Below are 57,671 nucleotides of genomic sequence, written 5' to 3' on the forward strand. Positions count from 1 at the left end.
ATAGGCGGGCAGATGAGACCCCGCAGGTACGAGGAGGCTCATCGCTCGCCCCGCAGAAAGCGACCACCCGCAGCGGAACGGAACGAACCCACTATACACCCAACTCAAAAAAAAATCTGGAGTTGAATGGTTCTATATCTTAAATTGCAGGTTGAATAGTAGCCTTCCCCTCCTATCCCCATCATCACCGCATAGTGCAGTGCAGCGAAGGGTGGTCGACTCCTGCGGAAAAGGCGGGCAGATGAGACCCCGCAGGCACGAGGAGGCTCATCGCTCGCCCCGCGGAAAGCGACCACCCGCAGCGGAACGGAACGAACCCATCACACACCACACCCCCTACTCATAAATGCAGTATCTGAACCAACCACAATTGGTAAGTTAAACCAACACTCCCCCAAATCCCAAACAAACCCCTGATTTCACCGTCCTCCTCAAGAAAAACATTAAAAAACAAAGAAACTTTACAAAAAATAAAGAAAAACCACGATTATCCTACAAAATCTCTTCTAAATCAGATTATATCAATAATTCTGAACATTTAATTAATTAATCGAACCTGCTATGATACATAATAACAAAAGGATAGCTACCACCTATCTTAGAAGAAAGGCGTGATTCCAATGAAGTAGGAAAGCAAAGCATATCAACATCACCATCCGCAATGAAATGGCCCGTGAAAACCAGTATCAGGATCGTGTGGATATGCGGGGACGCGCACCATTCTTATTTCAGGGGATGATACCAATGAAGAACGTCAGCGAAGCATGCTAAATCACGATACGCCAGAAGAAGGCCCGTGAAAACCTCCTTCGTATCCTGTGGGCATGTGGGAAAATCAGAAGAACGAAAAAAATAAACTAAAGCATGCAATTCCATTAATTTTTAAAAATGAAGGTTCGTATGTTGATTAGTAAGAAAGGATCGTAAAGGTAAATTGAATAAGATGTATTTACATTAAGGCGCTGTTTATGTTCAGTATACATAGACAGCGTCTTGCACTGTGTTCGGGGATAAAAAACGACCCCTCCTGTCACCAGGAGCGGCCGTCATTGCAGCTATTATCGCGGATCTTTCAGCTGTCCGCCGTGGATCGTTTTTTCGTTGAACGGTAGATTTACTTCTTTTCCGAGCTTTTCAAGGAAGCTCTGTTCACGTTTGGATACCAGGGAGATGACGGTGCCTGAAGCTCCCATCCTCCCCGTTCTGCCGGAGCGATGGATGTACTGCTTTGTATCGGTCGGGAAGTCGAAATGGACTACATGAGTGACCCCTTGGATATCGAGGCCGCGCGCTGCCACATCCGTTGTAAGGAGCATCGGGACTTTTCCAGCCCTGAAGCGGTCAAGTGATGCCTTCCTCTCCACTTTCTTTGATTCCCCTGCAAGTACCTCAAGGTCCACACCTTTGAATTTCAACTTTTCTTCTGCCTCGGAAAGTTTCTCAAGCTGATTGAAAAACACAAGGGCTTTTATGTCCTTGAAGTGGGCAAGGTTTCTAAGTGCCTCGATTTTATCACGCAACTCTGTGTACACATAAAGATGCTCGACATTCGGCTGGTCCAGTTTTTCATCGATCTTCACCAATTCCGGGTCGTTCAAGAGCTCTTCAGCCACCCTTGAGGTTTCCGGTGACAAGGTTGCAGAGAAGAAGAGGACCTGTCTCTCCTTCAGTGTCGATTTGATCACTTCGCGGACTTCCTTTACATGTTCGTGGGTGATCATCAGGTCGAACTCATCAACAACGATGGTTTTCACTTCATGCATCTTCAGTTTTTTGAGCTTCATGAGCTCAAGCAGACGTCCGGTTGTCCCGACGATGATATGAGGCTTCTTTTTCAGCTTTTCCAGCTGCTTCTTGATGTTTGCACCACCGATGAAGGCCGCACCGGTCACGCCCGTATCTTTGCCCCATTTTGTGATTTCCTGTTGAATCTGCATCACAAGTTCCCTTGAAGGAGCAATGAGCACTGCCTGCGCCTGCTTTCTGGAAGGGTCGATAGCCTGAATGATGGGGAGCAGATAAGCCAATGTTTTCCCTGTTCCTGTCGGTGACTCACAGATAAGGTCCTTTCCTTCAAGCACCTTGGGGATGGCTTTTTCCTGGATTGGGGTCATGTCTCCAAAACCAGATTCATCCCACGTCTTTTGTATGGCCGGGTGATCAATAACTTCAGTTGCTTTCATGTTACATTCCTCTCTTCTGCATCGATATTGGTGGTCCCTTTCCATAATGGAAGGCGGATTTCCACCGTTGTACCGACATCTTTTTCTGTCTTGAATGTTAAGGACCCTTTATGGCGCTGGATGATTTTTTGGCATACAGCAAGTCCAAGTCCGGTCCCTTTTTCTTTTGTCGAGTAGAATGGTTCCCCGAGTCGCTCCACACGCTCCGGGTCCATTCCCGTACCGTTATCTTCTACATATATGAAGGCGTGATCACCGGAACTTCCTAACGTGATGCCCACATGGCCGTTCCGGCTCTCCGGTATGGATTCCACACCATTCTTGATAATATTGATGAATACCTGCTTAAGCTGATTGCCCTCGCCCATCACCAGCATGTCTTCAGATCCCTTGTTGCGAAAGGTCATGGACACATTGTCCATATGCGCCTGTGCTTCCATCAGAACGAGGACATGGGATAATAATTGATCGATGCGTTGTGGACGAAACGGGATATCCTGTTGTTTACCAAGTATGAGCATTTCGCCTGAAATCAGATCGATCCTGTCGACTTCCTGGTGCATGATATCCAAGTATGATGACTGCACTTCATTTGACGTTTTCAACAGCTGAATGAAGCCCTTTAGTGAGGTCAATGGATTCCTGATTTCATGGGCGACAGCTGCAGCCAGCTGTCCGATGACCGAAAGCTTCTCCGAGGCGAGTGCCATTTCCTCGTTTTTCCTCTCACGGGTGATATCCCGGGCAATGGCGAACATACCGGTCACTTCGTCATTGATGATGATGGGGACAAAGGAACATCGCACCAATTTTGACCGATCACCAAGGTGGATCGTCGTTTCAAATGTGGATGGCACACCTTTCAATGTTTGGGAATGGTGTCCTTTCAACAGGTTCAGATCGTTCTTTTCTAAGTATTGGCTGAACGAAACCGACTTGAGGCGATCCATGGACGATTCAAGAAGTTTTTCCGCCTCACCATTCACATAGATGACCTGACCGTTCAAGGATAATTCAATGACGGCATCGGGGTTTTGCTCGATGAGGGAATGGTAGTGCTGATTCCTGCTTTCAAGCTGGACTTCCTTCTTGCGCAACCGCTCATTGGCAAGTGTGATTTCCCGTGTTGTTTTATGGACAAGGAAATAGAGCACTACGCCTGTGATGAGGATGAAAAACCACCCTTTAAAGCGTTGGGAGTATATATATAAACCCAGATTTTCCTTTGCCAGATGAATCGACACATAGTCAGATAAGAAAATCCAAAGCAATCCGACCAGAAAATACATCAACGCAATTCGTGCGGCTATCCATTTAGCTTGTCCCATCTTAAGCGTCACCTAAATTCACGTAGTCTTTCCTATATGGTTTCACCAACTATGATGAATTATCACAGTGCTGTTTCCGACTCCCCTATCATACCACGCTGTGAGGGTGCTTAGGAGATGAATTCAGACCATCTGTCTTTTTTGTCGCTCCTTCCTTTGAACCAAATTGTACCCTGGACGTTTAACGCCCTTCATTGAGGAAAAAAGGTACTAATACGTGAAAGCAGGTGACAGGATATGTGTACGCTTCACAAAACAAGGCTGTTCAGCCGGAGCGGGAGCATCACCATTCCGAGAGAGTGGCGGGAACGCTTCGGATTGTTGCCCGGCAGACAGGCAGAGTTCATCCACGAGGCGGGTTCCATCCTGATCAGGGAGGCACTGGAAGAGTCCACACACAACAAAGGCTTCATATCGGAGAAAGGAACGGTGAATATCCCCAAGGAGCTTCGTGAGGATCTGGGAATACACCCGCGTTCGATCTATCACTTATATGCAGATGATGAAGGGCAGGGGATTGTCATGACAAAATGAAGAAAAAAAGCCCGCCCTTCCGCTTCATAGCGGAAAAGGACGGACCTTCGGCTTTTCAAGGACCGAGCTGCCTTCGGATGTGATGAGAAGATGACGGACGAGCATATGGGGAAATGACTGCTTCATTACGTTTGCGAGATCCGCTCCTTCCCCCTTCCCGGTAAAGCATGCAATGGTAGGACCGGCACCGCTCAGGGCAACGCCGAACGCCCCCGCTCCGAGTGCTGTCCTTTCCACCAGATCATAATGCGGTAAGAGGCTTTTGCGGTATGGCTGGTGATAGCGGTCAGCCTTCATCATCCTGCCGGCTGTTTCAAGGTCCCCCGTCAGGAGGGCGGCAACCAACACGTTGGATACGGACCCTGCAAGGACCGATTCTCCAAATGACAGCTCGTCAGGCAAGGCTTCCCGCGCTTCCGAGGTCTTCAATTCCGTTGGGGGGATGACAGCGACCACATCAAAAGCGGGATCTTGAATCGATACGAATTCCACATCGTCTCCCGACTGAGTCGCAATCACGAGCCCTCCGTAAAGGGACGCTCCCACATTATCGGGATGCCCTTCAAATCGATTCGCTTCCTTCAGCTTATCAAGCATGGTCAGGTTCAGCCCACAAGCAGCGTTCGCCAGTTCAACCCCCGCGATGACGGCTGCTGCACTCGACCCAAGCCCCCGCGTAAGAGGTATCTTGCTCTCCACGGACAGCTTGCACGGCGGATGGACTTTTCCGTGGCGTTCTGCCACTTCCATGGCCACGCCTACGATGAAGTGATCCTCATCCCGTGGGAAATCTTCAAGTTCCGGGGAAAGGGGGATGACCTCCCAGCGCTCCGCTTCCTCGGCATCGAGGGTCAGGTAGAGGCTCAGGGAAAGGCCGATGGAATCAAAACCCGGTCCAAGATTCGCCGTACTGGCTGGTACAGTGATCTTCCAAGAGCGCCCTTCGCCTACCATACCCCCATCGTCCCCTTGATATAGTCCTTTACAGCTTCCCTGTCATTCGGGAGTTTCGCCGGGATCACAGGACTATATTCAATCGCCGTCTGGGGATCTTTCAGACCATTCCCTGTCAGGACGGCCACAACCTTCGATCCCTTCGGCAGCACACCTGACTGGAGGGATTTGCGGATGCCTGCGATGGAAGCACATGAGGCGGGTTCGGCAAAGATCCCCTCTGTCTTGGCAAGAAGCTGATACGCTTCAATGATCTCTTCATCCGTGACCTCATTGATATGTCCATTCGACTCCTTCAAGGCATCCACTGCCAGCGACCAGCTCGCCGGGTTGCCGATCCTGATCGCCGTCGCCAGCGTTTCAGGCTGCTCGATCACCCGGTCATGAACAAGCGGTGCGGCACCTGATGCTTCGAATCCAAACATTCTCGGGAGACCAGATTGCTTCTTACCGTTATATTCCTTGAATCCTTTCCAGTAAGCAGAGATATTCCCTGCGTTCCCCACAGGAATCGCCAGGATATCAGGAGCAGCTCCGAGCGTATCCACCACTTCGAAGGCTGCCGTCTTCTGTCCTTCCAGCCGATATGGATTCACTGAATTCACCAGGGTGACCGCTTCGGTCCGGCTAAGATCACGTACGATTTCCAATGCTTGATCAAAGTTCCCTTCAATGGAGACGATTTCGGCGCCGTACATGACCGCCTGCGCAAGTTTACCTTGTGCGATCTTTCCTTCAGGGATAACGACGATGCATTTGAGTCCGGCACGTGCGGCATACGCTGCAGCGGATGCTGACGTGTTACCGGTGGATGCACAGATGACTGTCGAGCTTCCTTCTTCGACCGCCTTCGCCACAGCAAGGACCATTCCGCGATCCTTGAAGGAGCCCGTCGGATTGGCTCCTTCAACCTTCACATGAAGATCGATCCCCCACTCCTTGGACAGGGTTTCAAGCTTGATGAGCGGTGTATTCCCCTCATGCAGCGTCAATCCCGGTGTCTGCCCGGAAACAGGCAGGTTCTCTCCATACTCCTTGATCAGCCCATCCCAACTCATGCCTTTCCGCCTCCTTCCACTCTATAGGTGCTCTCGATGGAATGCACCGTTTCTTCGTCCTTCAGTTCCATAAGGATATCTTCGAAATGATCCAGGGATGCCTGATGGGTTACGACGACAATTTCGGCTACCCCCTCCGTTGCCAACGGGTTTTGAAGGATTTTCTCAAATCCGACGCCGTGGGAAGCAAAAATGCTGGTCAGCTTCGACAGCACGCCCACCTCATCTCTAACATGGAGACGAAGGAAATGCTTCGATTTGATTTCAGACGACTCCTTGAGCTTCTTCGTGAACTGGGGATGGACCGCGCTTTTCCCGTTGACCCCAAGCCTCATATTCTTCATGATCCCCACCATATCCGATACGACCGCAGTAGCCGTAGGAAGGCTTCCTGCACCCGGTCCATAGAACATCGTTTCTCCAACGGCTTCTCCATACACATATACGGCATTATATTCATCATTGACCGCAGCGAGGGGATGCTCCTTCTGCAGCAGGGTCGGTTCGACGCTTACCTCCACCTTCTCCCCGTCACGATGTGCATAGCCGATGAGCTTCATCGTATAGTCGAATTGCTCAGCATATTGGATATCTTCACCCGTCACCCCCGTGATCCCCTTGACCTTGACGTCTGCAAGATCGACATTCATGGAGAAACCGAGGGTGGAGAGGATCGCCATCTTCCTTGCAGCATCGAGGCCACCGACGTCAGCCGTTGGATCGGCTTCGGCATACCCGAGGTCCTGCGCTTCCTTCAGTACCTCTTCGAAATTGCTGCCTTCTTTCGTCATCTTTGTGAGGATGAAGTTCGTCGTCCCGTTGACGATCCCCATCATCTTCGTGATCCGATCGGAGGAAAGGCCGTCTACCAAGCTTCTGAGGATCGGGATCCCACCTGCAACGCTTGCCTCGTAGAAAAGGTCGCAGCCATTTTCAGATGCCGTCTTCAATAGTTCCGGACCGTGGAGGGCCATAAGATCCTTATTGGCCGTCACGACGTGCTTTCTCTGCTTCAGCGCTGACAGAAGGTGTTCTTTTGTGGCCTCGATCCCCCCCATGACCTCTACGATAATATCAATGTCGGGATCTTGCAGGACTTCGGCTGGATCCGTTGTAAGGATCTCCCTACCGAGCTTTAGATCTCGTTCCTTCTCAAGTTCCTGGACGAGTGCTTTTTTTACTTTCACCGGGCAGCCGATCTGATGGGTCAGCTTATCCTGATGATTCTCTACTATTTTCACGACCCCTGACCCTACTGTTCCGAGTCCCAAGAGTCCGATTGATATGGATTCCATTTTCGTCAAAACCTCCACTTGTTCATTTCGAATATACATTTGTTCTTCTATAGAGGACATTATAGAGGAAACGCCCAGCCCTTACAATACATTTTTCAGAATAAATGGAAAATAAACAAAAAGCGGATCCCTCCCACGAAAAGAGAGGACCGCCCTTCACGCAAAGAGCCGTCCTTTCCTAAGATTACAAGATATGATGAAGCTGCCGGGCAGACTTCGACAGATCACGGAAAACCGAGATCTTTCCTGGATCGATATTGCCTCCGCTGATGACACAGCCTACCTTTTTCCCCTGAACGCTCACCTTTTTACAGATAACCGCCGCAAGGGAAGCGGCGCCCGCCCCTTCCACCAAGGTTTTTTCCCGTTCAAGCATGAACATGATGGCACAGGAAATTTCCTCATCGGTTACCGTCACTATATCATCTACGTATTGCTTGATGATGGGGAAGGTCAGTTCTCCGGGCTTTTTCACAAGGAGACCATCTGCAATCGTATGGACATGCTCTAGGGGACCTTTCCCTCTTCCCGTGAAGAAGTTGTAGGTGGCAGGTGCCCCCAGTGCCTGAACGCCGATGATTCGGACCTTCGGGTGAAAAGCTTTGACGGCAGAGGCCATACCAGCAAGGAGGCCACCCCCTCCGACCGGAACGAGGATGACTTCCAAGTCACTCAGTTGTTGAAGCATTTCAAGCGCTACCGTCCCCTGTCCTGCCATTACCTTCGGATCATCGAATGCATGGACGAAAGTGGAGCCCCGCTGCTGTTGATCTTCGAGGGCCGACTGGAAGGCTTCGTTGTACGTATCGCCACCAAGGACCACCCCGGCACCGTAATGTCTGGTAGCCGCGACTTTCGTGGAAGGAGTGCGTTTGGGCATGAAGATTTTCGAAGGGACGTTCCTCATGGCCGCTGCCAGGGCCACACCCTGTGCATGGTTGCCTGCTGATGCGGCAATGATGCCGTTTTCCGCTTCCACTTCCGGGAGGGACATGATTTTGTTCATGGCACCCCGGACTTTGAAAGAGCCCGTACGCTGAAGGTTCTCCATCTTCATATAAATGTCGCCGCCCGTGTAGGCATTCAAGGTGGCCGACTGCTTCAAAGGGGTCCGGTGCACTTGATGGCCGATTCGTTCCATTGCTTCTACAACGTCAGTGTGATCCATTAAATTCCCAAGCTACTCACCTCATATTTTTTTTCGTAGGCATCGATACTCTCACCGTATTCAAGGGTCAATCCGATTTCGTCCAGCCCTTTGATGAGCATATTCTTCCAATAGGGATCGATGGAGAATGACACCTGCAGGCCTTCGGAATCCTTGATCGTCTGATCCTCCAGTGAAATCTCGATTCCATACCGCGAAGCCTTCTGCTCGTTCGCCCAAAGTTGGTCAACGATTTGATCGTCAAGCCGGATCGGGAGGATCCCGTTTTTCAGGCAATTGTTATGGAAGATATCCGCAAAACTCTTCGCAATGACCACTTTGAATCCAAAATCCTGAAGCGCCCAGGGGGCATGCTCCCTCGATGAACCACATCCGAAATTCTTCCCACCGATCAATATCCCGGCATCTTTGTAGGCGGGGGTGTCAAGGAGAAACCCTTCCCTCAATGTCTTCCCATCGTCTTCAAATCGCCAATGATAGAATAGGAACTGGCCGAAGCCCTTGCGTTCGATCCGCTTCAAGAACTGTTTCGGGATGATCTGATCTGTATCGACGTGATCCCGGTGCAACGGGAATACGGTCTCTTTTACATGATTGATTGCCATGATGTCACCTCCTATGATACTGAAATTCTTTCTAATTTCCGGACGTCCGTCAGCTTACCCGTCACGGCAGCGGCCGCTGCCATGGAAGGACTGAGGAGATGGGTACGCGATCCGTTACCCTGCCTGCCTTCGAAATTACGGTTGGACGTCGAGGCACATCGCTTACCCGGTGGCACGATGTCATCATTCATGGCGAGGCACATGCTGCATCCTGCCTCTCTCCATTCAAAACCGGCTTCCTGGAAGATGGTATGGAGACCTGCTTCCTCGGCCTGTTGCTTGACGCTGAACGAGCCTGGAACGACAAGGGCCGTAACCCCTTCCTTGACCTTATGGCCCTGTACCACTTCTGCTGCTGCTCGTAAATCGCTCAAACGCGAGTTGGTACAGGAGCCGATGAAAACATAGTCGATGGTGATGTCTTCAATGGACTGTTCGGGCTCTAGACCCATATAATGAAGGGCACGCTCGATCCCCTCACGGTCCGACGCGTCTTCATACGACTGTGGATCCGGGATCCTCGCCGTGATGGGCGCACCCATCCCTGGGTTCGTCCCCCAAGTGACGTGGGGCTCGATGTCCTCTCCCTTCACCTCGATCCGTTGATCATACTCAGCATCGGCATCACTCTGCAGGGACAACCAATCCTCTTTCAGCTCCTGGAATGAGCGATTCTTCGGAAGGTTTGGACGTCCTTCAAGATAGGCGATCGTCGTCTCATCCGGACTGATGAGCCCTGCTTTTGCACCTGCTTCGATACTCATATTGCAGACGGTCATCCGCTCTTCCATGGAAAGGTTCCGGATGACGTCGCCCGTGAACTCGATGACGTGACCGGTACCGAATCCGACGCCGTGAGTGGAAATGATGTTCAGGATCACATCTTTTGCCGTAACGCCAAATCCAAGCTTTCCGGATACGTTCACCTGAAGGGTCTTCGGCTTCGATTGCCAAAGGGTCTGGGTTGCCAATACGTGCTCCACCTCACTCGTCCCGATCCCGAACGCCAGGGCACCGAATGCCCCATGCGTGGATGTATGGCTATCCCCGCAGACAATCGTCTTCCCTGGCTGTGTGAGTCCGAGCTCCGGACCGATGACGTGGACGATCCCTTGATCAGGGTGATGGATATCCGCTAATGTGACACCGAATTCCCGGCAATTCTTCTTCAGGGTGTCCATCTGGAGTCGTGCGATTTCGTCGCGGATGATATCCCGCTCCTTTGTCGGGACATTATGATCCATCGTCGCGTAGGTCAGATCCGGACGGCGTACCTGCCGCCCCTTCATGCGCAGACCTTCGAATGCCTGGGGGGAGGTGACTTCATGCACCAGATGCAGATCGATATACAGGAGGTCCGGCTTTCCTTCTTCCCTTTGTACAACATGCCTTTCCCAAATCTTTTCAATAATGTTTTTGCCCGTCATGAGCTCCCTCCTTATTCTTCTGTCGCATTTTAAAGCCTTTTATAGATAAGCGGATAGAATCGAAGATAGTGCATGATCTGCTTCCAGTCTCTCTACGACGAGATCGCTCATGGCCTCAGTCCCGACTGCAGTGCCCCTTCCACCGCTCCAAAGGTCACCTGTCCGGAAGCCTGCATTCAACACTTCCTGCACGGCCATTTCGATCATTTCCGCCTCTTCCTGCATACCGAATGAATGCCTCAGCATCATGGCCACAGACAAAATCATGGCGAGAGGATTGGCTTTTCCTTTCCCTGCGATATCCGGTGCCGATCCATGGACCGGTTCATAGAGTCCGAATGAGTCCTCCCTCAGACTGGCTGACGGCAGCATGCCCAGTGATCCGGTGATCATGGAGGCTTCATCACTGAGTATGTCGCCAAACATATTCTCCGTTACCATGACATCGAATTGACCAGGCTGATACATGAGCTTCATCGCAGCCACATCCACAAGCATGTGCTCCACTTCCACATCCGGGTACTCTTTTGCTGCCTCGTTGACGATTTCACGCCACATCCTGCTCGTTTCCAACACATTGGCCTTGTCGACGGATGTGAGGCGCTTCTTCCTCTTCTGAGCAAGACGGAAAGCTTTATGGACGATCCGTTCGATCTCTGACTTTTCATAGACCAGGGTGTCGACGGCCACTTCATCCTCCGCTCCCTGCCTTCCGGATGGCTGCCCGAAGTACAGTCCCCCCGTCAGTTCCCGAACGATGATCATATCGACATCTTCCACGATTTCCTTTTTCAGGGGGGATGCTGAGATCAAGCTATCAAATGCCTTGACCGGCCGGAGGTTCGCAAACAATTCAAATTCCTTCCGGATCCCGAGAAGACCTTTTTCCGGCCTCAGTTCTTTAGGAAGGTTCTCCCACTGCGGTCCTCCTACGGCACCAAGGAGAATGGCATCACTCTTCTTGCAAAGCTCGATCGTTTCCGCCGGGAGCGGACTGCCGAACTGATCGACGGCCGCTCCTCCGATGTATCCTTTCTCCACTTCAAACTCATGGTTGAACCAATCACCCACGGCTTTCAGAACCTTCAGGGCCCCATCCATCACTTCCGGCCCGATTCCATCTCCAGGTAATACAGCAATTTTCTTTTTCATGAGAATGTCCCTCCCTGAAGGGGCGTCGCCACCCCTGTAATGATGTTACGAACTTACTTCCACCACTTCTTTTACAGCAGATGATGCTTTCCTCTGGGCCAGTCGGTTCACGGCATTGAGGTAGGCCCGGGCCGAAGCCTCGAGTACATCCTGAGCCGTGCCCCTTCCGCTTGTCTTTGCTCCGTCATATTCCAGATGGACATAGACTTCCGCAAGTGCATCCCGTCCTCCGCCGACAGAGTTGATCCGGTAGTCAAGAAGCTTCGATGTCCCCGGAAGGATGCGTTCGATCGTGTTATAGATGGCTTCCACACTTCCAGAGCCGGTCGATGCAAGCTGGGTGACACTTCCGTCTTCAAGCTTGAGCTCGATCGTTGCAGTCGGGATATTATCCATACCATACTGGACTTGCATCCGTTCAAGACTGAATCCGACTCCTTCAACCATTTCCGTTTGCTTATTCGTCAGGATGCTGAACAGATCATCATCCACGATTTCCTTTTTCTTATCTGCGAGCTCTTTGAACGCGTGAAACGCTTCGTTCAACTTCTCATCCGTCAGCTCGAATCCGAGCTCTGACGCTTTGTTCTTGAAGGCGTGGCGTCCGGAGTGCTTTCCGAGGACGAGGCGGGTCGAGCTGTTCCCGATCAATTCCGGTGTGATGATTTCGTAGGTGGTCTTTTCTTTCAGCATGCCGTCCTGATGGATCCCGGACTCGTGGGCAAAGGCATTATCCCCGACGACGGCTTTGTTTGCCGGTACCCTCATGCCCGTAAGCTTGCTGACAAGGGCGCTCGTCTTCTTGATTTCATCAAGCTTCAGGCGCGTCCCTGCTTCGTAGAAGTCTTCACGGATCCGAAGGGCGACGGCGATTTCTTCAAGAGCTGCATTTCCTGCCCGCTCCCCGATTCCGTTGATCGTCCCTTCGATCTGATCGGCTCCGTTTTCGATCGCTGCAAGGGAGTTGGCCGTGGCCATCCCCAAGTCGTTATGGCAGTGGGCGGAAAGCTTGATGCCGTCGATATTCGGAACATTCTCCCTGACATGCTTGAAGATCTCTCCATACTTCTGAGGTGTGATATAGCCGACCGTGTCTGGAAGGTTGATGACGGAAGCCCCTGCATCAATGACTTCCTTCATGATCCTGACAAGGAAATCAAGGTCGGTGCGGCATGCATCCTCTGCCGACCATTGCACGACCGGGAAGAACTGTTTCGCATATTTCACGGCCTGGACCGCTGTCTCAACCACCTGATCCGGCGACATCTTGAGCTTATGTGTCATGTGGATCGGCGATGTGGCAAGGAATACATGGAGCCTTGGCTCTGCTGTATTCTTCAGCGCTCCCCATACAGCATCGATATCCCTCTGCTGTGCACGTGCAAGACCGGTCACCGAACTGTTCTTGATCGTCTCGCCGATCCGTTTCACTGCGTCGAAGTCACCCTTGGAGGCTGCAGGGAAGCCGGCCTCTATGACGTCGACTCCCAAGCGTTCCAGCTGCTTCGCCACCTCGATCTTTTCAAGCGTATTGAGGTTCACACCCGCCGATTGTTCACCGTCGCGAAGCGTTGTATCGAAAATATCAATGGTTCGCACTGGAGACCACTTCCTTCTCTTTTTTAGAGGATTTCTGCTGTACGAATGGCATCATGGCCCTCAATTCCTTGCCGACTACTTCGATCGGATGCTCGCTCTCACGCTTGTTGATGGCGTTGAACTCTGGGCGGTTTGCCTGGTTTTCAAGGATCCAGCCCTTTGCAAATTTACCTGTCTGGATATCGGTGAGTACATCCTTCATTCGCGCCTTCGTTTCCTCATTCACGACACGCGGGCCGGAAACGAAGTCTCCCCACTGGGCAGTATCGGAGATGGAGAAGCGCATTCCTTCGAGACCTTGCTCATACATAAGATCGACGATCAGCTTCAGCTCGTGGAGACACTCAAAGTAGGCAACTTCTTTTTGATAACCTGCTTCCACCAATGTCTCAAACCCTGCTTTCACAAGGGATGTCAGCCCACCGCACAGGACTGCCTGTTCACCGAATAGATCGGTTTCCGTTTCTTCCTGGAAGGACGTCTCGAGGATCCCTGCGCGTCCTGCTCCCACTCCCTTTGCGTACGCAAGGGCTACGTCTCGGGCATTTCCCGTCACATCCTGATACACTCCGAACAACGCTGGTACACCTGCGCCCTCTTCGAATGTGCGTCGTACAAGATGCCCTGGACCTTTAGGGGCTACAAGGAATACATCCACATCTTCCGGAGGGACGACTTGAGAGAAATGGATGTTGAATCCGTGAGCGAAAGCGAGGGCTTTACCCGCAGATAGGGCCGGTTTGATCTCAGCTTCATACACCTTCGGCTGATACTCATCCGGGAGGAGTACCATGATGACGTCCGCTTGTTCGCTCGCTTCGCGTACGGAGTATACGTCGAATCCATCTGCAACCGCCTGATCCCATGACTTCCCTTTACGAAGACCGACTACGACATCAAATCCGCTTTCTTTCAGGTTTTGTGCGTGTGCATGACCTTGGGATCCATATCCGACCACTGCTACTTTCTTGCCTTTCAGAACCTCTTCGTTTACGTCACCGTTATAATATACTTTTACCATTTCTCTCATCCTCTCGATTTTTAATAGGTTAGTTGACGATTGTATACTGCTTCATATCTGTGACGCTTTTGCTGTTGCCCCGTGCAAAAGCGGTGATTCCAGTCCTTGCGATTTCTTTGATTCCGTATGGTCTCAGGAGGTCGATGATGGCTTCGATCTTCGACGTTTCCCCAGTCACCTGGACCGTCACGCTATCCCTTGCGACGTCGATGATGGCTGCGCGGAATGGTTCGACAATTCCGTTAATTTCAGATCGTGTTTGACCTGTGCTGAGAACCTTGATGAGGGCAAGTTCCCTCGCCACCACTCCCTGGTCTGTAATGTCCGATACCTTCAGGACATCGATCTGCTTGTGGAGCTGTTTCAGGAGCTGCTCGATCTTGCGGTCATCTTCCACGTTCACGACGAAGGTCATCCTGGAGACTCCTTCCACTTCTGTATAGCCGACCGAGATGCTCTCGATATTGAACTGTCTTTTGGTGAACAGCCCTGTCACCCTGTTCAATACCCCGCTCCGATTATGGACGATGGCCGTTACGATCCGCTTCATGGTTTCACTCCTATCATTTCGTGTAATCCCTTGCCGGGAGCAACCATCGGATAGACGTTTTCCTTCGGGTTGACCCAACAGTCGATCAAGGCAGGCTCGTCACTCGTCAACGCTTCCCTGAGGACCGATTCCACTTCTTCCTGCGTCTTCACCTGATAACCTTTGATGCCGTAAGACTCAGCCAGTTTCACAAAATCAGGCTGCAGGGAGAAGACCGATTGGGAATATCGTTCTTCGTAGAACGTTTCCTGCCACTGCCTCACCATTCCGAGGGTCCCGTTATTCAGGATGACCACCTTTACAGGGAGATCGAGCTCTTTTAATAGGACCAGTTCCTGCAGGGTCATCTGGAAGCCTCCGTCCCCTACGAACGCCACGACTTTTCTATCCCTGTCTGCAAGCTGCGCACCGATTGCCGCCGGGAATCCGAATCCCATCGTGCCGAGTCCGCCCGATGTGACCCAGTTATTCGGGTTTTTGAAAGAGTAATATTGTGCCGCCCACATCTGGTGCTGGCCGACATCGGTGGTGACGACGGCTTCACCGTTGGTCAATTCATACACCTGTTCGATGAGCCGCTGTGGAGAGATGATTTCCTCTGCCCGGTTGTACCAGAATGGATATTCCTGTTTATTGGCCTTCAATCGGCTATGCCACTCCTCGAAGTAGCATTTGCTCTCATCATGCTCGAGGATCTTGACCAAGGCGTGCTTCGCATCAGAGACGATCGGGATATGCGTCTCGACATTCTTGCCGATTTCCGCCGGGTCTACGTCGATATGGACTACTTTCGCATTCGGGGCGAAGGTGGCCAGATTCCCTGTCAGCCTGTCATCGAATCGGGCACCGATGTTAATGAGTAGATCGCATTCATGAAGGGCCATATTGCTTGTATAGCACCCGTGCATCCCCGCCATTCCAAGGAACAAAGCATGATCGGCGGGAAATCCGCCAAGACCCAGCAGCGTATGAACCACAGGAAGATCATAATGTTCAGCGAATTCCTTCAGCTCCTCGGAGGCCTTTGCGTGAAGGATGCCTGCACCCGCCAGGATCACAGGTCTTTGTGAGTGCTTCACGGCTTCGATCAATTTCTTGATTTGCAGAGGGTTCGGATGAAGGTTCGGCTGATAGCCGGGAAGATCCATCTCCTGCTCCTCAGCCGGACTGGCAATTTGAACGGTAAGGTCCTTCGGAATGTCGACCAGGACCGGACCAGGTCTGCCTGTGGAAGCAATGTGGAATGCTTCTTTGACTATGCGGGGAAGATCAGCAAGGTCCCTCACCTGGTAATTGTGTTTGGTGATCGGCATGGTGATCCCGACCACATCCGCTTCTTGGAAGGCATCCGTCCCGATGACGTTGGATGCGACCTGCCCTGTGAAGATCACCAGGGGCAGGGAATCCATCATGGCGTCGGCGATTCCCGTCACAAGGTTCGTCGCCCCGGGTCCCGAGGTTGCAATGACGACACCCGGTCTTCCCGATACCCTGGCGTACCCTTCAGCAGCATGAATGGCTCCTTGCTCGTGGCGCGCCAGGACATGCTTGATGGGGGCTTTGTAAAGAGCATCGTATATCGGCAGGACCGCTCCCCCCGGGTACCCGAACAGAATCTCAACTTTTTCCTCCTTTAACGCCTTCATGAGCATATCAGCACCGTTGATGTTTTCTGCCAGTGACTGTGAAGCCAGATCCGCCTCTACTTTGGCTCTCATTGCCTATCTCCTCCCTTTCATTTCATGATTTCTATGAATCTATCACACAAAAAAACCTTTTCACCCACTACGACAGAGTTTATCTTTCGCAGGGGCGAAAAGGTTTGCTTCCTTTCCACGGTACCACCCTAGTTCAGAGACGACGTTCATCTCCCTCAGCAGGCTGAAGAATTTCAGCCTTCGTTTTTGTAACGAGTAGAGTCTACTCGATCGTTCCTAATCACTGTTCAGAACGATACTCAGAGGGGATGTCGGTATTGGTTGTATTACTGGTTCGCAGCACCACCAGCTCTCTGTGAATACAAAACCCAATCCTTTTGCCTCTTCACCGATTTTGCTTTATTCTGTTTTCAGGATTCCACCCGTGCTTGCCGATGTGACAAGCTTTGCATATCGTGCGAGATAACCTTTTCGTATTTTAGGAGCGGGCTGGACCCACTCTTGCTGCCTGAAGGTGAGCTCTTCCTCTGAAACCATGAGGGAGATGGTGCGGTTGGTGAGATCGATGAAGATCGGATCCCCATTCTCCACGACCCCGATCGGGCCGCCTTCCGCTGCTTCCGGTGAAACGTGACCGATGGAGATGCCACGGGATGCACCGGAGAAGCGTCCGTCCGTGATGAGGGCCACTTTCTTCTCAAGCCCCCTGCCGGCGATGGCCGCTGTCGGAGCGAGCATTTCCGGCATCCCTGGACCGCCTTTCGGTCCTTCGTAGCGAATGACCACTACGTGACCTTCCTTCACTTCACCACTTTCGATTCCTGCAAGGGCCTCATCCTGTGATTCATAGACGATGGCCTCACCCATGAATGTCTTGATGGAAGGATCGACTGCCCCCACCTTGATGACACCACCGTTCGGAGCGATGTTCCCGAACAGGACAGACAATCCTCCTACAGGACTGTAGGCGTTATCCTTCCTCCTGATGACTTCATCATTCACGATTTCAGCATCTTTCACATTTTCATAGAGTGACTTCCCTGTAACGGTGATCCGGTCGCTGTGGACCGCCCCCATCTCGCACAGTTCCTTGATGATGGCACTCACTCCGCCGGCATTGTGGACGTCCTGCATGGAATAATCGGACGCGGGGCTGATCTTCGACAGATACGGCACCCTTTCCGCTACGGTATTGATGCGGTTGATATCGTAATCGATTTCTGCCTCATTGGCGATGGCAAGGGTATGGAGGACCGTGTTGGTCGAACCTCCCATGGCCATATCGAGGGCAAAGGCATCATCGATGGTGTCTTTCGTGATGATATCCCTCGGCTTGATGTCCTTCTTCACCATTTCCACAAGATGCTTGGCAGCGTCCTTGATGAGCTGGTGACGTTCCTCCGATGTTGCCACGATCGTCCCGTTGCCAGGAGGGGCCATCCCGAGCATCTCCATGAGGGAGTTCATGGAATTGGCGGTGAACATCCCTGAACAGGATCCGCATGTCGGACACGCATTTTGCTCGATGTCCAGAAGCTGTTCGGCTGTCATCCTGCCCGATTGATGGGCACCGACCCCTTCGAAGACGGAGACGAGGGAAAGGGGTTTTCCTTCGCTTGATACACCGGCCTCCATCGGCCCTCCCGATACGAAGACGGAAGGAACGTTGGTGCGAACGGATGCCATCAGCATACCCGGCGTGATCTTGTCACAGTTCGGAATGTAAAACACTCCATCAAACCAGTGGGCGTTGATGACCGTTTCGGCTGAATCGGCGATGAGCTCCCGGCTCGGAAGGGAATAACGCATCCCGATATGTCCCATTGCAATCCCGTCATCCACGCCGATCGTATTGAACTCGAACGGGATGCCTCCTGCTTCCCTGATCGCTTCTTTCACGACGGCAGCGAAGTGATTGAGATGCATATGTCCCGGTATGATATCGATATAGGAGTTGCATACCCCGATGAAAGGCTTCTCCATGTCTTCCAATTTGACTCCCGTCGCATAAAGCAGGCTGCGATGGGGAGCGCGGTCGATTCCTTTTTTGATCATGTCACTACGCACATCAGCACCTCCAACTTACCCGACTTGAGCATTTTGTTTGTAAACTTTTCTTCCATCCTGCGTGACAGTGTCCCTGAACTGTTGCAATAATTTATTTGTACATTCACCCGGTTTACCGTCTCCGATCACACGTCCATCGACTTTGACGACGGCGATGACTTCTGCTGCAGTACCCGTGAGGAAGACTTCATCCGCCGTATATACATCGTGGCGTGTAAAGACTTCTTCTTTCATTTCGTAACCTGATTTCTGGGCGATTTCGATGATGGCGTTGCGGGTGATGCCTTCTAGTGCCCCTACATAACCTGGTGGAGTCAGGATCCTTCCTTTCTTCACGATGAAGATGTTATCGGCGGATCCTTCCGCTACATACCCTTGATCGTTCAGCATCAGCGCTTCACTTACACCGGCAAGGTTCGCTTCGATCTTTACGAGGATGTTGTTCAGGTAGTTCAGCGACTTGACCTTCGGCGATAAAACGTCTGCACGGTTCCGTCTGCTTGCTACTGTGACGATCTCGATCCCCGTGTCATACAGTGCTTTCGGGAAAAGCGCGAGTTGTTCAGCAATGACGATGATCTGCGGATGGCTGCAGGTGAACGGATCCAATCCGAGATTCCCTACTCCGCGGGAGATGACTACCCTGATATATGCATTTTCAAGTTTATTCATTTTCAATGTTTCAACGATGATATCGCTCATCTCTTCTTTCGACACTTCGATGTTCAGCATGATGGATTTTGCTGAATCGTAAAGGCGATCAACATGTTCTTCGAGACGGAAGACATTGCCGTCATACATTCGAATGCCTTCGAACACTCCATCTCCATAAAGAAAACCATGGTCATAAACAGATACTTTTGCATCTTCCTTTTTTACGTACTGACCGTCTAAGTAAATCCACTGCTCGCTCATGTTCATCATTCCTTTCACGATTTGATTTATTTGATTATTCGGAATATTAATTTTCTAACACATCTATTTACGTCCAGGCCCCTTGTAAAAATGGGTGCGAAGACCGCCACTGACCTTTTCTGATGCGATTAAAAATTTTATTGAGGACAATGTTACTCCCGTTTTAATGGAAGGTCAACACTATTTCGGTAAATTATTAGACAATTTAGATTTGTCAGATTATATGGTAACGCTTTCATCTTTGTCCTTATCAGGTTTATAGAACCTCAAAAAAAATAAATTTTTGTTCTTAAAAAATCTTTGATAGTTTTTTCCCGAAGACGTTGAGTTTACAGGGCTCATGACATCCTTAGACATCATTCATCACACTCCTCCCCCTCTTCCCATTCTCAACAAATCCCTTCAAATGAGAATCAACCCACTTTAGTACTCTAATAGAAGAAACGCTACTTTTTTTATTTTCCGGGAGAAACTGAATAGGAACACTCCTATTTGTGACTTGTTGCACAAGAACCACCCATTTATTTACGTTTACCTGAATCAAGGGGTGATCGATCCTCTTGAATCAGTTTAAAATCTCTATAAAATAAAAAACCGGTTCCTGTTCGGAACCGGTTTTCTTTTATACCCATGTATACATATATGCTGGATCTTCGACATCCTTTGCCTTCTTCACGATTTTGAGGGGGCGGAACGTATCGATCATGACGGCGAGTTCCAGTGTTTCTTTTTTCCCGATGCTCGCTTCAGTCGTTCCCGGATGCGGCCCGTGGGGAATCCCGCTTGGATGGAGGGTGATCGATCCCCTCTTGATGCCCTTGCGGCTCATGAAATTCCCCTCTACATAGTAAAGGAGTTCGTCGCTGTTGACATTGCTGTGGTTATAAGGAGCCGGTATGGCTTCCGGGTGGTAATCATAAAGCCTCGGAACGAAGGAGCAGACGACGAAGTTATGCCCCTCGAAGGTCTGATGCACAGGCGGGGGCTGATGGACCCTGCCCGTGATCGGCTCGAAGTCTTCAATGTTGAACTTCCAAGGATAGAGATAGCCGTCCCATCCTACGACATCAAGGGGATGATGATCCAGGACATGAACATGGATCGATCCGCGGGATTTCGTCAGGACGCGGTATTCTCCTTTTTCATCCCGGGATTCAAGTACTTCCGGTCCAGATAGATCCCGTTCACAGAATGGACTGTGTTCGAGGAGTTGGCCATATTCATTCCGATACCTGCGCGGAGTGGTGATCTGACTGAACGATTCGACCACGAGGATCTTCGTCTCTTCCTCGGGTATGATCCGGTGGATGGTGCCGATCGGGATGATGATGTAATCGCCTTTCCCGTAAGAAAGTGTACCGAACATCGTCTCCACTTTCCCTGCTCCATAATGGATGAACAGCATCTCATCTCCATCACCGTTACGGTAGAAGTCACTCATGGCATCAGTAACCGCTGCGGTCCCGATGAGAAGGTCGCTATTCCCAAGAAGGTATTCCCTTGCGTTCAGGGCATCTCCCTTCTTCTCGATTGACTCCGTGAAAAAGTGGCGGTGGCGAAGGGCCCCCTCCTCTTCGAACTCAGGCAGGTAGCTGCCTCCGTAAGATGCTTCCGAGACTGCAGTCGGGAGATGGTGGTGATAAAGGATCGATTGGGTCCCGGAGAACCCCTTCGTCCCCATCACCTGTTCCCGGTAAAGACTTCCATCATCTTTTTTGAACATCGTATGACGCTTGTGGGGGATCGTCCCCATCCGGCGATAAAACATGATCCCTCTCCTCCCTTGCACTGATTGTATTCTTTAAGATTCCGAGACCTGTGATGCCAAGTTCCACGATATCACCGGGTTCAAGCCAGGGGTGGATTTCTTCACCAAGCTCGAGCAGGCAGCCCGTGCCGACGGTCCCCGACCCGATCACTTCCCCCGGTATGAGCATGACATTTTCAGATGCCCTGGCAATCATGGCGGGAAACGGATAATGGATATCTTTATAATTCCCCTTTGACAACGGGACTCCGTTCACTGAGGCAGTCATCTCCAGGTCGAGACGGTCCCCTTCCCGGTAGGATTCCAGCTCATCCCTCGTCACAAGATACGGGCCGAACGTGGTGGCAAAGTCTTTCCCTTTCGCCGGCCCGAGGCCCACCTTCATCTCTTCACGCTGAAGGTCCCTAGCACTCCAGTCGTTCATGATCATATAGCCGTAGATATGGTCTTCTGCATGCTCAACTTGGATGTCTTTGCCTCTGCGCCCGATGACGCAGGCAATTTCAAGCTCGTAATCCAGACATTCGCTCCCATCGGGAACCGTGATCGGCGCATCTGGTCCGGTCACACTCATATGATTGGTGAAATAGAAGACCGGCATCTCATACCATTCCGGTACGACCGAAAGGCCCCTTCTCTGCCGGGCGTTCCTCACATGATCCTCAAACGCATAAAAGTCGCGGATGCTCACTGGATCAGGCAGGGGGGCCACGAGGGGAAGATCCACGAGGGCATATTCCCCGGTAAGGGAAGAGAGTTCGCGCATGAGCGATATGCCTTCATCCCCCAATTCGATCAGTCGCTTCATCTCTTTCGGTAAGCGGCCGCCGCTCGCCTGATGGAGATCAATCACCCTGTCTCCGCTTACGAGGCCTGCCCTTACCTCATCTCCCACTAGAAAACTCACTAACTTCATTTCTCTCTCACCTCTTCCGGGTCAATTCGAATGTATCGGCGAGGGGCTTCGTGTACATCTGGCCTGCCATCCTCCCGACAGGCTCAAGCGTGGATGAGTCGATTCTTCCGGCGTCATACAGCTCATCATCCATTCGCACGCACAGCACTTTTCCAATCACCAGGCTCCCTGCCCCTGGATGATCGCCGAAATGCAGGACGTCCTGCAGGATGCATTCCAACTGGACCCGGCTTTCTGAAACAGCCGGGGGAGCGATGGTAACCGATGGCTTCTTACCTAGGCCGACTGCCTCGAACTCATCCACTTCCGGGGCAAATTCCTTCGAACAGTCGTTCATTTGCTCTACAAACGTTTCACTGACTATATTAATCACAAATTCCTTCGTCGCTTCAATATTCAACAGCGTATCCTTCTTCCCACCGTCCGTACCTCTTCGCATCGGCGAAAAACATACCAGCATGGGATCGGCGCTGATGGCCGTAAAAAAGCTGAACGGGGCAAGGTTCGCATGGCCCGCCTCATCCACGGTGGAAACAAATGCAATCGGTCTCGGGAGGATGGAGCCGATGACCAGTTTATATGCTTCCTGCCAAGGGAGCTGATCAGGCTTGATATCCACTTGCATTCCTCCCCAGCACATATTCAAGGGCCTTGACGAAAGCCCGATTGTCCTGATCGGCTCCGATCGTCACGCGGATGGTCTCGGGATAGCCCAGAAGGACCCCGGACCTGACAAGGAATCCTCTCTTCGCCAATTCACCTGCAATGACATTCCCGTCCTTCCCCGTATCCACCATGATAAAATTCGCCTGGGAAGGGAAGTACGCGAGCCCAAGTCTATGAAACTCCCCTTCGAGATAGGAACGGCCCGCTTCATTCAACGAAGCACACTTCCCGATGAACTCCTGGTCATGGAGGGCCGTGACGGCTGCTCCCTGGGCCAGCGCATTCACATTGAAGACATCCTTCACTTTAAGGAGCTGTCCGGCTACTTCCTCATTCATGACCCCGAATCCGACCCTGAGTCCCGCCAAGCCGTAGATCTTTGAAAAAGTCCTCAGGATCACCAGGTTATCGAAGCGCTCCAAAAGCGGGAGCGTGTCGAGGTGATTCCTGTCTGACACGTATTCCACGTACGCTTCGTCCAAAACCAGGAGGACGTGTGGGGGGACGGCTGAAATGAAGGACAGGAGTTCCTCAGTCCCGACGATGGTACCTGTTGGGTTATTCGGATTGCAGATGAAGATGAGCTTCGTCCGATCCGTAATTTCGCTTTTCATCCCGGCCAGGTCATGGACCCCGTTCACCAGGGGGACCTTCACCGATCTCCCGCCTTCGAGGAAGACATTCGTATGATAGCGGGGGAAGGTGACATCCGCCATGATGGCTTCGTCTCCTTCACTGATGTAGGCCCTGGAGAGAAGCCTGATCACTTCATCCGACCCATTCCCGAATACAAGCTTCCCTTCGCGCACCCCAAGGAATTCAGACACTTCCCTGCGAAGTTCAGTGGCCGCCCCGTCCGGGTAAAGGAAGAGTTCCCCATTGCCTTCCTTCAACCAGCTGACGACCTCCGGGGAGCAGCCGTGGATATTTTCATTTTCCGATAGCTTGCAAATAGACCCGAGACCATGCTCTTTTTGTAACTCGACAGTCGATTTCCCAAGAACATACGGATCAATTTTTGTAAGGACTTCCCTCGTCTTGAACTTCAGCACCATCAGCCTGCCCCCTCCTTATAATAGGGCTGACCCCGAGTTTCAGAACGGGATCCCGACCGATTCCTGCACGGATGCAGGAGGTGTCCGGATCTCTTCGAAAAGCTCATGGGCCAGCCCGTTTTCTGTTTGTTGATCCCCTATTATTCTCGATCCCTCATGATTCCCTTTATATATCTATCTCTTTTTTGGATCTTATCTCTCTTTATCTGATACCGTCGATTTGAATGTCGGACTCATTATTTAAAGATTTCCGCGTCGCTCCTGCTCTCTTTCTATCGATTCGAACAACGCTTTGAAGTTCCCTTCTCCGAATCCCCTTGCCCCTTTGCGCTGGATGACCTCAATGAAGAGAGTCGGGCGATCAACAATTGGCTTTGTAAAGATCTGGAGGAGATACCCTTCATCATCTCGATCCACCAGAATGTTCAACGCCTTGATTTGAGAAATTTCCTCATCGATTTCTCCCACACGCTCAGACAGCATATCGTAATAGGAATCCGGGGTGCTCAGGAATTCCACACCGTTCTCCTTCAGGATGCCGACGGTCTTCACGATGTCCTCTGTCAGAACGGCGATATGCTGTACCCCTGGACCGCCGTAGTACTCAAGGTACTCCTGGATCTGGGATTTGCGCTTGCCTTCAGCAGGCTCGTTGATCGGGAACTTGATCCTGCCACCGTTGTGCATCACTTTGGACATGAGGGCGGAGTATTCTGTCGTGATATCCTCATCGGAGAAATGGCGCATCTCCTTGAAGCCCATCACCTTCTCGTAGTACTCCACCCACTCTTCCATGCGCTCGACATTTCCGACAACGTGGTCGACGGCGATGATGGCCGCATCACGCTCTGTTCTGGAAGAGTCCGCTTTTTCATACCCTGGCATGAAGATCCCGTTATAATCCTTCCGTTCAATCAAAGTATGGATCGTGTCGCCGTATGTACCAATCACCGCTTTTTTCAGCTTCCCATCTGCATCTTCCAATGTTTCTGGAGGCATGATTTCAATGGCCCCTCGCTCTACCGCACCTTTGAAAGCCTTTTCAACATCATCCACCATAAGGGCGATATCCTTGATCCCATCCCCATGCTTCCTGACGAATTCCGCTACACGGCTTCCTTCGTGAAGGCTCCCCGTCACAACAAGTCTAACTTTATTCTGCTGAAGGACATAGGAGACGGTATCACGGTTACCTGTTTCAAGTCCGGAATACGCGACGGTCTTGAATCCGAACGCTGTGCAAAAGAAATGGGCAGCCTGCTTGGCGTTCCCTGTGAAATATTCGAGATAATCGACATCCCTTACCGGGAAGATTTCTTCGGTCTTCATTGACTTCTTATCCATCTTTTCCATAACGATCCCTCCGATTTCGTATTTTTCTGATTATTATCGTATGCTGTTTTTCTTTTCTTCTCAAGAGCGGCATGTGAAGCATGAACGCTTTTCTGCAGTAAAGCAACTGACTTATCGGACTGCCTTCTTCTTCCTCCTCTGAAGGTGTACAGCATGCCCGGTGAGCTCCTCCAAGGCTTCCATCAGGGCTTCGTTGCTGCTCGGATGCGGATAGAGCGGGAAGGTGAAATCTTCCGCCCTTGCTGCCATTTCAAGTCCGAGCACTCCGGTGGAAATCAGTTCGACAGCTCCCGGCCCGATCATATGGATGCCAAGGATCAGAGATGTCCCTTTCTCCGATACGATTTTAATCATGCCGTCCGTTTCTTCCTTCAGCGCTGCAAAGCCATTCGCTCTGAAAGGATACTCACTGCAGACAACGTCATATCCACGGTCCTTCGCTTCTTCCTCAGTCCAGCCCGCACAGGCGACCGGCGGATCCATATGGACGATGGCAGGAAGCCACTCCAGGTCCATTTCCCCCGTCTTCCCTGCAATGGCTTCCGCTGCCACCTTTCCTTCCTTGATCGCTTTGATGGCAAGCCCCGGTCCCGGGGTCACATCCCCTATGGCCCACACGCCGGGAATGGACGTGCGTCCCTCCCCGTCGACCTTGATTTTACCTTCCTCGCACTCAAGCTGTAGCCGGTCCAGTCCTGCACAGGTCAGGTCTGCACCCGACTTCCCACATACGACTAAATGAGTCCCATTCACCTGCCTGGTCCCGGTAGGACTTTCATAATCCACTTCCACCCCTCCATCGTCCGAAACGCTCAGAATCGTCACTTCGGTGGTGACAGAGACCTTCTGTTTTTTCAGAAGCCTCTTCATCTCACGCTCAATGGCCTGATCAAATGGCAGTCTCCCTTCCATCAGGAGGGTGACTGCGCTCCCAAGGGCCGCGTATGCCGCAGCTATTTCAATGGCCACATAGTCATGACCGGATACAATCAATTCCTCCGGTATCTCGGTCATGGTCAGTGCCTCCCGCTCCGTCAGGACAAATGGGGATTTCATACTGATACGGGACGGATACTCCATCTTCCCACCAATGGCGACAATGGCCTGCTTGAATTCAAAAAGGGAGAACTGATGACCATTTTCAATCCCGATCCGGTTCTCGGATAAAAATGAAGCGGCCCCTTTCATCACCTCGACTCCTCCTGAACGAAGCAGTCCTTCCACCCCTGCCCGCAGGCCCTGGATCTTCTCTTCTCTATAGGACTTCAGCCTGGCAAGATCGATGGACGTTTCCCCCATGACCATGCCCATTTTCTGCAGATGCCCCTGCTTTCGGAACTCGCTTGCAAAATGGGTCAGGATCTTCGATGGGATGCACCCTTCATTCAGGCAGGCTCCCCCGATCTCCCCCTGCTCGATCAAGGTGACCTGTTGCCCCAGCTGGGCGGCACGAAGCGCGGCATGATAGCCCCCAGGTCCTCCACCGATGACCATCAGATCACGTTTTTCAACCATTTCCCCCACGACCATCTAAATCATCTCCATCAGCAGGATACCCGGTTTTTCAATGAAATCCCGCAGTCGATTGGTGAATCTTACGGCTGTTCCGCCATCTGCCACCCGGTGATCAAAGGACATGGATACATTCATTATGGACCGGATCACGATTTCATCCGCCTCATTGACCATTGGCCTCTTCTTCGTTTTATGGAAGGATACGAGGGCCACTTCCGGTTCATTGATGATCGGCGTCGCACCGATCGAACCTCCAAGCGGACCGACATTGCTCACCGTGAATGTCCCCCCTGTTGCCTCCTTGGCGGTAAGCGTATGATCCAGCGCTTTGTTTGTCAGTGCCTTGAGTTCTTTCTGGATGCCCTTCAGCGTCTTCTCTTCCACATGACGGATCACCGGTACGATCAACCCTTCCTCCGTATCGACCGCTACTCCTATATGGTGGGCATGCTGAAGGTGGACGCACTCCTGTTCTTCATCCAGCCGTCCGTTGAAAATCGGGAATTCTTTCAGGCAGACAGACAGCGCTTTGATGAAGAATGCACCCATGGAAACGTCCGTCACATCCCTTTTCCACGCGAGGAGTTCCGTGACATCAATCTCTTCAAAATGGGTACAGTGAGGGATGGTCCTGACTGACCGGACCATCTTTGAAGCAATCTGCTTCCGCCTTCCCCTGAAAGGGATGCTGTCTGCCTCAGTCCGCTCAGGCGTTTCCTTAGGAAGTGGTTCCACCAGGAGGTGAGACTGGATATCTTCATCCAAGATCCTTCCCGCTGGACCGGATCCCCGTACCTTTTCAAGGGGGATTCCTGCATCCCTCGCCAACTTTCTAGTGTATGGAGATGCCAAGATCCTGGTCGATTGTGCCGTGGCCGAGGATGTACGTTTGGGCGCTACCGACTCCTTGCCGGCACCCATGATCAATACCGTCTCACCGACACGTATCGTATCTCCTTCCTTCACACTGAACCCTTTGATGATCCCATTGGCAGGTGCCGGGATTTCCGCTGTCATCTTATCCGTCTGAACTTCCACCAGCGGCTGATCCGCACGCACCTGTTCACCGACCCCCACCAAAAAGGCGTTGATCGTCGCTTCGGTCATTCCTTCCCCTATATCATGCAGCTTGACCTCCATCGGCTCCCTCCTTTCAATATGCTGCCGCTCTCTCGATTGCTTCGAGGACGCGGCCTGTATCCGGAAGATAATAGTCTTCATATCCAAAATAGGGGACAGGGGTGTCGAATCCAGTCACCCTCTCGACAGGAGCCTTCTGATAGAGGAAAGAAAAGTCATTGATGATGGCAAGGATATCGTTGCCCACTCCCCCCGTGGCGTGGGCTTCATGGACAATGACGGTCCTACCGGTTCGCTGGACAGATTTGGTGATAAGATCCTTATCCAGGGGAGACAACGTCCTCATATCGAGTACCTCGCATGATATCCCCTTTTCACCTGCTTTCTCCGCCGCCTCCTCAGCCACCTTCACCATTGCTCCCCATGCAATGACCGTGACATCGTCTCCTTCAAGGACGGTCCTTCCTTTTCCGATTTCAACTGTATACTTCCCCTCAGGTACTTCCTCCCTTGTCGACCGATAGCACTGCATGGGCTCAAGGAATAAGACGGGGTCCGGGTCTTCAATGGCCGCAATCAACAACCCCTTTGCCTCACGTGGAGTAGAAGGGCACACGACCTTGATGCCCGGCATATGAGTGAACAGTGCCTCCGTACTATCGGAATGGATCTCAGGCGCCCGGACACCAGCTCCGTACGGGGCCCGTATGACCATGGGACATGTATAGTGCCCGAGCGTTCTTGAGCGCAGGCGGCTTGCGTGGGTCATGATCTGCTCATAAGCAGGATAGATGAATCCGAGGAACTGGACCTCTGCCACAGGACGGAATCCATTTACCGCCATTCCTATCGCAGCACCAATGAATCCGGCCTCACTCAGCGGCGTGTCGAGCACCCGATCTTCACCGAATTCTGCCTGGAGGCCATCCGTGGCACGGAACACCCCTCCGTTCGTCCCGATATCCTCCCCAAGGAGCAGGGTATCACTCCGTTCGTTCAGCATGACCCGAAGACCGTCGGTAATCGCCTGGACCATCGTCATCGTTTTGGTTGTTGTCATGATGCTCATCTTGATCCCCCCTTCAGATGTGAAAGCAGTCTTTCTTTCTGCTGAAGGACGTTCCAAGTCGGTGTTTCGAATACATGATCAAAGATCAAGGACGGGTCCGGGTCCGGATACTGCTCCAGATCGGCGACAGCCGCATCGACCTCCTTGGCACACTCCAGCCTGATGGACTCTAACCACTCTTCGTCACACCAGCCTTTTTGCTCCATATAGCGCTGCAACCTGTCTATCGGATCTTCCCTTCTTTTCACATCGCTCTCTCCCTGATCCCTGTATTTCGTTGGATCATCGGCCGTCGTATGTGCACCGTATCTCCACGTCACAGCTTCAATCAGCGTAGGTCCTTCCCCTCTCCTCGCCCGCTCCAATGCTTCCTTCGTTTCAAAATAGACGGCGAACACATCATTCCCGTCGATCCTGACGCTCGGGATGTCATATGCAAGGGCCTTTTGGGCAATCGTCTTCGTCTTCATCTGCTTGTGGATCGGCACCGAAATCGCATAGCGGTTGTTCTGGTTGAAGAAGACAACAGGGGCCCCCCATACGCTCGCCAGGTTAAGGCCCTCATGGAAATCTCCTTCGGACGTCGCTCCATCACCGAAATACGCGATGGCGGCAGCCTCCGACCCTTTCCTCTTTTCGGCATAAGCCGCCCCCACGGCATGTGGGAGCTGGGTCGCGATCGGAATGCCCGGGGTAAAGATATTCTTTCCTTCAGGCGGGACACAACCCTCGTTCCGCCCTTTCCAAAACAGCAGAATCTGAAGCAGCGGGTGCCCAAAGGTCATTGTTGCCCCATGATCCCGGTACGTTGGAAATAGCCAGTCTTTTTCATGCAGTGCCATGGCGCTCCCTACCTGGGACGCCTCCTGGCCCTCAAAAGGGGCATAGGTCCCGATGCGCCCCTGCCGTTGAAGACTCACTGCCTTGCGATCGAACGTCCGGATACGGATGAGATGGCGCAGGAACGTCCTCGCCACCCCTTCGGACACCTCTTTCTCTCTATCGGGGCTCAACTCCCCATGCGGATTCAGCACTTGAACGATCGGAAACTGTTCGATCATTCCCTCACCTCTCTCATGGGGATGGTTCCCCATTGTTTTATTTTGGGTGTATTGATGATTGCAAGGATGTCAGGTTGATAGGTTTCCTTTTTATTATTCATTTTTGCTTAGGGCGGCGAGCCGCCTCCGCTTTTCTTTTTGTCCAGCTGCGGCGGCTTGGGGCTCGAGGTCATAAGTCATAATCGTCAAAAGGGCGAAGATCTGCCCTTCCGCCGATTCTGCCTTATGCTTGTCGCCCCAGGGCAAGCCGCCTCCGCTTTTCTTTCTGTCTAGCTACGGCGGCTTGGGGCTCGAGGTCATAAGTCATAATCGTCAAAAGGGCCAAGACCATGCCCTTCCGCCGATTCTGCCTTATGCTTGTCGCCCCAGGGCGAGCCGCCTACGCTTTTCTTACTTCCTTACGCTCCATTTTGGGCGTTTGGTGTGGGTGAAGAAGCTATTTCGTTTGGTTCTGGTCTGGATGCGGTTTTCGCAGAAGCGGTCTGCTGCCTGGACGGTGGTGATGTGTTCGTTTTCTGATTGGGTGTAGATGTTGAGGAGGCTGTTATAGATGGCTCCCGTTTTCTGGAGGACGCGTTCTTTGTTAGGTTCATAGAGTTCATCGGCTACCTGGATCAACCCCCCTGCGTTGACGATATAGTCAGGGGCATACAGGATCCCTTTTTGGTGAAGGGACATCCCGTGTCTGTGCTCGAGGAGCTGATTATTGGCAGAACCGGCTACGGCTTTCACCTTTAACCGTCCGATGGTCTCATCATTCAGGATCCCCCCTATGGCACAAGGGATGAATACATCGGCATCCACTGAGTAGATTTCGTCTCCGCTGACGGCCTTCACTGCCGTTCCGAGGGCTTTAGCTTTCAGCTGCAGTTTTTCAACAGAGTAATGACTGATATCGGTCACAATCAAATCGGCCCCTTCTTCGAGGAGACGCTCGGCGACTTTGAAACCGACTTTCCCAAGCCCCTGGATCGCATAGCGCTTCCCATGAAGATCCCTTGATCCCCAGATGGTTTCGTTTGTAGCTTCAAGTCCGTATATGACGCCCATGGCTGTCGGAATCGAAGAGTCACCGCTTCCGCCATATACTTCGTCGACCCCTACGATGCAGTTGGTTTCCTTCAGGGCGTGGACAAAATCATCCGGTGACGTGCCCATATCAGTCCCTGTGTAGAACCTTCCTTGAAGTGATTCAACGAATTGCCCGAATGCCCTGAACAGCTCGGGATGTTTATCTTTGGTCGGGTCACCGATGATGACCGCCTTACCCCCGCCAAAGTCCACGTCTGCTGCCGCGCATTTGTATGTCATGCCCCTAGACAATCTGAGTACGTCGTTCAATGCCGCATCCACCGAAGCATACGGCATCATCCGGCACCCGCCGAGTGCAGGTCCGAGAGTGGTATTATGTATGGCGATGATTGCTTTCAAACCGGTCTCTTCATCGTTGCAGAACAGGACCTGCTCATGATTCTTGATCTGATCGAACATGTCCATCCCCCTGACCTCCGTCTCTTTTGTAAACGTTTTCATTTTATCGGATAGGCTTGCCATGCGAGTTCCCCCTTATCGTCTTCAATCAGTCCCGATACGTTCAGCGATTGTTTGTTTCGGAAGCACAACCTGCCTTACTTCCCCTTCTCCTACAATGGAGTCCGTTTCCTTCCGTCGGATCATGATCTCCGTCCAAATGCCTCTTTCATTCATTCGGGTCACGGTGGCCGTGATGCTCAACCGGGTTCCCGTCCGTGCTGGTGAACGATGCATCACCTTTACTTCGGCACCCATCCCTTCTTCCTCTTCTTCCAGGAAAGGAAGGATGATTTGACGGGATGCCCATTCCATGTGATAGACCATTTGGACGGTGGAATAGACCGGGTGGACCACTTCCCCTTCAAAGCTTGCGTGCATATCGGGTGTCACATCAATGATGATTTCAAGCGTGTGCCCAACGGTCAATCCGGACTTCATCGCTTTCCTCCTTTAAACGATTGCATTATGGATATTAATATAACGTTAATTCAACGATATAATAACATTTTGTTTTATAAATAGTCAATAAATTGTTAAAATTAAAAATTCTTATAGTTTTTAAAGGGAATGGGCGTTTCTATGGGGGAGTAATGAAGAGGAGACCGTTCCTTTCCGCTGGAGTCAGGCGCCTTCCGCTTCAATACACTCTGGGATTCTTGTAGGGGATGAGCTGAATGAATTCCCTTTATATGTAATGTTCTTAGATTCATTAATTAATGAATCCAGGGTAAGCATTCTTTATGGGGCTAAATTGAACAGTAGACCGTTCCTTTTCGTTGCAGGCGCCTGCTTTCCTGCGGGGAGCATGCCGAGCCTCGTGCCTGCGGGGTCTCGATCATGCTCCTTTTCCGCTGGAGTCAGGCGCCTTCCGCTTCAATCCACTCTGGATTCTTATGATTTAAGAATTGTTTTTTGATGAAGCATTTTTTGGTAGGTATTCATCCTTAGTCTACATCTGCGTGTTTGAAAAACTCACGGAATACTAATCATGCGATCCACCAGCTTGAAGAGTCCCTTCAACTATATTTCTCAATCTACTTCCTAATAGTTCTCTAAAACATAAAAAAAACAAGAATGTGGGCTTGGCCTCATTCTTGTTTTTTACTGCTGGTATTCTATTTGTTGATCAGTATTTATAAGATTGTCCGCCGTCGATCGGGATGACGGCTCCGTTGATGAAGTCTGCTTGGGAGGATAGCAGGAAGGCTACGAGGTACCCGACTTCTTCGGGTTTTCCGAAGCGTTTCATCGGATTGACGCTGACGAATTCCTTGCCTGCCGCTTCCCAGTCATCGCCTCCGATTTGGCGAAGGGAGCCTTCGACCATCGGTGTCATGATGGCACCTGGTGCGATGGCTTTGATGCTGATTCCGTACTGGCCATATTCCACACCGGAATTGCGGGTCATGCCGACTACGCCGTGCTTGCTTGCCGCATAACCGGATTGATTCCCGACGCCTCGGATCCCTCCGACGGATGCCGTATTGACGATGGAACCGTAGCCCTGCTCCCTCATGACTTTGAGTACATATTTCATGCCATAAAAGACACCGTTCAAGTTGATGTTCACTACACGTTCAAATTCATCCGTGCCATAGTCCTCTGTGAGATTCTGTTTCCCTTCAATTCCTGCGTTGTTGAAGAAGCCGTCGATTTGACCGAAGTGCCCCACCGTTTCATCAACGTATTTCTTAACGGCGCTTTCGTCGGAGCAATCCGCTTCGATCAACAGCACTTCCGCTTCACTGTAAGATGATAGAATCGACTGCTTCACTTCTTCCAATCCGCCTTGGTTAAGGTCCACGAGTGACAGTTTTGCTCCTTCTGAAGCAATTTGCATGGCCGCAGCATGTCCAAGTCCGGACGCAGCCCCAGTGATCAAGATTACTTTGCCTTCAAAACGTTTCATTTTGAAATCTCTCCTATTCTTGATGGTTTACCAGAACCGGGCAGGGATGAATTTCCTGTCCTTACTAGTAGATTACGCCTATTCCATTCGAAGGGCAATCAACTCGACTCGCACCGAAAAGCCGGCCTTCAGGGGCCGGCTTTCTTTACGAGAGAAGGGCCCGGTCACTGGCAAGCTTGCTGCCGCGGATCCGCTGAAACTCATGAAGGAGTCCTTCAACGGTCAAGCCCTTCTTCTCTTGTTCATTCACTTCAAGGATGATCTGTCCTTTATCCATCATGATCAGCCTATTCCCTAAATCGATGGCCTGCTGCATATTGTGGGTGACCATGAGGGTGGTCAGGGCGTATTGATCCACAATTTGCCGGGTCAACTTCGTGATCAGATCAGCGCGTGCTGGATCAAGTGCTGCCGTGTGTTCATCCAGAAGGAGGATTGAGGGTTCCGTGAAGGTGGCCATGAGCAGTGACAGCGCCTGACGTTCCCCTCCTGATAGCAGCCCGACTTTTGCATTGAGCCGATTTTCCAGCCCTAGATGAAGGCTCTCCAGCACTTCCTTGAAGTACGCCTTCCTCTTCTTCGTGACACCGAGCCTGAAGCCCCTCGTGCGATTCCGCGAGTACGCCATGGCAAGATTCTCTTCGATGGTCATGGAAGGGGCCGTGCCTGCCATCGGATCTTGGAAAACGCGTCCGATGAGCTTGGATCTTCGATACTCCGAAACTTTCGAAACATCCTGATCCTGGATGTGGACGGTTCCGACATCTGGTATCATGACCCCCGAGACGATATTCATGAGCGTTGATTTTCCGGCCCCGTTGCTTCCGATCACCGTGACGAAGTCGCCCGGTTCCAGGGAAAGCTGGATATCATCAAGGGCGATTTTTTCATCCGGTGTTCCTTCGTTGAAGACTTTGTGGATCCTATTTAATCGTAACACTGCTGCCACCCTCTCCTTCCGAGACCGGAACGGCCTTCATCCTTTCGGCCATGCGCTTTGCCTTGCGCTTCCTGTCCTTATACCTCTCCATGACTTTCGGCATGACGAGTGCGAGGATGACGATCGTCGCTGTGATCAGCTTCATGTCACCCGTTTCAAGAAAGTCTACGCGAAGGGCCATGGAGACAACCAGACGATAGATGATGGCACCTCCGATGACGGCAAGTGTCGTCCTTGCAATGGATTTGGTACCGAAAAGGGCTTCACCGATGATGACGGATGCAAGACCGATGATGATCATACCGATCCCCATCCCGACATCGGCGAAGCGGCTGTACTGAGCAATCAGTGCCCCGGACAGGGCCACCAACGCATTGGAAATCCCGAGGCCAAGGATGATCATGAGGTTCGTATTGGCAGAAAAGCTCCGGATCATCCGTTGATTATCGCCAGTCGCCCTTAGGGCAAGACCCACTTCTGTCTTGAGGAACGCATCCGTCAAAAACTTGATCACCAGCGTCACGATCGTCATGAACAGGAGGACCGCCCACGTATCAGGCAGTGGCTCGCCTAATCCGACTGCATTCCAGACACCATTTAGTGCCTGGTCGATCCCAAGGGATCCAATCAGGCCTGTGATTCCCGTAAAAGCCGTATCTTCATTTAAAAGGGACACATTGGATGTCCCCATGATCCTCAAATTGATGGAGTAGAGGGCAATCATCATGAGGATTCCTGACAGGAGCGCATTGATTTTTCCGAATGTGTGGAGGAGCCCTGTTACACATCCTGCGACGAAGCCGATCACCATGGCAGTGACCGTGGCAACGACGGGGTTCACTCCGCCCACAATCATCGTCGCTGCAACGGCTGCCCCCGTCACGAAGCTCCCGTCCACTGTCAGATCAGGGAAATCCAATATCCTGAAGGACAGGTAGACTCCGAGGGCCATGATGGCGTAAATGATCCCGGACTCAAAGGAGGCAAATATGGCCGTTGGCATCTTGAATCATCCTTTCTATCACTCTTCGTAAAATTCTCCGAGTTCACTCCAGGCATCCTTCACTTCGACACCCTGTTCTTCGGCCGCTTTCTTGTTGATCATAAGCTTGAAATCTTTCGGATACTCCACGCTGATCTCAGACGGTTTCTTCTCACCCTTAAGGATCTTCACAGCCATGAGGCCCGTTTCATATCCGAGATCTTCATAGCTGAATCCACTGGCAGCTACCGCACCCTTTTTCATGGAATCAAGTTCTCCGACGAAGAGCGGGATATCTTTATCATTGGCAACGCCGATGACGGCATCTAGTGCTGAGACCACCGTATTGTCTGTCGGGACATAGATGGCATCGACACGACCTACAAGCGATTCAGTAGCCTGCTTCACTTCCGCTGAAGTGGATACAGACGCTTCCACGACCTTCGCTCCCTTTTCTTCAGCGAGCTTCTTCACTTCTTTGGCCTGCACGACGGAGTTCTGTTCACCAGAGTTGTAGATCACCCCGATATTCTTTGCTTTCAGTTCATCTGTGATAAAAAAGATCGTCTTGGAGGTGGCTTCGGGATGGTTGTCCGATGTACCCGTGATATTCTCCCCCGGCTCCTCGAACGATTTCACCAGCTCAGCTCCGACGGGATCCGTCACCGATGTAAACACGATGGGGATCTTCTTTGTCGCATTCAGGGCATGCTGTGCACTCGGTGTTGAATTGGCGAAAATGAGGTCCACCCCGTCCCCGACGAGATTTTTGGCGATGGTCTGGGAATTATTCGGATCACCCTGGGCATTCTGCACATCGTATTTCACATTGTCGCCCTCTTTGAATCCGTTCTCTTCCAGTGCCTTCTTAAACCCTTTGTAAGCTGCATCCAGCGATGGATGCTCGACGATCTGACTCACCCCGATCACATATTCCTTTTTTCCACCACTACCGCTTTTCTCAGACGAACCGCACCCCGATAAAATCATCATCCCGAGGAGCAGGGACGATGCACCCAGTAACCAACCTTTCTTTTTCACAGAAATCCCCCTTTGATCACAAGTTATATGATTAATAGTCCATAAGACTACCGAATCCTTTCTGTGATAAAAATGATACCGACCGTTATTACAACGTTATAGTATCACTGCCGTCACAAAATAGTCAATAATATTCGGAAAATTTAAAAATTACTCTCAGTATAGTTGTTTTGGATCAGGATTTCCAGAAGATTTTAGCGGTTTAAATGAAAAAAGCAGCCGGCGTCTTCCTCACCAGCTGCTTTTTGTCTCTTATTCAACCTTCATAGTGCCAGAAAGGGTCCTCAGGACCATTGAGGCATCGGTCATCATCCCGTCCACCATTTCTTTGACGGTCGGTACATCCCCGATCAGTCCTGCCACCTGTCCGCCATTGATGAATCCTTCATCAAGTCTTCCTTCGAGGGCACCTTTACGGTGGTTGTCCTCAGAGGTCAGTTCCGAATACTGTTCCAGGGTCATTCCCCGTTTTTCCAGATCCAATACCCTTTCCGCGTAGGGCGACCTCAAAACGCGCCGTACCCTCCCTACACTCCGCCCCACGATGACCGTTCCATGATCATTCGCCGCAAGGAGGGTTTCTTTATAACGCTCATGAAAAGGAGCTTCCTTGGTCGCGATGAATCGGGTTCCCATCTGGACTCCGCTTGCGCCCAAGGCGAGCATGGCGGCAAGCCCGCGTCCATCCGCAATTCCCCCGGCTGCCACGACGGGAACGTCTACTTCATCCACGATCTGCGGGATAAGGGCCAGGGTCGTTGTCTCGAGATGGGAGTTGATGCCCGCCGCTTCATACCCTTCTGCCACCAGGACGTCTGCCCCTGCATCCGCCGCTTTCCTTGCCTGCTTGCGGGACGCCACCACGCAGATCACTTTGATTCCGTGGTCGTGAAGGACAGGAATGAGCGGTCCCGGATTTCCTGCCGATAGGGAAACTACGGGAACCTCTTCCGTGATGGCGATCCCGATCATGCCTTTCAGTTCAGGCGTCATCGTGATCGGGATATTCATGGCAAAAGGCCGGGTCGTCAGCATCTTCAGATCCCGGACGATTCCCCCCACTTCCTCCACATCCATGGTCCCCGTTCCGATTGTCCCCAGGGCACCCGCCTCCGACACGGCGGCAGCCAGGCGGGCATTGCTGATGTTCCCCATGCCTCCCTGGATAATGGGGAACCGGATCCCAAGGCACTTCGTGAGTCTATTCATATCGATTCCTCCTCCACTCTATTCACGATTTAAAAAAGAGGTTTACAAAACCTCTTCCAGCATTTATGCTATTCATAGCTACTTTGTGTAACAAGGTAGCTGAACGTTTATCCCAGTATCTTGTTTTACAATATACCTAAAGGAGAATCATCATGTCGATCCGAAGCCAATTACTTAAAGGGATTCTTGATGGTTGCATTCTGGCCGTCATTGAAAAGGAGCCCGTTTATGGCTATGAATTATCCAGGAAACTTCAGGCATCCGGCCTGCAGGATGTAAGTGAAGGAACGATCTATCCCGTCCTTCTCCGCCTGCAGAAGAATAAATGGATCACAGGCGAAATGCGGCCGTCCGAGTCGGGCCCGAACCGAAAATATTATTCACTGACCGAAGACGGCACAGCCGCGCTAGTAGAGATCACCCAGGAGTGGGAGCATCTGTCCGTCCCGGTCAACCAACTACTGAAAAGGGGGTAACACCATTGCTCGCAGCAAAAGAACTGATCGAATTGAATAACCAAAAGAGAGAAAAACTGACAGAAGAGAACGAGAAATATTATTCCGATATCTTATTGTACCTCCGCCTCCAGCTCACCCTGTCTGAACAGCAGACAGAGGAAATCCTCATGGAGATCCTCGAGCATCTCCTGGAAGGGCAGGGAGAAGGAAAAACGGCTATGATGATCTTCGGATCCGATCCGAAAGCATATGCAGACGAGCTTGTCGAACAACTTCCTCCCGAGAGCAAACGGAGCGTAGCCGGGTTCATTTCCCTAATGGCCTTGAACCTGTTCGGTATTTTCCTGGCCATCCGCGGAGCAGGCCTGCTGATCACTTCTTTCTTCAAAGAAGTGGAAAATGATGTGTTCATCGGCTCGGCAGCCATTCTGGCCGTGATCTTGCTCCTCACCACAATGGCAGAACTCAAAATGTTCTTTACCATCATCAAGCGTTCACTATTTCAAGAAAAAGATTCAGCCGGCAAGATGGCGCTGATCGGCGGATTGGGCGCTGCGGCAATCAGTTTGCCATTCTTCCTTGCCTTGTTTTTCCTACCCGACCTTGGCCCTTCTTTTCCTTTCAGCTGGTGGGCGTCCCTAATCGCGGGATTGATCATGATCGGCCTGTACAAGTTGATTTCCAGAAAAAGATTCTAATCCATCAGGAGCGGATGGTTCATCACGTCATAGGATGTATCTTTATTTGTGAGCTCGTTCCCATCTTCGAATACACTCTCGAAGAAGCGGGAGGCGGGCTCGGCAAGCTCCTTATAATACTCCCCGAATAGCGTGGCGGCATGACCGCCGAGCCATTTATCCGGCAGCAGTTCATCGGGCAGTCCCGGATCCACGAAAAGGAACTTCCGGTATTCATGGACAAGCTTTGCCCGCCCCACAAAACACTCCGCATCGGTCATCTGCCCCTTGGCGATCTTGCTTTTATCGATCATATACATGCGGCTGTACTCCGCGATGAACTCCTCATACTTGGCATTGATTTCTTCCAGATCCCAGTTCTTCTCTACGAGTCTTCTGCTTTCACTCGGCCCTTTATGGTCGGCAATGAAGAAGTCGACATACTCTTCGATCTCGTATTTCCGGATCAGCTGCCGGACCTGCTTCTCCAGGTCATTGGGGGAAATCCACGTACTGGCGGACATCGTGCCGAATCCGCTCCAAACCAGTTCTTTCCTGAGTTCATCCCGAATACTTCGGATTTCTTCCGGAATGGAATACATGAAGATCCTCCACTTCCCGTCCCACTCCTCAGGCTTCAGCTTGAAGATCCTGTTCGCAGCTTCTTCCATCCGGTCGACACCGCGCTCGGTCAATGTGTAATAACTTTTATTCCCTTGTTTCTCTGCCTGGACCCAGCCCTGTTTATTCATTCGCGAAATGGCCGCCCTCACTGCCTGGTCATTGTGGCCGAACTCATTCAGAAGCCGGATCAGGCTCCCGATCCAGATTTTATTTCCGTAATGGCTGATGTAATCCCCATACAAAGTGAAGATCATTGATCTTGTATTCATGCAAGCCTCTCCTTTTACGCCCGATCTATGATGTGCCGCTATCGCGTGACGTGTTCTTAACGTATAACTATTATAATATCATAATTATCTGAAAGAAGAAGCGTTTACATCACCTGTTTCAACATGGTCCATTAAGGGAAGGGATTAAAAAAACAGCAGAAAGGACTGTTATATGGATACTCTATTATTCTCTGCCTTTACCATCGCCTATATCGTCCTCATCATCATGTCGATCCGGATCCTCAGGAGACGGCATGCTCTCAGCATCGCGTTCCTCCTTCCCGTCATCGCAGGTCTCATTTACGATAACGGCATCATCGCCTCGGGGAAATACATAGGGGAAGGACGGCTCCTGAAGGAACTGAGTCTTGTCCGGTATTACATGCATGCCTTCTTCACTCCGCTCCTGGTCCTGTTCGCCTGGAAGTCCCTTGAACAAGGAGGAATCAGGGCCGCACGGACGACGGCATTCCGCTCTTGTGCTTTCCTTATCACCATCGGACTGATCACTGTGGAACTCCTTACAGAGGTCATCGGCCTGAAAGTGAAACCGGAATGGTCGTACGGCGTGCTGTCATATGGAAATGCCGAATCCTCTTCCGGCCCGCCGATCATGGTCCTCGTCGTGGCCATCGTCCTTCTTGCGGCATCGATTGCCGTCTGGAAGGTACAAGGATGGATATGGTTCTTCCTCGGTTCCCTGATCATGACGATCGGCAGTGCCGTCAGCATCCCAGTGGACAGCGGGGCCGTGACAAACCTGTTCGAGCTTGCCTTGATCGCCTCTCTTGTCGGTACGGCTGCCTTTCAAGCCTCTCATACAAAACAACACATCGAACCCGCGGCATGATTGTCGCGGGTTTGCCTGTGTCTTTACCCCTTCAGCCTTTCCACCACGGTAGCGATTCCCTGCCCGACCCCGATGCACATGGTAGCAAGGCCATATCGGACATCCCGCCTCTTCATCTCATGCAGGAGTGTCGTCAGGATTCTCGCGCCGCTCGCCCCGAGGGGATGTCCGTATGCAATTGCCCCCCCATTGACATTCACGATTGCCTCATCGATCCCAAGCTCCCTGATGCAGGCGAGGGACTGGGCGGCAAATGCTTCATTCAACTCCACCAGTCCGACTTGCTCCATGGTGAGATTGGCCCTGGACAATGCCTTTTTGGTGGCATGGATGGGGCCGATGCCCATGACGGATGGTTCCACGCCAGCCACAGCGGACGTCACATACCGGGCGAGAGGCGTCAATCCCAGCTCCTCCGCTTTGCCCCTGCTCATCAGGAGCAGGGCAGCAGCCCCATCGTTCACCCCTGAAGCATTGCCTGCCGTGACGGTCCCGCCCTTGAACAGCGGCTTTAATCCTGCAAGCTTTGCGAGATCGGTTTCCGGTCTCGGATGCTCATCTTGGGTAACGCGCATGGTCCCGTTCCGTTTGTGGAACACATCGATCGGCACCATCTCATCCGCCAAGCGTCCGTGTAGCTGCGCTTCTCTGGCCTTGATCTGGCTTACCAGGGCAAAACGATCCTGTTCTTCACGGGAGATATTGAATTTCTTCGCCACGTTCTCGGCTGTTTCCGGCATGGAATCGGTTCCGTACATGTCCTCCATCTTCGGATTCACAAACCGCCACCCGATGGTCGTATCAAACAGCTCCATGTTCCCCCGGGGAAACTCCTCTTCAGGCTTTCTCATCACCAGGGGGGCACGGGTCATGCTCTCCGTTCCTCCTGCGATGAAGATCTCCCCCTCACCTGCCAGGATGGCACGGGCCGCATAATTCACCGCATCCAGTCCAGATCCGCACAGCCGGTTGATCGTGGTACCCCCCACTTCGACGGGTAGCCCTGCCAACAGGGCCGACATCCTGGCCACATTCCGATTGTCCTCTCCGGCTCCGTTTGCATTTCCGAACACCACTTCTTCAATGGCTTCCAGAGGCACATCGGGATTCCGTGCGAACAGGGCCTTGATGACGACCGCCCCCAGATCATCAGGCCTCACCCCTTTGAGGCTTCCTTTGTATCTCCCAATCGGGGTTCTCACGGCATCAATGATCACAACCTCGTTCATGTCGACTTCTCCTTTTCTTTCTCCACAGAGTACTCATACACGCCCCTGCCCGTCTTACGCCCCAGCCTTCCCGCATTCACATACTGCTCCAACAGGGGGGCCGGACGGTATTTATCGCCGAGTTTTTCATGGAGGTACTTCAAGTTATTGAGGCGCGTATCCAATCCGACCAGATCGCCGAGCTCAAACGGTCCCATGGGATAGTTCAACCCAAGCTTGATGGCTTTATCAATGTCTTCCGGTGTCCCGAGCCCCTCTTGGAGCATGAAGAATGCTTCATTCCCGACGAGAGCCGAGATCCTGCTTGTAACAAATCCGGGGAATTCATTGATGATGACCGTCTCTTTCCCCATGGTGCGTGCCGCTTTGCGGACGGCCTCCACCGTTTCTTCATCCGTCTCCAAGCCCTTGATGATTTCGATCAGGGGCATTTTATGTACGGGATTAAAGAAGTGCATGGCGATGACCTTTTGGGGCCTTTTCGTGTAAGAACCGATTTCCGTCGGGCTCATCGTGGACGTGTTGGTGGCAAAACAGCATGATTCAGGAGCATGGGCGTCAAGCACCTGGAATACGGAGCGCTTCAGCTCCCGGTCTTCCGGTACAGCCTCGATGACAAAATCAGCATCCGATACGGCAATCGACAGATTGGTAGAATAATGGAGATTCCCTCTTGCTTCTTCGTATTGATCCGCCGTAAGCTTTTGGCGCTCTATCCCTTTTTGCAGGTATCCTGCAATCTCCCTTTCTGCATGGAGCAGCTGTTCTTCCTTAATATCCACAAGGGTGGTCCGATATCCACCTACCGCACTTACGTAGGCAATCCCTCTACCCATGACCCCTGAACCGACTACAACGAGATTCTGCATGATACCCTCTCCTCTCTTGAAATAAGGGGTTGACCTCCGGAAAGGACAACCCCTGTCTGTTTCATTACACACCGAATGGATTCAGTGGACGATTGCCGAAATAGGAAATGATGCTCTTCGTCTCGGTATACAGGTCCAGCGTCTCGACGCAAAGCTCCCGACCGAACCCGGATTGCTTGTATCCGCCGAACGGGGTGCCAGGGAACGCGGAGAATGGGCAGTTCACCATGACGATTCCGGCCTGGATCGCTTTGGCCACCCGTGTTGCACGCCCATGATTCTCCGTCCAGATCGCAGATCCGAGACCATATTCGCTGTCATTGGCCATGCGGATCGCTTCTTTCTCATCCTTGAACGTCATCACAACCACGACTGGTCCGAAGATTTCTTCTTTTACGGCTTTCATGTCATGGCTGACATTGGTGATGATCGTCGGCTCATACCAGCTTCCCTTTTCAAAGCCTTCCACCTTTGCTTGCTTTCCTCCGGTCAGGATCGTTGCCCCATCTTCTTTTGCCGATGTCACATACTCATGGATTGTATCCACCTGCTTCTGATCGATGACGGCCCCGATATGTGTTCCTTTGTCGTGAGGATCACCGAGGGTGAGCTTCTTCGTCTTCTCGACGAATTTCTCCATGAACGCATCATAGATATCTTCATGTACATACAGTCTGGACCGGGCTTCACAGGATTGACCGGTATTATAGAAGATTCCGAAGAGAGACCCGTCGACCGCTGCATCCAGGTTGGCGTCCGGGAAGACGATATTCGGGGATTTCCCGCCGAGCTCCAGGGTGACGCGCTTCAATGTCTGTGACGCCCTTTCCATGATGTTCTTCCCTACAGGCGTCGAGCCTGTGAACGCGACTTTATCCACGTTCTTGTGCTCCACCAAATAATTCCCCACCGTTGAACCCGAGCCTGGAATGATATTGATGACTCCTTCCGGTACGCCGGCTTCAATACAGATCTCACCCAGGACGATTGCGGTAAGAGGGGTCAGGGTCGCAGGCTTCACGATCACGGAGCATCCGGCGGCAAGGGCGGGTGCAATCTTCCATGCGGCCATCATCAATGGATAATTCCACGGAATGATCTGCGCACAGACTCCGACCGGCTCCTTCTCTGCTACATTGGTGAATTGACCCGGGACCGGATTCACCGTGCCCCTGTGACCGACGATGGCGCCTGCATAGAACTCAAAGTCCTCGATCGCCTGCATGACCTGACCCTGTGCAGCCGACAGGGCCTTTCCGCTGTCCATTATTTCTAGCTCCACCAGCTCATTGAATCTTGACCGCATGATCCCTGCGATTTTATTAAGAGTACGTGAACGTTTATTGACAGGAGCCTTTTTCCATTTGCCGAAATCAAAGGCATTGCGGGCAGCCTGTACGGCTTTCTCTGCATCCTCTATGCCTGCAAGCGACACGGTGGCAAGTAGCTCCCCTGTAGCCGGATTATAGGTGGTGAAGGTTTCGCCGGATTCACTTTCCGTTCGCTGTCCTCCGATAATTAAGGAATAATGTTCCCTCTTCATTTCCAACACGTCAAACGTCTGTTCTTTCACTGTCGACATCTCTTCATCTCCTTTGGGATTATCGTCCTTCGAAAACAGGTTTCTTCTTTGCCATAAATGCTTCGACACCTTCCCGGTGATCCGCGGTCATGCCGGCCATCCGCTGGGCGTAGGCTTCTTTCTCCAAATACTCGTCAAATGTCCGCTTCGGCGCATCCTTCAATAGCCGCTTCATCGAACCGATCGCCTTCGTCGGAAGGGAGGCGATCCATCCTACGAATCTCGCAGTCTCCTCTTCCCATGAATCAGCCGGGATCACTTTGGTGGCAAGCCCGAGATCTTCTGCTTCCCGAGGACTGACCTTTTCACCGAGTACAGCCAGTTCCATCGCCTTTGCATAGCCTACCAGATTGCTTAAGTAATAGAGATTGCCGGAATCCGGTACGAGCCCGACATGGACAAATGATTGGATGAAGCTTGCTTTCTCGGAGACCAGGCGGAAGTCGCAGGCGAGGGCGAGGCTGAAGCCGGCACCGGCGGCGACCCCGTTGACGGCGGCAATGACCGGTTTCGGACAATCCTCCATCGCCTTCACCATCGGCCCATATTGGCGACGTAACACTTCACCGTGATCCATGTTCTCATCCACCTCACTGAGATCCTGGCCGGAGCAAAAGGCCCTGCCTTCCCCGGTGATGACGATCACCCTCACCCCTTCATCCCGTTCTGCCGTCTTGACCGCCTTTTGGATTTCCCGATTAAGCTGGAGGATGAAGGCATTGAGGCGGTCCGGCCGATTCAGGGTGATCCAGGCTGCTGAGTCCTTCACTTCATAACGGATGGTTTCAAACATGGCTTACCTCCCCTTGAATTCGGCTGTCCGTTTCTCCACAAACGCCTTCATTCCTTCTTTTTGATCTTCAGAGGCAAACAACAGATAGAAGTTCTTCCGTTCTTGCTTCATCCCTTCCGATACCGTGGCATCCACCGCCATGTGTACCGATTCTTTTATCAGACGCAGCGAAAGCGGAGGCTTGTCGGCCAGCTTTCGGGCAAAACGCTTTGTTTCTTCTATTAATAAAGACTGCGGGATCGTCCGGTTGACGATGCCCCACTGTAAGGCCTCTTCGGCTGAGAACGTATCACCTGACAGGAGCCATTCCATTGCCCTAGTCTTCCCAAGCAGCTTCGTGAGCCGCTGGGTTCCCCCGGCACCGGGCATGACGCCGAGATTCACCTCGGGAAACCCGAAACGGACATCCTCCGCCGCAAACAACAGATCACAGCTGAGGGCAAGCTCAAATCCCCCGCCGAGGGCAAATCCATGCACGGCTCCTATAATAGGCTTTTTGATGAGGGTCATCCGGTCCCAAGGTGCGAAGGGATCCAGAAGCTCAAAATCGACTGGACCGGCATCTGCCATTTCCTTGATATCGGCACCCGCCGCAAAAGCGCGTCCCCTTCCCATCAGAAGAATGACCTTCACGCTTCCGTCACGATCGAGCCGCTCGAACGCTCCGACCACTTCAGAGACCATCTGGCGATTCAGGGCGTTCAGCACATCGGGACGATTCAATTCAACGATCCCGATTGCATCCTCCACCTTCACCGTGATGAATTCATCACGCTGACCCATCGGTCTCTTCCCCGATCATAAGGGTGACGAGGTCTCCGGCAAATCCCATGAGATCCTTGCCCGATGCCTTTCCTTCAGGCGATTTCATACCTGCTTTCATTGATTCATGGCTGTCGTAGTACATCTCGCACATCAGATAATAGTCGCCCTCCCCGCCCATCGGAGATCCTGTGATCTTCGTCACCACCATCTTCTTCAGACCGGGGATCTTTGCCGTGATCGGTCCGTGGGTATTGAAATAATGCTCATCAAACGCTTCCTTATCCTCCGGGTGCTTATACAGTGCAATCAACTTAACCATATCCATCTCTCCTTTTCTTTTTTACATGGTTGTGGAAATCGGCTTCATCGCTTCAAATGGGTTCCGGCACTCCTTGCAGTACAGGATGCTTCTGCACGCTGTCGGTCCGAATAGATTCTCCATTGACGTGTAATGGGAATCGCAATATGGACAATGGATCTCCCACTCTTCCAGGCTCGTAAATGTCTCGGGAGGCGGGGCGATGCCGAATTCTTTCAGCTTCTCCCTTCCATTTTGTGTGAGGCGGTCCGATGTCCAAGGTGGTGTATAGACGAAGCGTACTTCGACTTCTTTTATTCCCGGTTGCAACATGCACGCCTTTTTGACATTTCCTTTGATGATATCCAGAGCCGGACATCCGGCAAAGGTGGGTAGGAGCTTGATGGTGCAGCCCTCCCGCCTCATCTCGATTGAATGGACCATTCCGAGATCGACAATCGAGATGGAGTCGATTTCCGGGTCCTTGACCGTTTCAAGCATTTTCATGACCGTCTGTTCCATGCCTTCCCTCCTTTACCAGGTTGCGGATGCCTCCAGTCTATACACTTCACTGAGTGTATGAAGGGCATCAGTCAGATCACCGGTATGTTCTCCCTTACGCCCATCTCCCCTTAAGCTCCGGATGACCGGTGGATGCTGGACTCCTGTCGAATCGAATGGTTTCTTCAGCGCTTCTGTCCATCGGGAGGCGAGAATGGCTTCCTCTTCAATGAGTCCATATCGGGCCATGTTTTCCCCGTCCGTTCCGAGGGTCAGGACCCCCAGAAAGTCGTCACATATCCGCGAGACGGCGTCTTCCATCCGTTTCCTCGCCTCCCCGCCTGCATTCATAAGCTGCGTGAACCACGTCTGCCAGTGAAGAAGATGATAGTACAGCTCCGTGTTGATCTTGACGGCAGCCTCTGCAAGCGGACCATAACTTGACTGCTTGAGGGAATCCATGCGAACCTTCTTCGCCACCGTATAGAAATAATGTCTCACGACAGCAAACGCCCAGTCATACCGTGGCTCGATCAGGTAATCACCCGGTCCATTGACTTCCTCCAAGATGATGGCATTCCTTCGTTCTTCCGGGGGACGGCCATGGGCGAGCTCGTCTTCGGTTCCTTCACCGAGGCCTTCCAACAGCTCGTAGATCATGGAGGCGTGCCCCATCGTATCCTGATTGATCGAGGAGAAAGCCACATCCTCTTCGATGTGTGGTGCCAGGCCCAGCCATTCGGACCCTCTGTAGGCAAGGATGAAATCATCATCTGCCAGCAGGTAGAGGAGAGAGGAGAGCGCCTGCTTATATCCTTCATCCGGGATCGTGTTCAACTCGTACTGATTCATTTCTTCTTCACCAACTCTCCCCAGGACATGATTTCTTTTTCATCGAGCATCTCCTGCTCGTATTGACGCCACTTTTTCTTCAGATAACCGTAGCCTTTCGCATTGCGGTAATCCTTATTATCGAGCCGCTGCAGCGTTCCCCTTTCATCCGGGGTCATCATGCGCACATCGGAGCGTTTGACCACCCAGATGTCCGAGACCGGTTCACGCCTCATGAAATTCTCCTGGGCCATGATCATGGCAAGCTCGTGATTCGGAGCGAGAAGGCTGAATTGATGCTGCATGACCGCTCCGTCCGTCCGCTTGCTGAAGACTTCGAATTCCTGGTAAAACTGCTTATCCCCTGACATCTTCTCACTCTCCCCTTTAACTCAGTGCTTCCCGGACCCAGGCATTGTTTTCATAGGACAACTCCCTGAGGCGGAGGCGCTCCCTTGACTTTGGACCGTTGTTTTTGATGATCTGTTTGAACTCCTGCCAGTCAGGCTGCCTGTATGTCCATTCCCCCGTCGCTTCATCGAACGCCATCGACGGGTCCGGTAACGTAAGACCGAGCGACAGGATCCTCGGGACATATTTAGTGAAGAAATCCTGCCTGAGCTGTTCATTTGTCTTCGTCCTGATCTTGTACTTAATCGTGATGTCCTGCTTGGACGACCCCGTCGTTTTGACATCTCCAGGACCGAAGAACATGAGCAGTGAATCCCACCAGCGGTCGACGGCATCCTGTACCATCGCACGCTGATTCGGCGTACCCTCTGCAAGGGCCATGATGATAGCTTCGCCGTGCTGTGCATGGAAGACTTCCTCTGCACAAATCCGCTTGAGCGCTCGAGCGTACGGCCCATAGGAGGCATTCAACATATTGGTCTGGGTGATGATCGCAGCCCCATCCACCAGCCATCCGATCAGCCCCGCATCCCCCCATGTCGGTGCTTCCATGTGGAAGACATTATGGAACTTCAGGTCACCTGAAAAGAGGTCGCGCATAATGTCCTCCCTTGTTTTCCCATACGGTTTCATTAAATCCTCGGCTACACGCAGAAGGAGTTGACCGTGTCCCATCTCGTCCTGTACCTTCGCCATGATTCCGAGCTTCCTGCGCAGGGTCGGCGCTTTAGGGACCCATTCCTTTTCCGGCAGGGCCCCCATGATTTCACTGATCCCGTGCATGGAAATCAGCTTGATCAGTGCGTTCCGATAGTCATCAGGCATCCAATCATCCGCTTCGATCTTCCTGTCTGCCTCGATCTTTTCCAAAAATCCTGTCATGAGTTCCTCGTCTGTCCTTTCCTGACTGATCATGTTTTCAGCCTCCTTCTGGCAGCGACCGCTGCTCCTTTAGTGACTTATCAACCCTTCATTCCTCAAATCGACTACCCTGACGGCTTTCCCTTCCGATCGCGGAATTTCGTTCTTGCCTACAAGCGTGACGTCCATGGAGACGTAGCAACGATCCTTCATCATCTCCTTCACCTTTGAAGCAAGCAGGATTGTCTTCTCATGTGAAAGTTCATGTGAAATCTTTTCAGAAAATGAATCGCTGATCTCGACCCTGAGCTCTACCGCATCCAAGGCTCCTTCCTTTCGCAGATACACCTGATAATGAGGGGAAAGCTCCTCGATCTGCAGGAGATTGTGCTCGATTTCCGAAGGAAACACATTGACGCCACGGATGATCATCATGTCATCCACCCTTCCCTTCACTCTTGACATCCTCGTCGTTGTGCGGCCGCACCTGCATTTCCCCTTCGTGATGGAGGCAATGTCACCGGTCCGGTACCGGATAATCGGAGATGCTTCCTTCGTCAAACTCGTGAACACGAGCTCACCGAATTGCCCTTCATCCAGTGTCTCGAGTGTAACGGGATCAATGACCTCCACAAGGAAATGATCGTCTGCGATATGAAGACCATCCTGCGCTTCATGGCATTCCATGGCGACACCCGGTCCGACGACCTCACTCAGTCCGTAGATATCGCACGCCTTGATTCCAAGCTTCTTCTCAAGTGTCATCCGCATCGTCTCTGACCATGGCTCAGCACCGAATATCCCATACTCCAAGGAAAGTCCTGCGGGATCCTTCCCTTGAGACTCCATCGTTTCGGCTATCGTCAGAATGTAGGAAGGCGTCCCGCAGATGACGGATGGACGAAAATCTTCGAGAAGGGTGATCTGTCTTGCCGCGTTGCCGCCAGATACCGGCACCGTCGTCATCCCCAAACGTTCACTTCCATAATGGAGCCCAAGTCCTCCCGTGAACAAACCGTACCCATAGGCATTATGAAGGATGCTGCCAGGTTTCCCGCCGCCTGTCGCAATGGCCCGTGCGACGATCTCACTCCACATTTCGATGTCCCCCCTGGTGTACCCGACAACAGTCGGCTTCCCGCTCGTTCCAGACGAAGCATGGATCCTGACCATGCTCTCCTTCGGTACGGCAAACATACCGAAGGGGTACTGCGATCGGAGGTCAGTTTTATTTGTAAGCGGTAACATTTTTATATCTGACAAAGAATGCAGATCGGCAGGATGGACCTGATGCTCATCAAACTTTTTCCGGTAAAGGGGTACATGATCATAGACCGCGGCCAGCGTTTGCTTCAGCCTGCTCCACTGCAGGGTTTCCATTGTTTCACGGTCCAACGTTTCCACTTCATGAAGGATCACCCGCACCTCCACCTTCCTACTATTTTTTATATAACGTTAAAATACCGATTCATTAAAAACGTGTTATATATAGCTATTCAAAACATACCGCCTTTTCCCCTCCCATGTCAATATATTTTCTGAAAATTAAATCTTATAGGAAGAAAAAAACACCTGACTCCGTGATGGAATCAGGTGAGAACTGGCTTATTCCGTGTAGGCTGGGTCCATGGATGCTTCTTTTTGCTCTTTTTCAATTTCATGGTCCCGTTTGATCCTGCCATTACCTACTGACAACGCGACGAATACGCCGACACTGATGAAGATGAGACCTGTCAGGAAAACGGTCGTGAACGCATCCGACCATGCCATTTCGACAGCAGCAATGACGGCTTTCCCGATTTCCTGTGGCAGTTGGAGAACATCAGGGGTCACAAGGACTCCGAACAAGCTGTCTGTCTTATCGCTCAATGCCTTGAGGACTTGTGCAACTGCCGGATTTGATTCGCTGGATGCGACATCCTTCATATTCCCTTGAAGGGACTGATTCATAACCGCGTTTAATACGGTGATACCGATCGTTCCTCCGATCGAACGGAAGAAGGTCGAAGCCGATGTGACAGCACCCAGACGGGACTTCGGAAATTCATTCTGGATGGCAATCATCAAGGTCGGCATCACAAGGCCCATCCCGAAGCCCATCACCACCATATAGAGATAAGCAGTGAATTCCTTCGATTCAGGTCCCATGGTGCTCATGAGCAGGAAGCCGAGAACCGTGATGAGCATGCCGGTCGTCAGGACCGTACGGAACTTCAGCTTCAACAGAAGCCTTCCCCCGATGATGCTCGCGACAATCAATGCGATCATCATCGGCGTCATCGTGGATCCTGCCTGGGTAGGCGTCACGCCCAAAATCCCCTGCATGAACATCGGTACAAACATGATGGCGCCGAACATGCCGAGTCCGAGAAGGAACCCGAGGGCGTTCGTTGTGGCGAAGACGCGATTCTTGAATAAACTCAGATCCAGGATCGGCTCCTTCGCCTTCTTCTCGACTAAGCCGAATATAACTAAGAAAAGAATAGCTCCACCGAATAGGAGGAGGCTCGTTCCGGACGTCCAGGCGAATTTGTCACCGCCGAAGTTCAGTACAAGCAGAAGCATCACGAGTCCCGGTACCAATGTGATGATGCCAAGGTAGTCAATACTGACCTTCTCTATTTTGCGCCCAAGGTTTTCATTTTTCAGCCCGATATAAAGAAGGATGGCCGAAAGGAACCCAAACGGTACATTGATCAGGAAGATCCAGTGCCAGCTGATGCTGTCAACGATGACACCGCCAATGAAGGGGCCGATGACAGAGCTGAGGCCGAATAACGCACCAAATACCCCCTGCCACTTCGCACGCTGTTCAGCAGAGAAGATATCACCGATAATCGTCTGGGACAGCGGCATGATCATGCCTCCCCCGATCCCCTGAAGGCCGCGGTAGAACACGAGCTGTTCCATCGTACCGGCTGTGGCACACAAGCCTGATCCTATGATAAAGATAATGACACCAATCAAATAAAGCAGCCTTCTTCCATATAGATCCGACAGCTTCCCGACAATGGGTGTGACGACCGTGGATGTGATCAAGTAGGCGGTCGTCACCCAGGCGAAGATGGAAAATCCATTCAGTTCCGCAATGATGGTCGGCATCGCTGTTCCCACCACGGTCTGCTCAAGGGCACTGAAGAACATCCCGATGATCAGACCGGTCAAGACCAGGCGCCTATTGATTCCTGTTTGTTGTTCTGACACGTTCATTCTCTCCTTTTGTATGTTCTATAATGGCAGCGAGTCTTTCATATGTCATCACCAGCTGCTTGATATCCGCTTCTTCTAAATAGGATAAATACCGGGTAAAAATCTCTTTCCGAACAACCTTCGCTTTCTCAAAGATTGCCCTTCCTTCCTCCGTACTATCCAATTTGACGATCCTGCGATCGTCCTCATCCCTCTCCCTCCGGACTAGACCCGCCTTGATCAGCCGGTCGACCATCACCGTAATCGCACTCGGATTCACCTCAAGTTTATCAGCCAACTCGGTCGGCTTCGCACCACCTTCTTGGCATAGGAGATACAAGATGTAGAATTGTGGTCCCGTGAGATGAAGTTCTTTGAATGCCTGCGCCATATCCTGCTGTATTTGCCTGTTGGTTATATAAAATGCTTTAAAGAGCCTTTCAATATAGCCAGGCGGGACATCATTCTTCTTCATGGCCTGCCCCCTTTCTTACACACTATAATATTTAACCTGTTTAAATATTAATGTCGTGATCAATAAATGTCAATACAGATCCGACGGAAAATATAGTCTGAAAAAACCCACTATATAAACTTTTACAAGTAAATGCTTACATCGCTTTTCTCCGTTTACTTCACTCCGTAAGCTCTTTATAATCGGGATGGAACCTTTTTAGGAAAGGAGCTTGCTCCACCATATGAAATTATTCAAAACATATCTTATTATCGTCATAGGTGCCTTCCTCATGGCCCTGAATATACATTTTTTCCTAACGCCAAATAACCTTGCCCTAGGAGGCACAAGCGGAGCGGCGATCGTCCTTGCGGAAGTCATCAACCTCCCTGTCGGAGCCTTGATGCTTGCCTTGGACGCCTCTCTCTTCCTCCTCGGCCTGATTTTGATCGGTCCGGCCTTCGGGATCAGATCTGTGATTGCCACCCTGATACTTAACGGTTTCGTGTGGGGAATGGAATCATTCTTCCCCGTCCACCAGCCGATCAGTCCCGATGTCCTTGTACAGGTTGTGATCGGAACCTTGCTCGGTGCCGTGGGAGTCGCCATGATCTTCTATCAGGAAGCATCCGCAGGAGGAACAGGGGTATTAGCCCAGGTTCTTCACAGGTACATCAATGTTGAACTCGGCACCGCCGTCCTTCTGTCCGATGTACTCATCGTCCTCGCCTCGGCTTTCTTGTTCGGACTGCAGACGGGGTTGTACGCATTCTTCGGATTGATCCTGAAAGGAGTGCTGGTCGATAAAAGCATCCAGTTCTTCAATGAGCGGAAAGAAGTGGTCATCATCAGCGAGAAGAGTGAAGACATCCGCGGATTCATCATTCACGAACTCCATAAAGGGGCCACGGTCCATTCAGCAAAAGGCGGATTTTCGGAAGATGATAAGGAAGTCATCACCACGATCTTGGAGCGCAAGGACTTTTCTAAACTCAAGACCTACATCCAGGCAACCGATAAAGAAGCATTTATCACGGTCCACTCCATGCATGAAATTTGGGGACGGAATTTCCGATCCTTTGCATGATGCGTATAAAAAGGCTGATCCACACTGGTTTACAGTGGTGGATCAGCCTTTTTGTATGGAGATTTAATTCTGGAGAAATGAGGAATGCGATGGAGATCGTTCCTTTACGCTGCAGGCGCTTGCTTTCCTGCGGGGAGGGCGTCGAGCCTCCTCGTTCCTGCGGGGTCTCGCCACTCCTCCTTTTCCGCTGGAGTCAAGCGCCTTCCGCTTCAATGCACTCTGTGATTTTTAAATAGGTAGGGTGACAATTTTTTTGATGGAATAGCCATTTATTTATAAGTGAGACTCATCTCTTATCTGGTTCCTTTCTGAGTGGAGATTTAATTTTAGGAGTGATGAATGCGATGGGGATCGTTCCTTTACGCTGCAGACGCTTGCTTTCCTGCGGGGAGGGCGTCGAGCCTCCTCGTTCCTGCGGGGTCTCGCCACTCCTCCTTTTCCGCTGGAGTCAAGCGCCTTCCGCTTCAATCCACTCTGTGATTTTCTACTTGTCTTCCGTGTTTTCTAATGGTGATTCGCTCACTGCACCTCTTTTTAAGATGGAGGACCTTATACCACTCGGAATTATCACTTAACCATTCACTGTAATGTTCTCATGAAAGGAGACTTCATAACTAACATGGTTTCTGAAGTTACTACTTCATCTATTTAAAAAGCCCACCGTACCCCCATTATCTCCACATAGTGTAGTGCAGCGGAGGGTGGCCGACTCCTGCGCAAAAGGCGGACGGATGAGACCCCGCAGGCACGAGGAGGCTCATCGCTCGACCCGCGGAAAGCGGCCATCCGCAGCGGAACGGAACGAACCACTACCACCGCTATCCCCCTCCAAATAAAAGAGTGGGAACGGATTTGGCACCATCCTTATGCTGGGGCAGATCACGTTTTTACCTCACCACTCTTCACCGCATAGTGCAGTGCAGCGGAGGGTGGACGACTCCTACGGGAATAGCGCGCAGGGTGAGACCCCGCAAGAATGAGGAGGCTCACCGCAAGCCCCGTGGAAAGCGGCCATCCGCAGCGGAACGGAACGAACCACTACCACTACACCCCTTTTCCAACTATCCAGTAAACCGGATTAGTATAAACCAAACTTATTTTCAATTATTTCCACAAATCTATTTTCCAAATATATTTTGTGTTACACTTAAGTAAACGGTCCGCCACACTATCAATGGAATACGTCTCACTAATCAAATGGGGTGCAAATTTGAAACAAATCGAAGTACAAGAGGTCACAAACCTCCGCAGCCTTTCCAAAGGACATGTCGCCTACTTCTTCACCGATCAGGAAAAATACGTTTCCAACGTTGTGGATTATGTCATCGCCGGACTCCGTCAGGACGAATGCACCATCATCGTCGAAAGCGACCGGATGGCTCCTATGATCGTTCTTAAATTGGCACAACTGCTTACAGCACCTGAACTCGACCAGGTCAGGTTTCTCAATAATTATGAATTTTACTATGCACATGGAGACTTCCGGATCAACTCCATCCCCGATCTTCTCCCCACCCTGTTCAAAGGGGAATTCGATCCCGATATGGGGTACAGGACATGGGCACATATTGAATGGAGGGATGAAAGCGAAGTGAGTAAGCTCCTTCATTCAGAACAACAAGCCGATTTCATCGTCGAACAAGAGAATCTCCTATCTGTGTGCGCATATGATTCCAGACTCGTCAGCGGGGATTTCAGGCAGCGCCTCCTTGCAAGCCACCCTATCCATCTATATGATAAAGATTGACCCACTCAAAAAAACTGCCCCGACGGGACGACCGTCGGGGCAGTTTCTGCTCATTCACTCATTGTCTTTTGTGACTAATTTCAATGGTACAGGGATCATTTTCTCGACCTTTTCCCCATTCAGCACATCGGCCCCTGCCTGCACGGCAAGCTTGCCGATTTCTTCCGGTTGTTGGGCGACGGTTGCGGACAGATTCCCTTCTTCAATGCTCTTCAGGGCATCTTCGTTCCCATCAAATCCAACGACCAGTACATCCCGTCCTGAGCTCTGGATGGCCTGTTGGGCACCCAAGGCCATTTCATCGTTATGGGCGAAGACGGCCTTGATATCAGGATTACCCTGAAGGATGTTTTCCATCGTATTGAGTCCTTGCGTCCGATCGAAGTTGGCGGTTTGCTTCGCCGCTACGTCAAGCTTGTCGTCAGCAAGGTTGTGGAAGCCTGCTCCCCGTTCACGTGTTGCAGATGCTCCAGGTACCCCTTCAAGCTCGGCCACTTTCGTCCCTTCACCCAATTCTTTGATGAGATAGTCGGCGGCCATTTCCCCGCCCTTTTCATTATCAGAACTGACGAGGGTGGCCACGTCGCCTTTATCCGCCGAACGATCAAGGGTGACGACTGGAATCCCGATGCTGTTGGCCGACTGTACAGCTGTAGAGATAGCCGATGAATCTGTCGGGTTAATGAGAAGAAGATCGACGCCTTGTTGGATCAAATCTTCCACGTCATTGATCTGCTTCGCCGCATCATTCTGGGCATCGACGACGATGACTTTCATGCCCTGCGCCTTTGCTTCTTTCTGCACCCCTTCTTTGATGGAGACGAAGAACGGGTTATTCAGGGTCGAGACGGAGAGACCGATCTTCAGATCTTTCGGATCCTTCTTCCCGCTGGGCTTCGCCCATTCAGGGGGCTGAAGGGAGCAAGCTGCCAGGAATACGAGGGAGATACTCATCATAAGTACAATCAGTTTTTTCATGTGGAACCTCCTATGCTGCTTTCTTTCGATCGATTAATACGGCGATGATGATGACAATCCCCTTCACGACCATCTGGAAGAAGGACGATACGCCGAGTAAGTTTAATCCGTTGTTCAGCGTCCCGATGATCAGGGCACCTATCAGTGTTCCGACAATCAAGCCGCGTCCACCTGAAAGGGATGTTCCACCAAGTACGACGGCCGCAATGGCGTCGAGCTCATAAGATGTACCTGCTGTCGGCTGGGCGGAGTTCAATCGTGACGTGAGGATGGCGCCTGCAAGTGCGGCAAGCAAGCCTGCGAGTGAATAGATCATAATTTTCATTCTTGATACTTTGATACCTGAAATGAGCGCTGCTTTTTCATTGCCTCCGATGGCATATGTTTTACGTCCGAACGGCGTTTTATGAAGGATCACCCAGAGGATGGCGAAAGCAAGCAACATGGTGATGGCCGGTACCGGGATCCCAAGGAAATAGCCTCTTCCGAATAGTTGGAAGGCATAGTTGTCTCCAAGACCCGTGATCGGATTCCCGTCGGTGTACACCAGGGTCAATCCGCGGAACATGGTCATCGTTGCCAGGGTGGCGATGAACGGTGCCATTTTCCCTTTCGTGATGAGGAGACCGTTGACTGCTCCCATGATGGCCCCAAGGATACATCCGATGAGGACGGCCAGGATCGGATCGAGACCAGACACCATCATCCCTGCCATCAAGGCGCTTGAGAGTGCGAGTATGGACCCGACGGAGAGGTCGATTCCTCCCGTCAGAATGACGAAGGTCATGCCATATGCGATCAAGGCGTTGATGGCTACTTGACGTAAAAGATTCAATAAGTTCAATGGTTCGAGGAAACTGGGATTGATGATGGAAACGGTCACGATCAGGACGAGCAGTCCCAAGAATGGTCCGAGTTTCTGCATGAAACTTCCTACGTGATTGGTTCGATTGAGTGCGTTATTCATTGATCTGACCTCCTGTTGCCAGCGTCATAATTTTTTCCTGCGTTGCTTCTTTGCCTGGTAATTCACCCGAAACCTTGCCCTCATGGATAACGATCACCCGGTCACTCATTCCCAGTACTTCGGGAAGTTCGGATGAGACCATGATGATGGCGACTCCGCGGTCCGTCAGTTCATTCATCAGCTGGTAGATTTCCCGCTTCGCTCCCACATCGACTCCCCGTGTCGGTTCGTCGAGGATGAGGACTTTCGGACCGATCCCGATCCACTTGGCAATGACGACCTTCTGCTGATTTCCACCGGAGAGATTCTTCGCGGAGGTCATGGCCGATTCTGTTTTGATTGTCAGGCGCTTGATTAGGAGTTCGACAAATTCTTCCTCCTGCTTGTCCTTGATCAAACCGTTCTTGGTAAAACTGAAGAGACTCGGGAGGACGATGTTGTCTTTGATGGAGAAATCGAGGATGAGCCCTTCTTCTTTCCGATCCTCCGTGATGAAACCAAGTCCGAGTTCCACCGCTTGATTCGGGTTTTTGACGGTAACGTTCTTACCGGCCACCAGGATGTCCCCTTCATATCTGCCATCAAGACCGAATATGGTGCGCATGATCTCAGTGCGACCT

Annotated in this window: 55 protein-coding genes (1 of these 55 running past the window's edge); 6 read left to right on the top strand and 49 right to left on the bottom strand. The window is 51.6% G+C overall.

Going from position 1 to position 57,671, the window contains the following annotated elements; translation table 11 throughout:
• Window positions 1-1,058: 1,058 nt before the first annotated feature.
• On the bottom strand, window positions 1,059-2,183 hold the full coding sequence (locus ACNA6I_RS15785; RefSeq protein ID WP_159129155.1) for a DEAD/DEAH box helicase: 1,125 nt from the start codon (window positions 2,181-2,183) through the stop codon (window positions 1,059-1,061).
• A complete protein-coding gene (locus ACNA6I_RS15790) occupies window positions 2,180-3,511 on the bottom strand; it encodes an ATP-binding protein (protein ID WP_048005697.1) in 1,332 nt (443 codons plus the stop codon). Before ACNA6I_RS15790 ends, ACNA6I_RS15785 begins: the two co-directional genes overlap by 4 nt.
• A 237-nt stretch (window positions 3,512-3,748) precedes the next feature.
• Between ACNA6I_RS15790 and ACNA6I_RS15795 the strand changes: the two genes are divergently transcribed.
• Window positions 3,749-4,045, top strand: a complete 297-nt coding sequence (locus ACNA6I_RS15795) for a hypothetical protein (RefSeq protein WP_048005698.1) — start codon at window positions 3,749-3,751, stop codon at window positions 4,043-4,045.
• Window positions 4,046-4,069: 24 nt separating this feature from the next.
• Here ACNA6I_RS15795 and thrB read toward each other — a convergent pair whose 3' ends face one another.
• The 30 genes from thrB to ACNA6I_RS15945 all read right to left on the bottom strand — a co-directional run bounded on the left by thrB (window position 4,070) and on the right by ACNA6I_RS15945 (window position 37,611).
• On the bottom strand, window positions 4,070-4,999 hold the full coding sequence (gene thrB / locus ACNA6I_RS15800) for a homoserine kinase (protein WP_048014914.1): 930 nt from the start codon (window positions 4,997-4,999) through the stop codon (window positions 4,070-4,072).
• Window positions 4,993-6,057: a threonine synthase gene (gene thrC, locus ACNA6I_RS15805; protein ID WP_048014913.1), complete on the bottom strand. Its 1,065-nt coding sequence runs from the start codon at window positions 6,055-6,057 to the stop codon at window positions 4,993-4,995. The genes thrB and thrC overlap by 7 nt, the downstream gene beginning before the upstream one ends.
• Window positions 6,054-7,352 carry a homoserine dehydrogenase gene (locus tag ACNA6I_RS15810; protein WP_148797167.1) on the bottom strand — a complete coding sequence of 433 codons (1,299 nt, stop codon included), beginning with the start codon at window positions 7,350-7,352 and terminating at the stop codon, window positions 6,054-6,056. The genes thrC and ACNA6I_RS15810 overlap by 4 nt, the downstream gene beginning before the upstream one ends.
• A 184-nt stretch (window positions 7,353-7,536) precedes the next feature.
• The gene (ilvA, locus tag ACNA6I_RS15815; protein WP_416313742.1) at window positions 7,537-8,520 is read right to left on the bottom strand and encodes a threonine ammonia-lyase; all 984 of its coding nucleotides are present in this window, start codon (window positions 8,518-8,520) and stop codon (window positions 7,537-7,539) included.
• Window positions 8,520-9,125 carry a 3-isopropylmalate dehydratase small subunit gene (gene leuD / locus ACNA6I_RS15820; RefSeq protein ID WP_416313743.1) on the bottom strand — a complete coding sequence of 202 codons (606 nt, stop codon included), beginning with the start codon at window positions 9,123-9,125 and terminating at the stop codon, window positions 8,520-8,522. The genes ilvA and leuD overlap by 1 nt, the downstream gene beginning before the upstream one ends.
• A gap of 11 nt (window positions 9,126-9,136) precedes the next feature.
• Entirely contained in the window at window positions 9,137-10,552 is a 1,416-nt protein-coding gene (gene leuC / locus ACNA6I_RS15825) for a 3-isopropylmalate dehydratase large subunit (RefSeq protein WP_416313744.1), read from the bottom strand.
• A 39-nt stretch (window positions 10,553-10,591) separates the two neighbouring features.
• The gene (gene leuB / locus ACNA6I_RS15830) at window positions 10,592-11,704 is read right to left on the bottom strand and encodes a 3-isopropylmalate dehydrogenase (protein WP_416313745.1); all 1,113 of its coding nucleotides are present in this window, start codon (window positions 11,702-11,704) and stop codon (window positions 10,592-10,594) included.
• A gap of 45 nt (window positions 11,705-11,749) precedes the next feature.
• On the bottom strand, window positions 11,750-13,303 hold the full coding sequence (locus tag ACNA6I_RS15835) for a 2-isopropylmalate synthase (protein ID WP_063190724.1): 1,554 nt from the start codon (window positions 13,301-13,303) through the stop codon (window positions 11,750-11,752).
• On the bottom strand, window positions 13,290-14,324 hold the full coding sequence (ilvC, locus tag ACNA6I_RS15840) for a ketol-acid reductoisomerase (RefSeq protein WP_048005707.1): 1,035 nt from the start codon (window positions 14,322-14,324) through the stop codon (window positions 13,290-13,292). The genes ACNA6I_RS15835 and ilvC overlap by 14 nt, the downstream gene beginning before the upstream one ends.
• A gap of 28 nt (window positions 14,325-14,352) precedes the next feature.
• Entirely contained in the window at window positions 14,353-14,874 is a 522-nt protein-coding gene (gene ilvN / locus ACNA6I_RS15845; protein ID WP_048005708.1) for an acetolactate synthase small subunit, read from the bottom strand.
• Window positions 14,871-16,592, bottom strand: coding sequence for an acetolactate synthase large subunit (ilvB, locus tag ACNA6I_RS15850; protein ID WP_048005709.1), 1,722 nt, complete (start codon window positions 16,590-16,592; stop codon window positions 14,871-14,873). Before ilvB ends, ilvN begins: the two co-directional genes overlap by 4 nt.
• 339 nt (window positions 16,593-16,931) lie before the next feature.
• Window positions 16,932-18,599, bottom strand: a complete 1,668-nt coding sequence (ilvD, locus tag ACNA6I_RS15855; RefSeq protein WP_048012199.1) for a dihydroxy-acid dehydratase — start codon at window positions 18,597-18,599, stop codon at window positions 16,932-16,934.
• 15 nt (window positions 18,600-18,614) lie between these two features.
• The gene (gene ilvE, locus ACNA6I_RS15860; RefSeq protein ID WP_048005711.1) at window positions 18,615-19,514 is read right to left on the bottom strand and encodes a branched-chain-amino-acid transaminase; all 900 of its coding nucleotides are present in this window, start codon (window positions 19,512-19,514) and stop codon (window positions 18,615-18,617) included.
• 622 nt (window positions 19,515-20,136) lie between these two features.
• On the bottom strand, window positions 20,137-21,282 hold the full coding sequence (locus ACNA6I_RS15865; protein ID WP_048012198.1) for a homogentisate 1,2-dioxygenase: 1,146 nt from the start codon (window positions 21,280-21,282) through the stop codon (window positions 20,137-20,139).
• Window positions 21,221-22,198: a fumarylacetoacetate hydrolase family protein gene (locus tag ACNA6I_RS15870; RefSeq protein WP_048005714.1), complete on the bottom strand. Its 978-nt coding sequence runs from the start codon at window positions 22,196-22,198 to the stop codon at window positions 21,221-21,223. The genes ACNA6I_RS15865 and ACNA6I_RS15870 overlap by 62 nt, the downstream gene beginning before the upstream one ends.
• Before the next feature lie 7 nt (window positions 22,199-22,205).
• Window positions 22,206-22,817, bottom strand: coding sequence for a flavin reductase family protein (locus ACNA6I_RS15875; RefSeq protein ID WP_048005715.1), 612 nt, complete (start codon window positions 22,815-22,817; stop codon window positions 22,206-22,208).
• On the bottom strand, window positions 22,801-23,919 hold the full coding sequence (hisC, locus tag ACNA6I_RS15880; protein ID WP_416313746.1) for a histidinol-phosphate transaminase: 1,119 nt from the start codon (window positions 23,917-23,919) through the stop codon (window positions 22,801-22,803). Before hisC ends, ACNA6I_RS15875 begins: the two co-directional genes overlap by 17 nt.
• A gap of 240 nt (window positions 23,920-24,159) precedes the next feature.
• Window positions 24,160-25,272, bottom strand: a complete 1,113-nt coding sequence (gene hppD / locus ACNA6I_RS15885; protein ID WP_048005717.1) for a 4-hydroxyphenylpyruvate dioxygenase — start codon at window positions 25,270-25,272, stop codon at window positions 24,160-24,162.
• 111 nt (window positions 25,273-25,383) lie between these two features.
• The gene (locus ACNA6I_RS15890) at window positions 25,384-26,802 is read right to left on the bottom strand and encodes an FAD-dependent oxidoreductase (protein WP_048005718.1); all 1,419 of its coding nucleotides are present in this window, start codon (window positions 26,800-26,802) and stop codon (window positions 25,384-25,386) included.
• The gene (locus ACNA6I_RS15895) at window positions 26,803-27,927 is read right to left on the bottom strand and encodes a dihydrolipoamide acetyltransferase family protein (RefSeq protein ID WP_048005719.1); all 1,125 of its coding nucleotides are present in this window, start codon (window positions 27,925-27,927) and stop codon (window positions 26,803-26,805) included.
• 13 nt (window positions 27,928-27,940) lie between these two features.
• Window positions 27,941-28,936: an alpha-ketoacid dehydrogenase subunit beta gene (locus ACNA6I_RS15900; protein WP_048005720.1), complete on the bottom strand. Its 996-nt coding sequence runs from the start codon at window positions 28,934-28,936 to the stop codon at window positions 27,941-27,943.
• A complete protein-coding gene (pdhA, locus tag ACNA6I_RS15905) occupies window positions 28,933-29,997 on the bottom strand; it encodes a pyruvate dehydrogenase (acetyl-transferring) E1 component subunit alpha (protein WP_048005721.1) in 1,065 nt (354 codons plus the stop codon). Before pdhA ends, ACNA6I_RS15900 begins: the two co-directional genes overlap by 4 nt.
• A 93-nt stretch (window positions 29,998-30,090) precedes the next feature.
• Window positions 30,091-30,243: a hypothetical protein gene (locus tag ACNA6I_RS15910; RefSeq protein ID WP_156489276.1), complete on the bottom strand. Its 153-nt coding sequence runs from the start codon at window positions 30,241-30,243 to the stop codon at window positions 30,091-30,093.
• A gap of 144 nt (window positions 30,244-30,387) precedes the next feature.
• A complete protein-coding gene (locus ACNA6I_RS15915) occupies window positions 30,388-31,494 on the bottom strand; it encodes a Glu/Leu/Phe/Val dehydrogenase dimerization domain-containing protein (RefSeq protein WP_148797295.1) in 1,107 nt (368 codons plus the stop codon).
• A gap of 78 nt (window positions 31,495-31,572) precedes the next feature.
• On the bottom strand, window positions 31,573-31,968 hold the full coding sequence (locus tag ACNA6I_RS15920) for a thioesterase family protein (protein WP_048005722.1): 396 nt from the start codon (window positions 31,966-31,968) through the stop codon (window positions 31,573-31,575).
• 688 nt (window positions 31,969-32,656) lie between these two features.
• A complete protein-coding gene (locus ACNA6I_RS15925; protein ID WP_048012188.1) occupies window positions 32,657-33,439 on the bottom strand; it encodes an SDR family oxidoreductase in 783 nt (260 codons plus the stop codon).
• Between the two features lie 145 nt (window positions 33,440-33,584).
• Entirely contained in the window at window positions 33,585-34,379 is a 795-nt protein-coding gene (locus ACNA6I_RS15930) for an ABC transporter ATP-binding protein (RefSeq protein ID WP_048005724.1), read from the bottom strand.
• Complete coding sequence (locus tag ACNA6I_RS15935; protein ID WP_048005725.1) at window positions 34,363-35,382, bottom strand: ABC transporter permease; 1,020 nt, start codon at window positions 35,380-35,382, stop codon at window positions 34,363-34,365. The genes ACNA6I_RS15930 and ACNA6I_RS15935 overlap by 17 nt, the downstream gene beginning before the upstream one ends.
• A gap of 18 nt (window positions 35,383-35,400) precedes the next feature.
• The gene (locus ACNA6I_RS15940; RefSeq protein ID WP_148797297.1) at window positions 35,401-36,354 is read right to left on the bottom strand and encodes an ABC transporter substrate-binding protein; all 954 of its coding nucleotides are present in this window, start codon (window positions 36,352-36,354) and stop codon (window positions 35,401-35,403) included.
• 300 nt (window positions 36,355-36,654) lie between these two features.
• Window positions 36,655-37,611: an NAD(P)H-dependent flavin oxidoreductase gene (locus tag ACNA6I_RS15945; protein WP_048005727.1), complete on the bottom strand. Its 957-nt coding sequence runs from the start codon at window positions 37,609-37,611 to the stop codon at window positions 36,655-36,657.
• Between the two features lie 152 nt (window positions 37,612-37,763).
• On the opposite strand from ACNA6I_RS15945, the gene ACNA6I_RS15950 reads away from it, so the two are divergent.
• Together ACNA6I_RS15950 and ACNA6I_RS15955 are read left to right on the top strand one after the other, a co-directional pair.
• On the top strand, window positions 37,764-38,087 hold the full coding sequence (locus ACNA6I_RS15950) for a PadR family transcriptional regulator (protein WP_048005728.1): 324 nt from the start codon (window positions 37,764-37,766) through the stop codon (window positions 38,085-38,087).
• A gap of 5 nt (window positions 38,088-38,092) precedes the next feature.
• Entirely contained in the window at window positions 38,093-38,767 is a 675-nt protein-coding gene (locus ACNA6I_RS15955) for a DUF1129 family protein (RefSeq protein ID WP_048005729.1), read from the top strand.
• Here the strand turns inward: ACNA6I_RS15955 and paaX are convergent.
• On the bottom strand, window positions 38,764-39,639 hold the full coding sequence (gene paaX / locus ACNA6I_RS15960) for a phenylacetic acid degradation operon negative regulatory protein PaaX (protein ID WP_048005730.1): 876 nt from the start codon (window positions 39,637-39,639) through the stop codon (window positions 38,764-38,766). The genes ACNA6I_RS15955 and paaX overlap by 4 nt on opposite strands.
• Window positions 39,640-39,811: 172 nt before the next feature.
• Here paaX and ACNA6I_RS15965 point away from each other — a divergent pair, with 172 nt between their 5' ends.
• Window positions 39,812-40,489, top strand: coding sequence for a hypothetical protein (locus ACNA6I_RS15965; protein ID WP_048005731.1), 678 nt, complete (start codon window positions 39,812-39,814; stop codon window positions 40,487-40,489).
• 23 nt (window positions 40,490-40,512) lie between these two features.
• Here the strand turns inward: ACNA6I_RS15965 and ACNA6I_RS15970 are convergent, their stop codons facing one another.
• The 13 genes from ACNA6I_RS15970 to ACNA6I_RS16030 all read right to left on the bottom strand — a co-directional run bounded on the left by ACNA6I_RS15970 (window position 40,513) and on the right by ACNA6I_RS16030 (window position 52,293).
• A complete protein-coding gene (locus tag ACNA6I_RS15970; protein WP_063190721.1) occupies window positions 40,513-41,718 on the bottom strand; it encodes an acetyl-CoA C-acyltransferase in 1,206 nt (401 codons plus the stop codon).
• The gene (locus tag ACNA6I_RS15975; RefSeq protein ID WP_048005779.1) at window positions 41,715-42,590 is read right to left on the bottom strand and encodes a 3-hydroxyacyl-CoA dehydrogenase; all 876 of its coding nucleotides are present in this window, start codon (window positions 42,588-42,590) and stop codon (window positions 41,715-41,717) included. The genes ACNA6I_RS15970 and ACNA6I_RS15975 overlap by 4 nt, the downstream gene beginning before the upstream one ends.
• Window positions 42,591-42,651: 61 nt before the next feature.
• Entirely contained in the window at window positions 42,652-44,169 is a 1,518-nt protein-coding gene (locus ACNA6I_RS15980; protein ID WP_048005733.1) for an aldehyde dehydrogenase family protein, read from the bottom strand.
• 19 nt (window positions 44,170-44,188) lie between these two features.
• On the bottom strand, window positions 44,189-44,962 hold the full coding sequence (locus ACNA6I_RS15985; RefSeq protein ID WP_048005734.1) for an enoyl-CoA hydratase-related protein: 774 nt from the start codon (window positions 44,960-44,962) through the stop codon (window positions 44,189-44,191).
• A gap of 3 nt (window positions 44,963-44,965) precedes the next feature.
• Window positions 44,966-45,745, bottom strand: a complete 780-nt coding sequence (locus tag ACNA6I_RS15990) for an enoyl-CoA hydratase/isomerase family protein (RefSeq protein WP_048005735.1) — start codon at window positions 45,743-45,745, stop codon at window positions 44,966-44,968.
• Complete coding sequence (locus ACNA6I_RS15995) at window positions 45,732-46,046, bottom strand: EthD family reductase (RefSeq protein ID WP_048005736.1); 315 nt, start codon at window positions 46,044-46,046, stop codon at window positions 45,732-45,734. The genes ACNA6I_RS15990 and ACNA6I_RS15995 overlap by 14 nt, the downstream gene beginning before the upstream one ends.
• A gap of 21 nt (window positions 46,047-46,067) precedes the next feature.
• Window positions 46,068-46,547, bottom strand: coding sequence for a 1,2-phenylacetyl-CoA epoxidase subunit PaaD (gene paaD / locus ACNA6I_RS16000; RefSeq protein ID WP_048005737.1), 480 nt, complete (start codon window positions 46,545-46,547; stop codon window positions 46,068-46,070).
• A 12-nt stretch (window positions 46,548-46,559) separates the two neighbouring features.
• On the bottom strand, window positions 46,560-47,378 hold the full coding sequence (gene paaC / locus ACNA6I_RS16005) for a 1,2-phenylacetyl-CoA epoxidase subunit PaaC (RefSeq protein WP_148797185.1): 819 nt from the start codon (window positions 47,376-47,378) through the stop codon (window positions 46,560-46,562).
• On the bottom strand, window positions 47,375-47,728 hold the full coding sequence (gene paaB / locus ACNA6I_RS16010; protein ID WP_048005739.1) for a 1,2-phenylacetyl-CoA epoxidase subunit PaaB: 354 nt from the start codon (window positions 47,726-47,728) through the stop codon (window positions 47,375-47,377). The genes paaC and paaB overlap by 4 nt, the downstream gene beginning before the upstream one ends.
• Before the next feature lie 16 nt (window positions 47,729-47,744).
• A complete protein-coding gene (paaA, locus tag ACNA6I_RS16015; protein ID WP_048005740.1) occupies window positions 47,745-48,683 on the bottom strand; it encodes a 1,2-phenylacetyl-CoA epoxidase subunit PaaA in 939 nt (312 codons plus the stop codon).
• A gap of 36 nt (window positions 48,684-48,719) precedes the next feature.
• A complete protein-coding gene (locus tag ACNA6I_RS16020) occupies window positions 48,720-50,048 on the bottom strand; it encodes a phenylacetate--CoA ligase family protein (protein ID WP_148797188.1) in 1,329 nt (442 codons plus the stop codon).
• 186 nt (window positions 50,049-50,234) lie between these two features.
• Entirely contained in the window at window positions 50,235-51,839 is a 1,605-nt protein-coding gene (locus ACNA6I_RS16025) for an MDR family MFS transporter (RefSeq protein ID WP_148797190.1), read from the bottom strand.
• A complete protein-coding gene (locus ACNA6I_RS16030) occupies window positions 51,805-52,293 on the bottom strand; it encodes a MarR family winged helix-turn-helix transcriptional regulator (protein WP_048014897.1) in 489 nt (162 codons plus the stop codon). The genes ACNA6I_RS16025 and ACNA6I_RS16030 overlap by 35 nt, the downstream gene beginning before the upstream one ends.
• 223 nt (window positions 52,294-52,516) lie before the next feature.
• Between ACNA6I_RS16030 and ACNA6I_RS16035 the strand changes: the two genes are divergently transcribed.
• On the top strand, window positions 52,517-53,359 hold the full coding sequence (locus tag ACNA6I_RS16035) for a YitT family protein (RefSeq protein WP_048005744.1): 843 nt from the start codon (window positions 52,517-52,519) through the stop codon (window positions 53,357-53,359).
• A gap of 1,210 nt (window positions 53,360-54,569) precedes the next feature.
• Entirely contained in the window at window positions 54,570-55,106 is a 537-nt protein-coding gene (locus ACNA6I_RS16040) for an MEDS domain-containing protein (RefSeq protein ID WP_048014896.1), read from the top strand.
• Window positions 55,107-55,160: 54 nt separating this feature from the next.
• On the opposite strand, the gene rbsB is transcribed toward ACNA6I_RS16040, so the two are convergent.
• The 3 genes in view from rbsB to ACNA6I_RS16055 are tightly spaced (at most 10 nt apart) and all read right to left on the bottom strand, a layout consistent with a single transcriptional unit that may run on beyond the window.
• Complete coding sequence (gene rbsB, locus ACNA6I_RS16045) at window positions 55,161-56,084, bottom strand: ribose ABC transporter substrate-binding protein RbsB (RefSeq protein WP_048012180.1); 924 nt, start codon at window positions 56,082-56,084, stop codon at window positions 55,161-55,163.
• 10 nt (window positions 56,085-56,094) lie between these two features.
• The gene (gene rbsC / locus ACNA6I_RS16050; protein ID WP_048005747.1) at window positions 56,095-57,051 is read right to left on the bottom strand and encodes a ribose ABC transporter permease RbsC; all 957 of its coding nucleotides are present in this window, start codon (window positions 57,049-57,051) and stop codon (window positions 56,095-56,097) included.
• On the bottom strand, window positions 57,044-57,671 hold the end of the coding sequence (locus ACNA6I_RS16055; protein WP_048012179.1) for a sugar ABC transporter ATP-binding protein. Its footprint extends 863 nt past the window's final position; 628 of the gene's 1,491 nt are visible here — the last part of the coding sequence; the start codon falls outside the window, past its right edge; the stop codon is at window positions 57,044-57,046. Before ACNA6I_RS16055 ends, rbsC begins: the two co-directional genes overlap by 8 nt.

This window comes from Rossellomorea sp. FS2 (assembly GCF_047915635.1).
GTDB classification, from domain to species: domain Bacteria; phylum Bacillota; class Bacilli; order Bacillales; family Bacillaceae_B; genus Rossellomorea; species Rossellomorea marisflavi_A.

Excerpts from the sequence above, each read along its gene's own strand:
- ACNA6I_RS15785 (WP_159129155.1), bottom strand. The coding sequence starts at position 2,183 with ATGAAAGCAACTGAAGTTATTGATCACCCGGCCATACAAAAGACGTGG.
- ACNA6I_RS15790 (WP_048005697.1), bottom strand. The coding sequence starts at position 3,511 with ATGGGACAAGCTAAATGGATAGCCGCACGAATTGCGTTGATGTATTTT.
- ACNA6I_RS15795 (WP_048005698.1), top strand. The coding sequence starts at position 3,749 with ATGTGTACGCTTCACAAAACAAGGCTGTTCAGCCGGAGCGGGAGCATC.
- thrB (WP_048014914.1), bottom strand. The coding sequence starts at position 4,999 with ATGGTAGGCGAAGGGCGCTCTTGGAAGATCACTGTACCAGCCAGTACG.
- thrC (WP_048014913.1), bottom strand. The coding sequence starts at position 6,057 with ATGAGTTGGGATGGGCTGATCAAGGAGTATGGAGAGAACCTGCCTGTT.
- ACNA6I_RS15810 (WP_148797167.1), bottom strand. The coding sequence starts at position 7,352 with ATGGAATCCATATCAATCGGACTCTTGGGACTCGGAACAGTAGGGTCA.
- ilvA (WP_416313742.1), bottom strand. The coding sequence starts at position 8,520 with ATGGATCACACTGACGTTGTAGAAGCAATGGAACGAATCGGCCATCAA.
- leuD (WP_416313743.1), bottom strand. The coding sequence starts at position 9,125 with ATGGCAATCAATCATGTAAAAGAGACCGTATTCCCGTTGCACCGGGAT.
- leuC (WP_416313744.1), bottom strand. The coding sequence starts at position 10,552 with ATGACGGGCAAAAACATTATTGAAAAGATTTGGGAAAGGCATGTTGTA.
- leuB (WP_416313745.1), bottom strand. The coding sequence starts at position 11,704 with ATGAAAAAGAAAATTGCTGTATTACCTGGAGATGGAATCGGGCCGGAA.
- ilvC (WP_048005707.1), bottom strand. The coding sequence starts at position 14,324 with ATGGTAAAAGTATATTATAACGGTGACGTAAACGAAGAGGTTCTGAAA.
- ilvN (WP_048005708.1), bottom strand. The coding sequence starts at position 14,874 with ATGAAGCGGATCGTAACGGCCATCGTCCATAATCGGAGCGGGGTATTG.
- ilvB (WP_048005709.1), bottom strand. The coding sequence starts at position 16,592 with ATGAGAGCCAAAGTAGAGGCGGATCTGGCTTCACAGTCACTGGCAGAA.
- ilvE (WP_048005711.1), bottom strand. The coding sequence starts at position 19,514 with ATGAGCGAGCAGTGGATTTACTTAGACGGTCAGTACGTAAAAAAGGAA.
- ACNA6I_RS15865 (WP_048012198.1), bottom strand. The coding sequence starts at position 21,282 with ATGTTTTATCGCCGGATGGGGACGATCCCCCACAAGCGTCATACGATG.
- ACNA6I_RS15870 (WP_048005714.1), bottom strand. The coding sequence starts at position 22,198 with ATGAAGTTAGTGAGTTTTCTAGTGGGAGATGAGGTAAGGGCAGGCCTC.
- hisC (WP_416313746.1), bottom strand. The coding sequence starts at position 23,919 with ATGGTGCTGAAGTTCAAGACGAGGGAAGTCCTTACAAAAATTGATCCG.
- hppD (WP_048005717.1), bottom strand. The coding sequence starts at position 25,272 with ATGGAAAAGATGGATAAGAAGTCAATGAAGACCGAAGAAATCTTCCCG.
- ACNA6I_RS15890 (WP_048005718.1), bottom strand. The coding sequence starts at position 26,802 with ATGGTCGTGGGGGAAATGGTTGAAAAACGTGATCTGATGGTCATCGGT.
- ACNA6I_RS15895 (WP_048005719.1), bottom strand. The coding sequence starts at position 27,927 with ATGGAGGTCAAGCTGCATGATATAGGGGAAGGAATGACCGAAGCGACG.
- ACNA6I_RS15900 (WP_048005720.1), bottom strand. The coding sequence starts at position 28,936 with ATGAGCATCATGACAACAACCAAAACGATGACGATGGTCCAGGCGATT.
- pdhA (WP_048005721.1), bottom strand. The coding sequence starts at position 29,997 with ATGATCGAACAGTTTCCGATCGTTCAAGTGCTGAATCCGCATGGGGAG.
- ACNA6I_RS15915 (WP_148797295.1), bottom strand. The coding sequence starts at position 31,494 with ATGGACATGTTCGATCAGATCAAGAATCATGAGCAGGTCCTGTTCTGC.
- ACNA6I_RS15920 (WP_048005722.1), bottom strand. The coding sequence starts at position 31,968 with ATGAAGTCCGGATTGACCGTTGGGCACACGCTTGAAATCATCATTGAT.
- ACNA6I_RS15925 (WP_048012188.1), bottom strand. The coding sequence starts at position 33,439 with ATGAAACGTTTTGAAGGCAAAGTAATCTTGATCACTGGGGCTGCGTCC.
- ACNA6I_RS15935 (WP_048005725.1), bottom strand. The coding sequence starts at position 35,382 with ATGCCAACGGCCATATTTGCCTCCTTTGAGTCCGGGATCATTTACGCC.
- ACNA6I_RS15940 (WP_148797297.1), bottom strand. The coding sequence starts at position 36,354 with ATGATGATTTTATCGGGGTGCGGTTCGTCTGAGAAAAGCGGTAGTGGT.
- ACNA6I_RS15945 (WP_048005727.1), bottom strand. The coding sequence starts at position 37,611 with ATGAATAGACTCACGAAGTGCCTTGGGATCCGGTTCCCCATTATCCAG.
- ACNA6I_RS15950 (WP_048005728.1), top strand. The coding sequence starts at position 37,764 with ATGTCGATCCGAAGCCAATTACTTAAAGGGATTCTTGATGGTTGCATT.
- paaX (WP_048005730.1), bottom strand. The coding sequence starts at position 39,639 with ATGAATACAAGATCAATGATCTTCACTTTGTATGGGGATTACATCAGC.
- ACNA6I_RS15965 (WP_048005731.1), top strand. The coding sequence starts at position 39,812 with ATGGATACTCTATTATTCTCTGCCTTTACCATCGCCTATATCGTCCTC.
- ACNA6I_RS15970 (WP_063190721.1), bottom strand. The coding sequence starts at position 41,718 with ATGAACGAGGTTGTGATCATTGATGCCGTGAGAACCCCGATTGGGAGA.
- ACNA6I_RS15980 (WP_048005733.1), bottom strand. The coding sequence starts at position 44,169 with ATGTCGACAGTGAAAGAACAGACGTTTGACGTGTTGGAAATGAAGAGG.
- ACNA6I_RS15985 (WP_048005734.1), bottom strand. The coding sequence starts at position 44,962 with ATGTTTGAAACCATCCGTTATGAAGTGAAGGACTCAGCAGCCTGGATC.
- ACNA6I_RS15990 (WP_048005735.1), bottom strand. The coding sequence starts at position 45,745 with ATGGGTCAGCGTGATGAATTCATCACGGTGAAGGTGGAGGATGCAATC.
- ACNA6I_RS15995 (WP_048005736.1), bottom strand. The coding sequence starts at position 46,046 with ATGGTTAAGTTGATTGCACTGTATAAGCACCCGGAGGATAAGGAAGCG.
- paaD (WP_048005737.1), bottom strand. The coding sequence starts at position 46,547 with ATGGAACAGACGGTCATGAAAATGCTTGAAACGGTCAAGGACCCGGAA.
- paaC (WP_148797185.1), bottom strand. The coding sequence starts at position 47,378 with ATGAATCAGTACGAGTTGAACACGATCCCGGATGAAGGATATAAGCAG.
- paaB (WP_048005739.1), bottom strand. The coding sequence starts at position 47,728 with ATGTCAGGGGATAAGCAGTTTTACCAGGAATTCGAAGTCTTCAGCAAG.
- paaA (WP_048005740.1), bottom strand. The coding sequence starts at position 48,683 with ATGATCAGTCAGGAAAGGACAGACGAGGAACTCATGACAGGATTTTTG.
- ACNA6I_RS16025 (WP_148797190.1), bottom strand. The coding sequence starts at position 51,839 with ATGAACGTGTCAGAACAACAAACAGGAATCAATAGGCGCCTGGTCTTG.
- ACNA6I_RS16030 (WP_048014897.1), bottom strand. The coding sequence starts at position 52,293 with ATGAAGAAGAATGATGTCCCGCCTGGCTATATTGAAAGGCTCTTTAAA.
- ACNA6I_RS16035 (WP_048005744.1), top strand. The coding sequence starts at position 52,517 with ATGAAATTATTCAAAACATATCTTATTATCGTCATAGGTGCCTTCCTC.
- rbsB (WP_048012180.1), bottom strand. The coding sequence starts at position 56,084 with ATGAAAAAACTGATTGTACTTATGATGAGTATCTCCCTCGTATTCCTG.
- rbsC (WP_048005747.1), bottom strand. The coding sequence starts at position 57,051 with ATGAATAACGCACTCAATCGAACCAATCACGTAGGAAGTTTCATGCAG.